This window comes from Burkholderia glumae LMG 2196 = ATCC 33617 (assembly GCF_000960995.1).
Lineage (GTDB): Bacteria > Pseudomonadota > Gammaproteobacteria > Burkholderiales > Burkholderiaceae > Burkholderia > Burkholderia glumae.
Genome location: NZ_CP009434.1, coordinates 915,010 through 972,680 on the forward strand (window position 1 = coordinate 915,010; position 57,671 = coordinate 972,680).

General features: G+C 68.0%; 40 protein-coding genes and 5 pseudogenes (2 of these 45 only partly in view). 29 read left to right on the top strand and 16 right to left on the bottom strand.

Annotated features, from left to right (window positions below; translation table 11 throughout):
* Together KS03_RS05220 and KS03_RS05225 are read left to right on the top strand one after the other, a co-directional pair.
* Positions 1 to 424, top strand: a pseudogene (locus KS03_RS05220) (pyridoxal-phosphate dependent enzyme); its annotated part reaches 193 nt to the left of the window's first position; the annotation flags it as partial.
* A 118-nt stretch (positions 425 to 542) separates the two neighbouring features.
* Entirely contained in the window at positions 543 to 944 is a 402-nt protein-coding gene (locus KS03_RS05225; RefSeq protein WP_015877841.1) for a DUF3597 domain-containing protein, read from the top strand.
* A gap of 171 nt (positions 945 to 1,115) precedes the next feature.
* On the opposite strand, the gene KS03_RS05230 is transcribed toward KS03_RS05225, so the two are convergent.
* Positions 1,116 to 2,702: an aldehyde dehydrogenase (NADP(+)) gene (locus KS03_RS05230; protein WP_015877840.1), complete on the bottom strand. Its 1,587-nt coding sequence runs from the start codon at positions 2,700 to 2,702 to the stop codon at positions 1,116 to 1,118.
* A 395-nt stretch (positions 2,703 to 3,097) separates the two neighbouring features.
* On the opposite strand from KS03_RS05230, the gene KS03_RS05235 reads away from it, so the two are divergent.
* A complete protein-coding gene (locus KS03_RS05235) occupies positions 3,098 to 3,856 on the top strand; it encodes an SDR family oxidoreductase (protein WP_015877839.1) in 759 nt (252 codons plus the stop codon).
* Between the two features lie 501 nt (positions 3,857 to 4,357).
* Here KS03_RS05235 and KS03_RS05245 read toward each other — a convergent pair.
* The gene (locus tag KS03_RS05245) at positions 4,358 to 5,389 is read right to left on the bottom strand and encodes a GlxA family transcriptional regulator (RefSeq protein ID WP_015877838.1); all 1,032 of its coding nucleotides are present in this window, start codon (positions 5,387 to 5,389) and stop codon (positions 4,358 to 4,360) included.
* A gap of 490 nt (positions 5,390 to 5,879) precedes the next feature.
* Here KS03_RS05245 and proP point away from each other — a divergent pair, with 490 nt between their 5' ends.
* The 3 genes from proP (at position 5,880) to KS03_RS05260 (ending at position 8,850) form a co-directional block, all read left to right on the top strand.
* Complete coding sequence (gene proP / locus KS03_RS05250) at positions 5,880 to 7,403, top strand: glycine betaine/L-proline transporter ProP (RefSeq protein WP_080569411.1); 1,524 nt, start codon at positions 5,880 to 5,882, stop codon at positions 7,401 to 7,403.
* 165 nt (positions 7,404 to 7,568) lie between these two features.
* Positions 7,569 to 7,880, top strand: a complete 312-nt coding sequence (locus tag KS03_RS05255) for a hypothetical protein (RefSeq protein ID WP_017433466.1) — start codon at positions 7,569 to 7,571, stop codon at positions 7,878 to 7,880.
* 328 nt (positions 7,881 to 8,208) lie between these two features.
* The gene (locus tag KS03_RS05260) at positions 8,209 to 8,850 is read left to right on the top strand and encodes a YukJ family protein (protein ID WP_015877836.1); all 642 of its coding nucleotides are present in this window, start codon (positions 8,209 to 8,211) and stop codon (positions 8,848 to 8,850) included.
* Positions 8,851 to 9,395: 545 nt separating this feature from the next.
* On the opposite strand, the gene KS03_RS29560 is transcribed toward KS03_RS05260, so the two are convergent.
* Positions 9,396 to 10,213 (bottom strand): IS5-like element ISBugl2 family transposase gene (locus KS03_RS29560; RefSeq protein ID WP_085962430.1). Its coding sequence is split into 2 segments (ribosomal slippage): positions 9,396 to 9,865 and positions 9,865 to 10,213, totalling 819 coding nucleotides; the frame shifts between segments, so codons are not numbered across the junction.
* Between the two features lie 256 nt (positions 10,214 to 10,469).
* On the opposite strand from KS03_RS29560, the gene KS03_RS05265 reads away from it, so the two are divergent.
* From KS03_RS05265 to KS03_RS05275, 3 genes are all read left to right on the top strand, one after another.
* Entirely contained in the window at positions 10,470 to 11,618 is a 1,149-nt protein-coding gene (locus KS03_RS05265; protein ID WP_015877835.1) for an asparaginase, read from the top strand.
* A gap of 153 nt (positions 11,619 to 11,771) precedes the next feature.
* On the top strand, positions 11,772 to 12,089 hold the full coding sequence (locus KS03_RS05270; protein WP_015877834.1) for a hypothetical protein: 318 nt from the start codon (positions 11,772 to 11,774) through the stop codon (positions 12,087 to 12,089).
* Between the two features lie 296 nt (positions 12,090 to 12,385).
* On the top strand, positions 12,386 to 13,963 hold the full coding sequence (locus KS03_RS05275) for a methyl-accepting chemotaxis protein (RefSeq protein ID WP_015877833.1): 1,578 nt from the start codon (positions 12,386 to 12,388) through the stop codon (positions 13,961 to 13,963).
* Positions 13,964 to 14,107: 144 nt separating this feature from the next.
* Here KS03_RS05275 and KS03_RS05280 read toward each other — a convergent pair whose 3' ends face one another.
* Positions 14,108 to 15,022, bottom strand: a complete 915-nt coding sequence (locus tag KS03_RS05280) for a glutaminase (protein WP_015877832.1) — start codon at positions 15,020 to 15,022, stop codon at positions 14,108 to 14,110.
* A 359-nt stretch (positions 15,023 to 15,381) separates the two neighbouring features.
* On the opposite strand from KS03_RS05280, the gene KS03_RS05285 reads away from it, so the two are divergent.
* Both KS03_RS05285 and KS03_RS05290 read left to right on the top strand, forming a co-directional pair.
* Positions 15,382 to 16,089: a response regulator gene (locus KS03_RS05285; RefSeq protein ID WP_015877831.1), complete on the top strand. Its 708-nt coding sequence runs from the start codon at positions 15,382 to 15,384 to the stop codon at positions 16,087 to 16,089.
* Positions 16,076 to 17,230 carry an ATP-binding protein gene (locus tag KS03_RS05290; RefSeq protein ID WP_015877830.1) on the top strand — a complete coding sequence of 385 codons (1,155 nt, stop codon included), beginning with the start codon at positions 16,076 to 16,078 and terminating at the stop codon, positions 17,228 to 17,230. Before KS03_RS05285 ends, KS03_RS05290 begins: the two co-directional genes overlap by 14 nt.
* Positions 17,231 to 17,297: 67 nt before the next feature.
* On the opposite strand, the gene KS03_RS05295 is transcribed toward KS03_RS05290, so the two are convergent.
* Positions 17,298 to 19,943, bottom strand: coding sequence for a patatin-like phospholipase family protein (locus KS03_RS05295; RefSeq protein ID WP_080942744.1), 2,646 nt, complete (start codon positions 19,941 to 19,943; stop codon positions 17,298 to 17,300).
* A gap of 295 nt (positions 19,944 to 20,238) precedes the next feature.
* Here KS03_RS05295 and mreB point away from each other — a divergent pair, with 295 nt between their 5' ends.
* The 5 genes from mreB to KS03_RS05320 all read left to right on the top strand — a co-directional run bounded on the left by mreB (position 20,239) and on the right by KS03_RS05320 (position 27,367).
* Positions 20,239 to 21,273: a rod shape-determining protein gene (gene mreB, locus KS03_RS05300; RefSeq protein ID WP_015877828.1), complete on the top strand. Its 1,035-nt coding sequence runs from the start codon at positions 20,239 to 20,241 to the stop codon at positions 21,271 to 21,273.
* Positions 21,274 to 21,630: 357 nt separating this feature from the next.
* Entirely contained in the window at positions 21,631 to 23,898 is a 2,268-nt protein-coding gene (locus KS03_RS05305; RefSeq protein WP_015877827.1) for an amylo-alpha-1,6-glucosidase, read from the top strand.
* 167 nt (positions 23,899 to 24,065) lie between these two features.
* The gene (locus KS03_RS05310) at positions 24,066 to 24,332 is read left to right on the top strand and encodes a hypothetical protein (RefSeq protein ID WP_015877826.1); all 267 of its coding nucleotides are present in this window, start codon (positions 24,066 to 24,068) and stop codon (positions 24,330 to 24,332) included.
* Between the two features lie 1,517 nt (positions 24,333 to 25,849).
* On the top strand, positions 25,850 to 26,710 hold the full coding sequence (locus KS03_RS05315; protein ID WP_015877825.1) for a MurR/RpiR family transcriptional regulator: 861 nt from the start codon (positions 25,850 to 25,852) through the stop codon (positions 26,708 to 26,710).
* A gap of 393 nt (positions 26,711 to 27,103) precedes the next feature.
* A complete protein-coding gene (locus KS03_RS05320) occupies positions 27,104 to 27,367 on the top strand; it encodes a YodC family protein (RefSeq protein ID WP_015877824.1) in 264 nt (87 codons plus the stop codon).
* Positions 27,368 to 27,767: 400 nt separating this feature from the next.
* Here the strand turns inward: KS03_RS05320 and KS03_RS05325 are convergent, their stop codons facing one another.
* A complete protein-coding gene (locus KS03_RS05325) occupies positions 27,768 to 28,091 on the bottom strand; it encodes a superinfection immunity protein (protein WP_015877823.1) in 324 nt (107 codons plus the stop codon).
* A gap of 122 nt (positions 28,092 to 28,213) precedes the next feature.
* Positions 28,214 to 28,609, bottom strand: a complete 396-nt coding sequence (locus KS03_RS05330; RefSeq protein ID WP_015877822.1) for a rhodanese-like domain-containing protein — start codon at positions 28,607 to 28,609, stop codon at positions 28,214 to 28,216.
* A 112-nt stretch (positions 28,610 to 28,721) separates the two neighbouring features.
* Here KS03_RS05330 and ftrA point away from each other — a divergent pair, with 112 nt between their 5' ends.
* The 3 genes from ftrA (at position 28,722) to KS03_RS05345 (ending at position 31,725) form a co-directional block, all read left to right on the top strand.
* Positions 28,722 to 29,678, top strand: a complete 957-nt coding sequence (gene ftrA, locus KS03_RS05335; RefSeq protein WP_015877821.1) for a transcriptional regulator FtrA — start codon at positions 28,722 to 28,724, stop codon at positions 29,676 to 29,678.
* 274 nt (positions 29,679 to 29,952) lie between these two features.
* A complete protein-coding gene (locus KS03_RS05340) occupies positions 29,953 to 31,404 on the top strand; it encodes a M20 family metallopeptidase (protein WP_035976844.1) in 1,452 nt (483 codons plus the stop codon).
* Between the two features lie 102 nt (positions 31,405 to 31,506).
* Positions 31,507 to 31,725 (top strand): DUF1653 domain-containing protein, encoded by a 219-nt coding sequence (locus KS03_RS05345; RefSeq protein ID WP_015877819.1) that lies wholly within the window; start codon positions 31,507 to 31,509, stop codon positions 31,723 to 31,725.
* Between the two features lie 37 nt (positions 31,726 to 31,762).
* Here KS03_RS05345 and KS03_RS05350 read toward each other — a convergent pair whose 3' ends face one another.
* Complete coding sequence (locus tag KS03_RS05350) at positions 31,763 to 32,983, bottom strand: winged helix-turn-helix domain-containing protein (RefSeq protein ID WP_015877818.1); 1,221 nt, start codon at positions 32,981 to 32,983, stop codon at positions 31,763 to 31,765.
* Between the two features lie 446 nt (positions 32,984 to 33,429).
* Positions 33,430 to 34,827, bottom strand: a complete 1,398-nt coding sequence (locus KS03_RS05355; RefSeq protein WP_015877817.1) for an MFS transporter — start codon at positions 34,825 to 34,827, stop codon at positions 33,430 to 33,432.
* Positions 34,828 to 35,481: 654 nt separating this feature from the next.
* On the opposite strand from KS03_RS05355, the gene treA reads away from it, so the two are divergent.
* Positions 35,482 to 37,107, top strand: a complete 1,626-nt coding sequence (gene treA / locus KS03_RS05360; protein ID WP_015877816.1) for an alpha,alpha-trehalase TreA — start codon at positions 35,482 to 35,484, stop codon at positions 37,105 to 37,107.
* A gap of 54 nt (positions 37,108 to 37,161) precedes the next feature.
* Here the strand turns inward: treA and KS03_RS05365 are convergent, their stop codons facing one another.
* Positions 37,162 to 37,563: a winged helix-turn-helix domain-containing protein gene (locus tag KS03_RS05365; protein WP_015877815.1), complete on the bottom strand. Its 402-nt coding sequence runs from the start codon at positions 37,561 to 37,563 to the stop codon at positions 37,162 to 37,164.
* A gap of 616 nt (positions 37,564 to 38,179) precedes the next feature.
* Positions 38,180 to 38,545, bottom strand: a complete 366-nt coding sequence (locus KS03_RS05370) for a DUF3564 domain-containing protein (RefSeq protein ID WP_015877814.1) — start codon at positions 38,543 to 38,545, stop codon at positions 38,180 to 38,182.
* A 227-nt stretch (positions 38,546 to 38,772) separates the two neighbouring features.
* Between KS03_RS05370 and KS03_RS05375 the strand changes: the two genes are divergently transcribed.
* Positions 38,773 to 40,047: an SfnB family sulfur acquisition oxidoreductase gene (locus tag KS03_RS05375; protein WP_015877813.1), complete on the top strand. Its 1,275-nt coding sequence runs from the start codon at positions 38,773 to 38,775 to the stop codon at positions 40,045 to 40,047.
* A 164-nt stretch (positions 40,048 to 40,211) separates the two neighbouring features.
* On the opposite strand, the gene hpaR is transcribed toward KS03_RS05375, so the two are convergent.
* The 3 genes and pseudogenes from hpaR to KS03_RS33320 form a co-directional block, all read right to left on the bottom strand.
* Positions 40,212 to 40,652 carry a homoprotocatechuate degradation operon regulator HpaR gene (gene hpaR / locus KS03_RS05380; protein WP_015877812.1) on the bottom strand — a complete coding sequence of 147 codons (441 nt, stop codon included), beginning with the start codon at positions 40,650 to 40,652 and terminating at the stop codon, positions 40,212 to 40,214.
* A 376-nt stretch (positions 40,653 to 41,028) separates the two neighbouring features.
* A complete protein-coding gene (locus KS03_RS05385; protein ID WP_015877811.1) occupies positions 41,029 to 41,898 on the bottom strand; it encodes an MOSC domain-containing protein in 870 nt (289 codons plus the stop codon).
* Between the two features lie 141 nt (positions 41,899 to 42,039).
* Positions 42,040 to 42,180, bottom strand: a pseudogene (locus tag KS03_RS33320) (class II aldolase/adducin family protein); the annotation flags it as partial.
* On the opposite strand from KS03_RS33320, the pseudogene KS03_RS32640 reads away from it, so the two are divergent.
* The 4 genes and pseudogenes from KS03_RS32640 to bcpO form a co-directional block, all read left to right on the top strand.
* Positions 42,164 to 42,304, top strand: a pseudogene (locus KS03_RS32640) (IS6 family transposase); the annotation flags it as partial. The pseudogenes KS03_RS33320 and KS03_RS32640 overlap by 17 nt on opposite strands.
* Positions 42,305 to 42,544: 240 nt before the next feature.
* A complete protein-coding gene (bcpA, locus tag KS03_RS05395) occupies positions 42,545 to 52,000 on the top strand; it encodes a contact-dependent inhibition toxin BcpA (RefSeq protein ID WP_015877810.1) in 9,456 nt (3,151 codons plus the stop codon).
* A 9-nt stretch (positions 52,001 to 52,009) separates the two neighbouring features.
* Positions 52,010 to 52,819, top strand: a complete 810-nt coding sequence (locus tag KS03_RS29565) for an immunity 49 family protein (RefSeq protein WP_015877809.1) — start codon at positions 52,010 to 52,012, stop codon at positions 52,817 to 52,819.
* Between the two features lie 70 nt (positions 52,820 to 52,889).
* Complete coding sequence (gene bcpO, locus KS03_RS29570) at positions 52,890 to 53,072, top strand: CDI system lipoprotein BcpO (RefSeq protein ID WP_230674352.1); 183 nt, start codon at positions 52,890 to 52,892, stop codon at positions 53,070 to 53,072.
* A gap of 68 nt (positions 53,073 to 53,140) precedes the next feature.
* Here bcpO and KS03_RS29575 read toward each other — a convergent pair.
* Positions 53,141 to 53,689, bottom strand: a pseudogene (locus KS03_RS29575) (IS6 family transposase); the annotation flags it as partial.
* Positions 53,690 to 53,973: 284 nt separating this feature from the next.
* Here KS03_RS29575 and KS03_RS31015 point away from each other — a divergent pair.
* The 4 genes from KS03_RS31015 to KS03_RS33325 all read left to right on the top strand — a co-directional run bounded on the left by KS03_RS31015 (position 53,974) and on the right by KS03_RS33325 (position 57,275).
* Positions 53,974 to 54,456 carry a hypothetical protein gene (locus KS03_RS31015; RefSeq protein ID WP_127913893.1) on the top strand — a complete coding sequence of 161 codons (483 nt, stop codon included), beginning with the start codon at positions 53,974 to 53,976 and terminating at the stop codon, positions 54,454 to 54,456.
* A gap of 34 nt (positions 54,457 to 54,490) precedes the next feature.
* Positions 54,491 to 54,706: a DUF805 domain-containing protein gene (locus KS03_RS29580; RefSeq protein WP_373419903.1), complete on the top strand. Its 216-nt coding sequence runs from the start codon at positions 54,491 to 54,493 to the stop codon at positions 54,704 to 54,706.
* Positions 54,707 to 54,763: 57 nt separating this feature from the next.
* Complete coding sequence (locus KS03_RS05405) at positions 54,764 to 56,503, top strand: ShlB/FhaC/HecB family hemolysin secretion/activation protein (protein WP_015877806.1); 1,740 nt, start codon at positions 54,764 to 54,766, stop codon at positions 56,501 to 56,503.
* A 562-nt stretch (positions 56,504 to 57,065) separates the two neighbouring features.
* The gene (locus tag KS03_RS33325; protein ID WP_230674351.1) at positions 57,066 to 57,275 is read left to right on the top strand and encodes a DUF746 domain-containing protein; all 210 of its coding nucleotides are present in this window, start codon (positions 57,066 to 57,068) and stop codon (positions 57,273 to 57,275) included.
* Positions 57,276 to 57,325: 50 nt separating this feature from the next.
* Here KS03_RS33325 and KS03_RS29590 read toward each other — a convergent pair.
* Positions 57,326 to 57,671: pseudogene (locus tag KS03_RS29590) on the bottom strand (IS5 family transposase) (it continues 460 nt past the right edge of the window).

The following is a 57,671-nucleotide window of genomic DNA, read 5'->3' on the forward strand; positions in this document are numbered from 1 at the left end:
ACGAGGCGGCGCGCTCGCCGCTCGGCAGCTTCAAGGCGCTCGGCGCGCCGGTCGCGCTGCTGCGGCTGATCCGGCCGCGCTGATCGCCGGCCGCCACGCCGGGCAGCTCGCCGCGCTGACCGTGATCAGCGCCACCGACGGCAATCACGGCAGGGCGCTCGCCGCCGCCGCGCGCGCCGTGGGCTGCGCCTGCGTGATCGTGCTGCACGCCAGGGTGGGCGCCGAGCGCGAGCGGGCGATCGCCGCGCAGGGCGCGCGCATCGTGCGCATCGCCGGCAACTACGACGAATCGGTGATCCACGCGGCGCGGCTCGCGCGCGAGCAGGGCTGGCACGTGGTGTCCGACACCTCGCATGACGGCTGCGAGGCCGTCGCGCGCGACGTGATGCAGGGCTACGGCGTGATCGCGGGCGAGACCGTCGCTGACGACTTTTGACATTTGCGCGGCGCCAAGCCGCGTAACATGGGGCGCGTCATGCATGGCGCGCCCGCTCGCGCGGGTGCCGTTTTCCTCCACCTCACCCACCGATTGGAGCCCAGACATGAGCATCTTTGGCGATATCGTGAACAAGCTGTTCGGCAAGGCCAAACCGGACCAGCCGCCGCCCGCGGCCGAACCCGTCCCGGACCCGGCCGCCGCGCAGGACGTGGCGCCCGAGGCCGCGCCGGCCCCGGCGCCGCTGTCCGACGTCGACGTCGCGGCGGTGATGGACCAACTGGTGGCCGACAGCGGCCAGACGCTGAACTGGCGCGTGTCGATCGTCGACACCATGAAGGCGCTCGGCGTGGACAGCAGCCTCGAGCATCGCAAACGGCTCGCCGCGGAACTGCACTACGACGGCGACATGAACGACTCGGCGAGCATGAACGTCTGGCTGCACAAGACGGTAATGCAGGCGCTGGCCGCCAACGGCGGCAAGCTGCCGTCCGATCTGGCGAATTGAGCGCCGGGCCGGCACTGCCGCAGGGCGGCCGCGCAGAGGCGTGATGCCGGGCCGCGCAGCGCGGGCGGCCGCGCCGCCTTGCACCGAACTGCCGGCGCGCCAATCACCAAGGCCGGCGCGAAACCGCGCCGGCCTTGGTCAAGCAATACGCCCGCGAGCGGGCGGCGGCGCTCAGCGCCGCACGAGTTCGCCGTCGCGCAGGCGCCAGATGCCGAGCGGGTTCGCGTCTTGCAGCGCCTCGGGCAGCAGCTCGGCCGGCAGGTCCTGGTAGCAGACCGGGCGCAGGAAGCGGTCGATCGCCATGGTGCCCACCGAGGTCGTGCGCGAATCGGAGGTGGCAGGGAACGGGCCGCCGTGAACCATCGCGTGGCAGACCTCGACGCCGGTCGGATAGCCGTTCGCGAGAATCCGGCCCACCTTGCGTTCGAGCACCGGCAGCACGCGCTTCGCGACCGGGTAGTCGGCCGGATCCAGCAGCAGCGTGGCCGTGAGCTGGCCCTCGATGCCGTCCAGCACGCCCAGCAGCTCCTGCTCGTCGCGGCATGCCACCACGATCGAGGCCGGCCCGAAGATCTCTTCGGCCAGGCCGTGGTTCGCCATGAAGTCGGCCGCCTTGGCGCGGAACAGCACCGGCAGCGCGCCGCAGGCGTTGTCGGAGGCGACGCCGTCGGCCACGCGCGCCACGTCCGGCTGCTGCGCGCGCTCGTCGATCTGGCGGCGATAGGTGGCGGCGATGCCGGCCGTCAGCATGACCTGCGACGGCTTGCCGGCGAGCGCGGCCGAGGCGGCGGCCACGAACGCGTCGAGTTCCGGGCCTTCGATCGCAAGTACCAGGCCCGGATTCGTGCAGAACTGGCCGGCGCCGAGCACCAGCGAATCCACGAAGCCCTGCGCGAGCTGCGCGCCGCGCGCCTTCAGCGCGGCCGGCAGCACCAGCACCGGGTTGATGCTGCTCATTTCGGCGTGAACCGGAATCGGCTCGGCGCGCGCGGCGGCGATCGCCGACAGCGCGAGGCCGCCGCGGCGCGAGCCGGTGAAGCCGACCGCCTTGATGGCCGGATGCGCCACCAGCGCCTCGCCGACCGCGTTGCCCTTGCCGATCACGAGGGAGAACGTGCCCTCGGGCAGGCCGAGCTCGGCCACCGCCTGCTGGATCGCGCGGCCCACCAGCTCCGAGCCGCCCAGATGCGCCTCGTGCGCCTTCACCACCACCGGGCAGCCGGCCGCGAGCGCGGAGGCCGTGTCGCCGCCCGCCACCGAGAACGCGAGCGGGAAGTTGCTGGCGCCGAACACCGCCACCGGGCCGATCGGGATCTTGCGCGCGCGCAGGTCGGCGCGCGGCAGCGGCTTGCGCTCGGGCAGCGCCGAGTCGAGCGTGGCATCGTTCCAGCGCCCGTCGCGCACCAGTTGCGCGAACAGGCGCAACTGCCCGCAGGTGCGCGCGCGCTCGCCTTCGAGGCGCGCGACCGGCAGCGCCGTTTCCAGGTGCAGGCGCTCGATCAGCGTCGCGCCGAGCTGCTCGATGCCGGTGGCGATGGCCTCGAGCAGCGCCGCGCGCGTGTCCGGCGGCGCGGCGCGGAAGGCGTCGAACGCCTCGCCCGCGAGGCGGCAGGCGCGATCGACGTCGGCCGGGCCGCCGGCGCCGAATTCCGGCTCGAGTTCGGTGCCGGTGGCCGGCGCGAACGCGCGCAGCACGCCCTGCGTGCCGCGGACCGAGGCCGCGCCCAGCAACATGTTTCCGGTGATTTCGTGTGTCATGCGATATCTCTCCTGCGAATCGGCGAATCGAGTGGCGCCTGCCGGCGCGGATCGTGCTTCACGCATTGCTTTCGCAAGCATGACGCACGCATGGGCCCCGGCCGTGCCGCGGGCGGATGCCAGCGTGGCACGGGCCGGTGCCGGTGCGAACCGAACGGCCCGCAGCCGGCGACGTCCGACATCATACCCAGCAAACGAGGCGGGCACTTGACAGCGGATCCGGCCCGGCGGCGCTGCCTGCCGCGCGGCGTCGCGTTGCCCGCGCGGGCCGGTGTGGTTACGATGGCGATCGCGCCGCGCCGGTCCGCATCGCCGGGCGGCGGCCCGCGGGCCGGCCCGCCTGCCGGCGCGCCGCCGCTCACGATCGCCTCCCCGTCACCTCACGCCACTCCGACATGACCCCGACCCATTCCACGCCGCCCGCGATCCGCGCGATCGTCACCGGCCACACGCGCGGCCTCGGCGCCGCGCTCGCCACGCAGCTGCTGCGCCGCGACATCGCCGTGCTCGGCGTGTCGCGCGGCGCGCACCCGTCGCTCGCCGCCCAATACGGCGGCCGCTTCGCCGAGGCCGCGCTCGACCTCTCCGACCCCGCGCGGGTGGCCGCGTGGCTGGCCGGCGGCGAGCTCGAACGCTTCGCGTCCGGCGCGCGCACGGTGCTGCTGATCAACAACGCGGGCACGGTCGAGCCGATCGGCCCGCTCGCGGTGCAGACGCCCGAGGCGATCGCGCGCGCGGTGGCGCTGAACGTGACGGCGCCGCTGCTGTTCGCGAGCGCGGTCGCCCAGCTCGGCGACGGCTCGCTCGAGCGGCGCATCGCGCACGTCTCGAGCGGCGCCGCGCGCAACGCCTATGCGGGCTGGAGCGTCTATTGCGCGACCAAGGCCGCGCTCGATCATCACGCGCGCGCGGTCGCGCTCGATCACAACGGTCCGCTGCGGATCGCCAGCGTCGCGCCGGGCGTGGTCGACACCGACATGCAGGCCACCATCCGCGCCACCGACGCGAGCCGCTTTCCGCAGCTCGACCGGTTCGAACGGCTGAAGGCGAGCGGCGCGCTGACCACGCCCGACGATGCGGCGCGCAAGCTGATCGACCACCTGCTCGACGACAGTTTCGGCAACCCGCCGATCAGCGACGTGCGCGACTGGTGAGCAAGGGCTGCGGCGCGAGCCCGCTCGTAGCGGCGCTCGGCTACGCGCCGCCGGCCGCGAGCCGGCATCGCTCGCGCATCGCGGGCCGGCAGGCCGCTCGCCGCCATCGGGCGCAGGCGCGCGAGCTGCCCGAGTGGGTCGATGCGAAGCGCCGCCGGCGGCGTGCCCAACGCCGCCAGCACCGCGCTGCGGCGCTCGATCGACAGGCCGCGATAGGGCGCGGCCTCGCGTCTTCCCGGCTTCCGCCGGTGGCCGGCCTCTGCGCCGCCACCACCGGCATCTCGCCCGTGCGATAGAAGAAGCTCGCGTGCGTCGGCTTGGCGGCGCGCAGCACGCGGCAGCGCGCCGGCCTGCGGATCAGGCGGCCCTGCGCTCGCTCGTGCGTCGCGCGCCGGATCGCGATGCCGCCGACCGGGTTCAGGCCGGCGACCTCACCGGGCGGCCGCCCGCATCTCGATGAAACCGCATGACCGCCGCGCGGCCTGCCGCCGGGACGGCTGCTCAGCCGCGCGGCGAGACGCCATCGTCCGCTTCGGGCGTTTCCGCCTCCGGTGCCGCCGGCGGCCGGCGGCCGGGCTTCGGCGCGCGCCGCTCCTGGCTCGGCGCGTGGCCGAACTGCGCGCGGTAGGCCTTGCTGAAATGGCAGGCCGAGCGGAAGCCCGCGAGCGGCGTGACGCGCGCGATCGACAGGTCGCTGTTGCGCAGCAGCTCGCGCGCGTGCTTGAGCCGGACCGCGAGGTAGTAGTGGGTGGGCGAGGTGCTCAGATAGTGCTTGAACATCCGCTGCATCTGTCGCTCGGACAGCCCGATCAGCCGGGCCAGATCGGCCAGCGGCAGCGGTTCCTCGAGGTTGGCCTCCATCAGCCGCACGGCTTCCACCAGTTCGGCGCGCGAGAAGCCGACCCGCGAATCGACCGGAATCGGCTGCGGGTCGCTCGCGCCGCGGATGCGGGCCAGCACGAACTGCTCGGACACGCGCGTGGCCAGCGGCTGGCCGCGCTCGGCGGCGATCAGGCCGATCATCATGTCGAGCGGCGCGGTGCCGCCGGTGCAGGTCACGCGGTCGCGATCGATCACGAACAGTTCGTCGACGAGCGCCACCGCCGGGAATTCGGCGTGCAGCGCCGAGAGGTTTTCCCAGTGCACCGTGCCGCGATAGCCGTCGAGCAGCCCGCCCGCCATCAGGGCATAGGCGCCCGTGCAGATGCCGCCGAGCGGCACGCCGCGCCGCGCGAGTTCGTGCAGCGCCTCGATGAGCGGGGCGTCCACCGCCTCGCGCACGCGCGTGCCGCCGCAGACGATCATCAGGTCCGGCAGCGGCGCGCCGAAGTCGAGCCGCTGCGTGGGCCGCGCGACCACCCCGTTGCTGGCCGGCACCGCGCTGCCGTCGATCGAGTAGACCGTCCAGCGGTAGAACTCGCTGCGATCGGCGTAGTTGGCCATGCGCAGCGCCTCGATCGCGCTCGAGAACGCGATCATCGAGAACGACGGCAGCGTCAGGAAACCGAAGTGGCGGAGCGTGGGTGCGGGCATGGATTCAGCATCGGTGCGGACGGACGCGCGAGGTTGGGCCGTGCGTGACGCCGCCGCCGCCCGGCATCGCCGGCCTCGGCCGGGCCGCCGCCGGGCGCCACGGGCACCTGCCGCACCCCGGGAGGCGCGCGGCGTCACCCCCGAATCATTGCGAGAAACGCGCGTGCCGGATCGCGCAATTGCGACGGCCGCTTGCCTATTCCCGACACCGGCGCGCCGCCGCCATGCGCGCCGCGGCGGCGCCCTCCGGCGCGGCTTCGCGGCAGGCGCGCGGCGGCGTCGACGCGACCGGAATAGCGGGGCGGCAACGCTGTCGTTTCCAGTCGGCTTCGGGACGTTTGCGAGCAGGCTTTCGCGCTTGCGCTCGCGCAAACTCGGGGACGCCATCACCGTATCCGACAACAGGCGACGACGACCGGGCGGGCCGCCCGATCGCTCGACGAGACACGCCGCCGCGGCGGCGCATCGCCATTCCCACAGGAGCGTGCCATTGAGCCCATCTACCCGCAGACCTCACCCCAAGGCGGCCGGCAGCCCGCGCGTCGCGCGTGCGTCCACCACCGCGCAGCCCCGCTCGCCGGGCGCGCCTGAAGCGCGCGCGGCCGCCAGCGACCAGCACGAGGTGACGGTCGTCGATCGCGCGCTGCTGCGGCGCGCAGTGGGCGCGATGGCGATCGGCAACGCAATGGAGTGGTTCGATTTCGGCGTCTACAGCTATATCGCCGTGACGCTCGGCGAAGTGTTCTTTCCGTCCACCAGCGGCCCGGTGCAGTTGATCGCCACTTTCGGCACGTTCGCGGCCGCGTTCCTCGTGCGGCCGATCGGCGGCCTGGTGTTCGGCCCGCTCGGCGACCGCATCGGCCGCCAGCGCGTGCTCGCGATGACGATGATCCTGATGGCGCTCGGCACCTTCGCGATCGGCCTGATCCCCGGCTACGGCTCGATCGGCATCCTCGCGCCCTTGCTGCTGCTGGTCGCGCGGCTCGTGCAGGGCTTCTCGACGGGCGGCGAGTACGGCGGCGCGGCCACCTTCATCGCCGAGTTCGCGGCGGACCGGCATCGCGGCTTGATGGGCAGCTTCCTCGAATTCGGCACGCTGGCCGGCTACCTGCTCGGCGCGGGCACCGTCACGGCGCTCGCGGCGGCGCTCTCGCCCGCGCAGATGCTCGACTGGGGCTGGCGCGTGCCGTTCTTCATCGCCGGCCCGCTCGGGCTGATCGGCCTCTACATCCGCACCCGCCTCGAGGAAACGCCGGCGTTCCGCAAGGAGGCCGAGCGCCGCGAGCGGTCCGGGCGCCCGCACGCGCGTCCGTCGTTGGCCGCGCTGCTGGCCGGGCAGTGGCGGCCAATGCTGGTCTGCGTCGGGCTGGTACTCATCTTCAACGTGACCGACTACATGGTGCTCGCCTACCTGCCGAACTACCTGTCGGCCACGCTGCACATGGCGCAGACCCGCAGCCTGGCGATGGTGTCGCTGGTGATGCTGGCGATGATGCCGCTCACGCTCGCGGCCGGCTGGCTGTCGGACCGGGTGGGCCGGCGCCCGGTGCTGCTGGCCGGCTGCCTCGGGCTGATCGTGCTGGCGGTGCCGGCGCTGCTGCTGATTCGCGGCGGCCAAGGCGTGCCGCTGTTCGCCGGCATGATGGTGCTGGGCGTGCTGCTCTGCTGCTTTTGCGGCGTGATGCCTTCGGCGTTGCCGGCGCTGTTTCCCACCTCGGTGCGCTATGGCGCGCTGGCGATCGGCTTCAACGTGTCGGTGTCGCTGTTCGGCGGCACCACGCCGCTCGTCACGGCATGGCTGGTCAGCGCCACCGGCAACCTGATGATGCCGGCCTACTACCTGATGGGGGCGGCGGCGCTCGGCGCGGTGGCGGTGCTGGCGGCGCGCGAGAGCGCGGGCCGGCCGCTGCCGGGCTCGGCGCCATGCGTGGCGACCCAGGCCGAGGCGCAGCGCCTGCGCCGTGACGGCGCGGGCCGGCTCGCCCAGGCCGGCTTCACCCCCGCCAGGAAGTAGCCGCCGCCATCGCCGGCAAGCCCCGCCGGCCGGACCGTTCCCGGTTCCGGCACCGGCCGGCTTTGCGCGGCGTGCGGAACCGGTTGCGTGCGCAACGGCTGCGGTCTGCGTCCCGCGCGCCGCCGTCGACGCAGCCGAAACGGGCCGCCACGATCCGTTGCGCGGATGTTCTTCACGGACTTGCCGGGTTTTCCGCCGATACCGGTTTCGACAACGTTCGACCTGTTCCAAGAGCACGGCGGAGAAACCGGAATGAAGCGTCCGTTCTCCTTCGCGCTGCCTGCCATCGCCTCGCTTGCCGCCGGCGCGCTTCAGACCTACCGGCTTGCCCGCGCCCGCGGGCTACCGGCAGGCGAGCGGCAAGACGCTCGCCGCCGGCGGCCGGCCGCGGCGGCCGCCTCGCTCGGCAGCTGCGGCGTGGGCGCGGACCCCGGCAGCCGGGAAGCGGCCGGGGGCGGGACTCGCTACCCGCTCTGACGCACGCCGCGATTCGGTGATCCGTTCGATCCGCGCGGGGCCTTGCGCCGCGCGGGCAGGCGCCGGATCCGCGCAGATCCTCCTACACCTACCCACCGCGCACGCGCGTCGGCCAGCCCCATGAGGCGGCCGCCGTCGCGCGCGGCGCGAGAAATTGCCGAATCTGCGGTGCGGGCACGGTAGCGCTTACCGACTCGCGGCCGCCGCGCGCGCGGCCGGCATAAAAACACCACGCACCGCGCGCGCATGCAACTCGCGTTTCGCAAAACTGTCAGTCACGGACGGCAGAATCGCTTTTCACTCACTTCACTCACCACAGGACGATCCCATGTCACTGAACTATGGCCTGTTGAAGGGCACCGTTACCGGACATCTGCGCAACGCCGACGACGATCATTACCAGATTCTCGTGCATGCGGGCGACGAGGTGTTCCGGATCGCGGTGAACGTGAAATCGTCGGCGCCGCACGCGCCCTCGACGGTGCTGTTCGAATCGACGACGACGCTGCCCGACTCGCTGACCACGCAGCTGATGGCGGCCCAGACCGGCTTCACGAAGCTGGCGAGCAAGCCGGGCGGCCTCGCGATCGACTTCGTGCGCGGCGGCCTGGTGAATACCCAGGCGATGGCGCCGGTGCCGCCCGACGTGCCGGGGCAGAGCAATGACCTGAAGGACCGGCTGGAGAGCGCCGTCGTGAAGGCGATGGACGAGGCCGGCTCGCTGGTGTTCGCGTTCGGCGCGAAGTGGGGACCCGAGAACAAACCCGACCAGTATTTCAAGTTCGTGCCGGGCCAAGGCATCCACGACATTCACATGAACCAGGGCAATTCGGGTTCGTATAAAAAGGACAACGGCGTCTACCAGGACGGCTGCCTGATGCTGCGCTATCCCGACGGCTCGTGGCTCGCGGTGTTCATCGCGTTCCAGTCGCAGACCTTCGATACCGACGATCACGGCAATCCGGCCTGAGCGCGGCGCTGCGCCGAGGGCGGCGGCGGCCGTGCCGCCCTCGGCACGGAGGCAAGAAAATATCGAAACCGTGCCGGATAGGTGTCGATGACCGGTCCGGAGCGGCTTTTCCTGATTCGGCGGGCTCCCCGCCGTTCGAGCCGATCGGCATGAGAGTGGCGATCGTGCTGCTTACCGCCGGCGGCCGGTCGGCGATCGATCCGTTTATGTAGGATGGCGAATCATTGTCATCTTTCGGAAAGCCCAATGATTCTTCCGAGCCGGGCCGCCTGCCGGCCTCGGCCCAGCCGGCTTTTCGCGCCCGCTTCGCATGCCTTGGCGGAGCTCGCGCGCCGCTCGTCATGCGCATCCGTTACGCCCTTGCGTCGGCGCAATGTGGGCGACGTCTGCCCATGCTTGCCGCAAACCGCGGTCATGCCGCCCCGGCAATCCCGGCGATGCGCCGCTGCCTGGCCGGCTTGACGCACATCAGCGAGCCCCGGGGAAATCGCGTCGAGTTCGGCCAAATCAAAGGACCACGAAGGGAATCGGCTTTAGAGGCCAGTTCAAAAACCCTGCTCAGCTCGTCTGAAGATGTTCCAACAGATGAGCGAGCAGCCAAGTTTGAGGAATGCTTCGTGAATGTAGGCACGTCGCTCGAAGCGAGTGCGTAGGCGCCGGAAATTGTGGAGCCAGGAATGCGTACGTTCGACCACCCAACGATACTTGCCCAGACCACTGCCATGCTCGGTCCGGCGCTTGGCGATCACGGGCTTGATACCGCGTTCACGCAACGCGCGACGATGTCGGGTGGAATCGTAGCCGCGATCGGCGTAGACGACGCCGGGATTCTGAAGCGGTCGGCCACGAACGCCGCGAATGGGTGGAATCGCATCAACGAGCGGCAGCAACTGCGTGACGTCGTTGGTGTTCGCGCCAGTCAGGATCGCAACGAGAGGAACGCCGTTGGCGTCTACGAGGACGTGGTGCTTGGAACCGGGTCGCGCGCGATCGGTGGGGTTCGGGCCAGTTTTTCGCCCGCCCCAACGGCGCGCACGGACGACGAATCGACCGCAGCGTATGACAGATCGATTTGGCCGGCCGCACGCAACTTGTCGAGTAGCAACTCGTGCAGTTGGTCCCATACACCAGCCTTTTGCCAGTCGCTCAATCGCCGCCAGCATGTGGCGCCCGAGCCAAAGCCCAGACGAGTCGGCAAGTGGTTCCAACGAATTCCCGTTTTGAACACGAACAGGATGCCGTTGAGAGCCGCACGGTCGGACACGCGCGGGCGACCAGGATCGCTCTTCGCTCGAAGCTTCGCAGGTGGCAGCAATGGTTCGATCAGTATCCACAGTTCGTCGTCAATGATTGGCGCTTCCATCCTTGGACTTCCGTTGTTCTGATGCCCAAGGTTAACAGCTTGCCGAGGAAGTAAACAGCCCCTCTCGGGAGTTTTTGAACTGGCCTCTTAGGATGAATTTCAGCATCGTCTGAAAGCCACCGTCCGAATCCTCGCGATTCTCGCGCCTCGATGCGCCTCGATGCGCCCAGGGCCGGCTGCGGGCCGATCGGCAGTGACTGCGCCGGATGATGTTTGCGAAGTGCAATTCATCGAATCAAAAAGTAGGGAGTCTTGAATGAACAATATTTCCCATGTCGGGAAAACCGGGTCTCGCCATGCCCTGCTCCGTCTCGCCGCTGCCGCGGCGCTGACCGCCTTCGGCGCGCTCGGCGCGCCGGCCTCGTTCGCCGCCGCCGCCGCGGCACCCGTGGTGGCGGACGCGCAGGCCGCCGTGTCGCTGCCGCGCGTCGCGATCCTCGCCACCGGCGGCACCATCGCGGGCAAGGCCGCCGCGCGCGCCGCGAACGCCTACGACGCCGGCGCGCTCGGCGTGCGGCAATTGGTGGACGCCGTGCCCGGCATCGAGAAGCTCGCGCGCCTGCGCCCGGAACAGATCGCCTCGATCGGCTCGCAGGACATGAACGACGCGGTCTGGTTCAAGCTCGCCAAGCGCATCCAGGACATCTCCGATCGCAACGAGGCCGACGCGATCGTGATCACGCACGGCACCGATACGCTCGAGGAAACCGCGTTCTTCCTCGACAACGTCCTGCACACCGACAAGCCGGTCGTGCTGGTCGGATCGATGCGGCCGTCCACGGCGATCAGCGCCGACGGGCCCGCCAACCTCTACGAGGCGGTGGAAGTGGCGGCCGATCCGCATGCGCGCGGGCGCGGCGTGATGATCGTGCTGAACGACACGATCCATTCGGCGCGCGGCGCGACCAAGACCAATTCCACCAGTGTGCAGACCTTCGCCTCGCCGAACAGCGGCCCGATCGGCTACGTCGATCCGGCGAGCGTGCGCTTCCTCGCGCCGGCCGCGGCCGATTCCCGCAAGAAGTACGTGCTGCCCGCCGACGGCAAGCTGCCGGACGTCGAGATCGTCTATTCGCACAGCAACATGGATGCGCGGCAGATCGACCACGCGATCGCCGACCACGTGAAGGGCATCGTGCTGGCCGGGGTCGGCGACGGCAATACCTCCGGCAAGGCGCTCGACGCGCTGCAGCAAGCGGCGCGGCAGGGCATCGTCGTGGTGCGCTCGACGCGCGTCGGCAGCGGCTTCGTCAACCGGAACGTGGAAGTGAACGACGACCAGCGCGGCTTTGCGGTGTCGCTCGACCTGAACCCGCAGAAGGCGCGGATACTCACCCAGTTGCTGGTCGCGAACCGCGTGACCTCGCCGGCCGAGGTCCAGCGGGCGTTCTCGGCGACCTGGTAGGGCACCGGCTCGCCGCCCGCGCCGGTCGGGCCGTTGGCCCTCGCGCGGCGGCGCCCGTGACGGTCCGGGCGGCGCCGCGCCGGCTGCCGGGCTTTGTCAGCCGCCGTTCACCGACTAGACTGAAACTCTCGTCGATTCTCCGGATGAAACGCCATGCAGATCGATTTTTGTGCGGAGCCGGTGGACGTCGATGCGGTATGCCGCGATCTTGAGAATGGCGACGTGGCCGTGATCCACACCGCGCGTCCGAATTTCAAGGATTTGCACGACGCCGTGAGCCCGCTGATGCGCGGCTCGGCGATCCTGCCGCTGGCGGTGCGCGATGCCGAGGGCGGCTGGCACTGGTATCTGATGAACGGCGATCGCGAGCCGCGCCCGCTCACCGAGGTCGATGCGCGCGTCGCGGGCGCGATCGCGGCCTGGCAGGCCGCCGGCCGGCCCACGCCGTACCGCATCGCGGCCGCGCGCTGAGCGTTGCCATCCGACGCTCGGGGCCGCCGCCGAGCGTGCGCGGGCCTGGCTGTCGCCATTCCTGCCCGTGCCGTTCCGTCCGCCGCGCCGGCCATGGCGTATTTCGACGGGTTCCCGTCGCTTCGCGGCTCAAGTCAAAAATTCCCGCTTCCGATAGCCCGGCATGACGCGCGCGAATCGGGCCTCGTGCCGGCCGCGCGGTCGTGTGCCGGCCAGCGCGTCCGGCGTTTCCGTCCGATCTTCGCGTGCGCGGCGGCCGCCGGGCCAGACGCGCGCGCCTTTTTCCCGTGCCGACCATGTCTCGAACCATCACGATCCGCGGCGGGCTCGCCGCCACGATTGCCGGCTGTACGGTCCTGCTGATGCTGGTGATCGGGGCGGCCGCGGTCTCGCTCGTGAAGAGCAACGGCGCGCTCGACGCGATGTATCGCGACGATACCGCGTCCGTCGTCCACCTGAAGACGAGCTCCGAGCGCATGCTGATGCTGCGCATCGGCCTGGGCAACGTCGAGCAGATCATCAGCGCGGGCAAGCCGGCCGGCGAGGAGGTGCGCCGGCTGCACGCGCTGCTCGACGAGAGCCGCCGCGAGCTGGACGCCTATCGCGCGCTCCACGCGCCGGACGCGGCCGAGAAGGCGCTGCTCGACACCCTGCTCGCGCAGCGCACCCGGCTGCTCACGCAGGGGCTGGAGAAGGGCATCAAGCAGCTCGACGCCGACAACCTGGTGGATTTTCTCGGCACCCAGCGCGAGATGCCGGCGGCCTGGTTCGACGACTATCAGCAGGCGCTGACGGCATTGGAGGCGTTCCAGGTCGAGCGCCAGCGCGCGCGCTACGAGGCGGCGGCGCGGCGCTTCCGCGTGGCGCTCGCGGCGTTCGGCGCGGCCGGCGTGTTCGCGCTGGTGGCCGGCTTCGTCGCGCATCGCGCGCTCGCGCGTGCGATCGTCCGGCCGATCGACGCGGCGGTCGGGCAGTTCGCGAAGATCGCCGCAGGCGACCTGACCGGGCGCATCGATACCGGGCGCGGCAACGAGATGGACCGCCTGCTCGGCGCGCTCAACGAGATGCGCGAGCGCGTGGCGCTGGTGGTGGGCAAGGTACGGGCGGGCACCGAGTCGATCCTGCTCGACGCGCGCGACATCGCCGGCGGCAGCCGCGACCTGTCCTCGCGCGCGGGGCAGCAGGCCGCCTCGCTGCAGCAGACCGCCGCGAGCATGGAGCAGCTGACGGCCACCGTCCGGCAGAACTCCGAGAACGCGCACGACGCGAGCGAGCTGGCCACGCGCGCCTCGGATATCGCCTCGCGCGGCGGCACCGTGGTCAAGCAGGTGATCCGCACCATGGACGCGATCTCGGACAGCTCGGCGCGCATCGTCAGCATCGTCGGCACGATCGAGAGCATCGCGTTCCAGACCAACATCCTCGCGCTGAACGCGGCCGTGGAGGCCGCGCGCGCTGGCGAGGACGGCCGCGGCTTCGCGGTGGTGGCCGCCGAGGTGCGCTCGCTCGCGCAGCGCTCGGCCGCCGCCGCCAAGGAGATCAAGGAACTGATCTCGGCCTCCACCACCAACGTCGACGAGGGCAGCGCGCTCGTGATGCGGGCCGGTGCGACGATGGACGAGATCCTCAGCGCCGTGAACAGCGTCAACGCGATCATGGCCGACATCAGCCAGGCCTCGCGCGAGCAGTCGGCCGGCATCGAACTCGTGAACGCGACCGTGGTGCAGATGGAGGCCACCACGCAGCACAACGCCGCGCTGATCGAGGCGGCGTCGCTGACCTCGGCATCGCTCGAACGGCAGAGCGAGAGCCTGTTCTCCGCCATCTCGTGGTTCCGGGTGGCGGACGGCGCGGCGGGCCGGGCGGCCGGATGAGCCGGCGAGGATGAGCCGCGCCGCGGCGCCCGTCATTCCGTCAGCATCGCGGCGGCCGGGGCGGCGCGCCGCGTCCTGACGGCGAGGCCGGCGGGCGGCGCCGGAGCCGGGCGCGGGCCGCCGCAATCCGCGGCCCGCGCGGCCTCAGAAGATCGAGCGTTCCGTGTAGCTCGTCAGCCATTCCAGCGCCAGCACGCCGGCCAGCGAATTGCCGTTCGCGTCGAGCCCCGGCGACCAGACGCAGACGGCCATCTCGCCCGGCAGCACCGCCACGATGCCGCCGCCCACGCCGCTCTTGGCCGGCAGCCCGACGCGGTAGACGAAGTCGCCGGCCGCGTCGTAGGTGCCGCAGGTCAGCATCAGCGCGGACAGCCGCTTGGCCGAACTCGCGTCCACCACGCGCTCGCCGGTCACGGGCGCCACGCCGCCGTTGGCGAGGAACAGCGCGGCCTGCGCGAGCTCCACGCAGTTCATCGAGATCGCGCACTGCCGGCAGTAGGCTTCCACCACCATGTCGGGCGGCATCCACATGTTGCCGAAGCTGGCCATGAAGTGGGCCATCGCGCGGTTGCGCTCGGCGTGCTGCCATTCGGACTGCGCCACGCGCAGGTCGTAGTCGATCTCGTTCGAGCCGATCAGCCGGCGGATGAATTCGACGAGCGCTGTCTCGGCGCGCACGAAGCGGCGGCTCAGCACGTCGGTGACCACCAGTGCGCCGGCGTTGATGAACGGGTTGCGCGGCTTGCCGCGCTCGCTTTCGAGCTGCACCAGCGAATTGAACGCGGTGCCCGACGGCTCGCGCCCCACGCGCTGCCAGAGCTCGTCGCCGAGCAGCTGGAACGCGAGCGTGCAGGCGAACAGCTTCGAGATGCTCTGGATCGAGAAGCGCTCGTGCGCGTCGCCCACCGTGTGGGTCTGGCCGTCGAGCGTGACGATCGCGATGCCGAAGCGCTCGGCCGGAACCTTCGCGAGCTCGGGGATGTAGTCGGCCACGCGGCCGGCGCCGATCCACGGCGTGATTTCGGTGCGGATGCGTTCGAGTATCGATGGGTAATTCATGACGGCGATCGGGCGGCGCGCGCGGCGCCGAATTCAGCGAGCCCGTATGGAACCGCTTGCGCCGCGATTCGTCAAGCTCGGAGCCGCTGCCGTGGCGGCCCAGGCGAACCCGGGCGGGGTTCGGCCGGGCGGCGGCGGGCCGTTTGCGCTCGACACGGCACGGCCGGCCGCCGGACCTGGTCGGATCGGTCGGGCCGCTAGGCGCCCGATTTCCTTGCCGCACGCCCTCAATTACGCGGATCTCGGCGCTGACGGCAGTATGATTCGGATTAGTCTCGAATCTTACCGATGGTTAGCGGTCGGTCCGCGGGCCGGCCGGTCGCTGTTTTTCGCACGCAACACACGCAACGGTCTCACCCATGCCTTTTCGGATTCTCCTCGTCGAGGACGACAGCCGTCTGTCCACCCTGATCACCACCTATCTGCGCAAGCACGACTACGAAGTCGATACCGTGCTGGACGGCCATGCGGCGGTGCCGGCGATCCTCGCGTCGCGGCCCGACCTCGTGATCCTCGACGTGAACCTGCCGGGCAAGGACGGCTTCGAGGTCTGCCGCGAGGCGCGCAAGCACTACGACGGCGTGATCGTGATGGTCACCGCGCGCGACGAGCCCTACGACGAACTGCTGGGGCTCGAGTTCGGCGCCGACGACTACGTGCGCAAGCCGGTCGAGCCGCGCATCCTGCTGGCGCGCATCAAGGCCCAGCTGCGGCGCTCGCCGGCGCGCGCGGCCGAAGCGGGCGCCGAGCCCGAGGCCTTCGCGTTCGGCAAGTTCTCGATCCATCGCGGCAACCGCTCGGTGCGGCTGCCGGACGGCTCGTCGCCGGATCTCACGTCGGCGGAATTCGACCTGCTTTGGGCGCTCGTGTGCCGCGCGGGCGAGGTGGTGAGCCGCGACGACCTGATGCTGCAACTGCGCGGCGTGGAGTTCGACGGGCTCGACCGCACCATCGACGGCCGCATCTCGAAGCTGCGCCGCAAGCTGCAGGACGACGCGAGCCACCCGCGCCGCATCAAGACGGTCCGCAGCAAGGGCTACCAGTTCAGCACCCATGAGTGGGAATAGGACGGACCCGGGCCGCCGCGGCGCGGCCTGCCCGCCGCCCTCGCGCCTGCCGGCGCTGCGCTACCTGCGCTGGCGCTGGCTGCGCTTCCGGCGCTCGTGGACCGACACGCGTGCCGACCGCATGCCGAGCTGGTCGCGGCTCTACCTGCGCGCCTACCTGCATCTGATGAGCCTGGTGCTGACGGTGGTGGCGGTGCCGCTGCTGGCGCTGGCGGCCACGCTGTCGCCGCGCACCGTGCTGGCGGGCTTCGAGGCGCTGCCGGGCGGCGCGCTCGGCGTCGCGCTGTTCGTGATCGTGGTGCCGGCGCTCGCCACCTGGCGCTGGGCGCGCCCGACCTGGAGCGACCTCGTGATGGTGCGCGAGCGCGCCATCGATTTCAGCGGCGGGCGCTTCCACACGCGCGCGCGCGAATCGCACAGCGTGATCCTCGGGCCGCTCGCGCGCACGCTCAACGCGCTGGCGATGCGCATGGAGCGCCTGATCGAGGCGCAGCGCGACCTGACCAACGGCATCTCGCACGAGCTGCGCACGCCGCTGGCGCGCGTGCGCTTCGCGCTCGAGGCGCTGCGCGACCCGGCCTCCGACGCGGAGCGCCACGCCGCGCTCGACAGCATCGCGCAGGACGTGACGGAACTCGACGAGCTGATCGACATGAGCCTCACCTACGCGCGGCTCGAATACAGTTCGCTGCAATCGAACCAGGCGCCCACCGGGCTGGCCACCTGGCTCGAAACCCAGGTTCACGACGTCGCCCAGCTCGACCCGACCAAGCGCATCGAGATGCGCATCGGCGTGCCGCGCGAGCTGCGCGTGAACATGGATACGCGGCTGATGTCCTACGCGATCCGCAATCTGCTGCGCAATGCCGGCAAGTACGCGCGCTCGCGCATCGTGATCGGCGCGGCCGCCGGCGCCGACGGCGGCATCACCGTGTTCGTCGAGGATGACGGCCCCGGCGTGCCCGACATCGAGCGCGAGCGGATCTTCGACGCGTTCGTGCGGCTGGACCGCCATACCGCGGGCTACGGGCTCGGCCTCGCGATCACGCGGCAGGTGCTGCGGGCGCACCACGGCAACATCGTCGTGACCGACGCGCGCGAGCTGTCCGGCGCGCGTTTCGAGATCGGCTGGCCGGGCTGAGGCCCGCCGGCCGCCGCGCCGCCTCGGCCGGGTTGCGGCCCGCGCGCCGTCCGTGCCCGAGCGGCGCTCAATAGGTCCGGCCGAGCTGGAAGTACAGGTTGCGCACCCCGCCCGGCGCCAGCGCGACACCTACGTAGACCGGCCCGAACGAGGTGGCGAAGCTCGCGAACAGCGAGTAGCTCTGCTTGAGCGGTCCGTTGTCGAGCGCATCGTCGGCGGTCCAGACGTTGCCGACCTCGGCGCTCGCGCCCACGTAGAACGCCTTGATCGGCGACGCGTTGAACGTCATCAGCCGGTTCATGTAGGTGATCTGGCCGTAGGCGAGCGCGTCGCCGCTCAGCTGGTCGGCCGCGTAGGCCGCCAGGTGCTGGAAGCCGCCCAGCGTGAACGCGAGCAGGTTCACCGGGCTCACGCCGCCCAGGCTCCTGCCGCCCTCGATGCTCGCGCTGAGGCTGTGCCGGCCGAACGCCTGCGCGATCATGGCCTTGCCGAACAGTCGGGTGTAGCGGCTGCCGTCGCTCGCGGCGAGCGAGCGGTCGACGCGCATTTCCAGGTAGTAGCCGCGGCGCGGCAGCATCGGATCGTCGAGCTGGTCGATCAGCAGCCGCGCGCGCGCGGTGAGTTCATGGCCGTTGAATGACGGGTACATCTGGCCGTCCAGGTCGCCGTCGGGCGTGATGTCGGGCAGGTTGTAGATGGCCGAGGCGTTGCCGTGCGCGTAGGCGAGACCCACCCGTAAGTCGCCCAGGCGCGCGATCGGCAGGCCCAGGTCGAGGCCGAGCCGCTGCGTCTGCAACCGGTACTGGGTGAGCTTGTAGTCTTCGTAGTAGATGTTCGCGAAGCGCCGCTCCAGCTCCGCGTAGGGCGCGAGATAGAAGCCGTAGCGGCCCGACAGCGGCTGGCGCAGCTCGGTGTGCAGCGCCTGCAGGTCGCTGCCGAGCGTGGTGTCGGCGCGGAATTCGAGCCCGGAATCGGTCAGCCAGGGCCGCCGGTAGCCGACGTGGAAGCGGAAGCCGCCCTCGTCGCTGGAGCTGCTCGACATGCCGAGCCCGAACAGCAGGAAGTTCGGCCCCCAGTTCTTCTCGCGCGCGTCGATCAGCAGCGTGTTCCGGTTGCCGTCGGTGATCACCTGCTGGGTGACCGAATCGAAGTTGCCGCTCGTCGACAGCGCGAGCAGGTCGCGGTTGACGGCCTGCGCGTCGTAGACGTCGCCGGGCTTCACGTGCAGCGCGTCGGCCACCACGCGCTTGGGCACCGGGCCGCTCGCGCGGATCTCGATCGCGGCGAGCCGCACCGGCGGCGCCGACGGGCGCGCGTGCGCGGCGCGGTAGGCCGCGTAGTCGGCCGGCGACAGCGCGTAGCGTTCGAGCCGCGGCAGCGCGGCATTGGCCGCCGCCTCGCCGGCCTTGATCGCCTGCTCGGCGTTCTGGAAATCGATGAACGACAGCGAGCCGAGATCGGGCTCGAGCAGTATGTCGTCGGGGCGCAGCTGCGCGCGCTGCTGCGCGACGTTCTGGCGGATCAGGATGCCGAGCATCTGCTGGATCACGTCGGCGGCCGAGGCGAGCGAATCGAGCGGGCGCAGCTGCGAGCCGATGTCCACCGCGATCACCCGGTCGGCGCCCATCCGGCGCGCGGCGCTGACCGGCAGGTTGCTGACGAGGCCGCCGTCCACCAGCGTGCGGCCGGCGATCTCGGTGGGCGAGAACAGGCCCGGCAGCGCCATGCTGGCGCGGATCGCGAGTGGCAGCGAGCCATGGTCGAGCACCACCATGTGGCCGTTGCGGAGATCGGTGGCGATCGCGCGGAACGGCACCGGCAGCTTGTCGAACGACTGGTTGACGGGCACCGAGGCGGTCCAGTCGGCGAGCAGCGCCTGCAGCCGGTTGCCCTGGATCAGCCCGGCCGGCGCCTTGAAGCCTTTCCGGCCGAAGCCCACGGTCAGGCCGGCGACGTAGTGCTCCTCGTCCTCGCGGCGCTTCTGGGGCAGGTCGGCGCGATCGACCACGTCGAACGCGATGTCGGTGAGGTTCACCGCGGAGAGCCGCCGCGCCATCTGGTCGGCGTCCATCCCGCTCGCGTACAGGCCGCCGACCACGGCCCCCATGCTGGTGGCCGCGATGCAGTCGACCGGGATGCGATGCGCCTCCAGTACCTTCAGGACCCCCAAATGGGCATAGCCGCGTGCGCCGCCGCCCGACAGCACCAGGCCGATCGCCGGCCGGCCCGGCGGGCCGCCGTTCGCGACGCACGCCTGGGCGGCGGCGCCGTCGGCATCGGGCAGCGAGGGCACTGCCGTGGCGGCCGCCGATAGTTCTGCCCCCATTTTTTGCACACCCCGGCCTTCGTCGCTCGGATTGCGCTGCGCCTGCATCGCCGCGAGCGCGGCTGCCCAGGTCGTCGAGTCGGCCGCCGCGGCTGGCGCGGCTGGCGCGGCCTGCGCGGCCTGCGCGGCCTGCGCGGCCGGCCGGTCGGACGTGTCGGCCCGCGCCGTGGCGGGCAGCACGCAGCAGGCCCAGCCGAGCATGGCCAGCGCGAGCCGCGCCAAGCAGGCGTTACGCGGGCCCGTGCGGCGATCACGACCGAGGCGGCGATCGGCGGCGTCAGGTCCGGCCGCCGGCCGCGGCGCGCGGGCGACGAGACGGTCGGCTGGCGATTCGCGATGCGAGGCGGGGAAGGTGAGGATGCGGATTTCTACGATTGGTATCGACATGACGTGGTTGCACGGCGGCGAATGCGCGGCCCAGGCGAGAGGGTACAGGCTTTGCGGCGGCCGTCAATTTATGCGGCCGATCTCAGGCAGTCCCGACGGTTCCGCGCAATTGCCAACCGGCGAACGGCATATTCTCCATTGACCCGAAATTACCTACAGTAGAAACTGCCGGTCGACGGTGCATCGTGATCGATGCGCGCGGGAGCGGCCAGCGAGCGGTACCGGCGCGGGGGAAACGCCGGATCGGGCCGCGCTCGCGCATCTTCGTCGGTAGGTCAGTCCGTTGAGGCACACAATGTCGACACCCATGCTGGGCAGGCTTTTCTCGAACGACGTCGCGATCGATCCGGGCACCGCGAGCACCCTCATTTACACGTCCGAACGCGGCGTCGTGCTGAATCAGCCGTCGGTGGTCTGTTTCCGCAAGTCGGCCGCGCATGTCGAAAAGGCGCGGGTCGAGGCGGTGGGCGAACTGGCCAAGGCGCTGCTCGGGCGCGTGCCCGAGCATCTCGAGGCGGTGCGCCCGCTGCGGCACGGCGTGATCGCGCATTACCCGGCCGCCGAGCAGATGATCCGCCAGTTCGTCGACATGTCGCACGCGCGCTCGCTGTTCGGACGGCGCATCGCGTTCACGATGTGCGTGCCGTCGAGCGCCACCGCCGTGGAGCGCCGCGCGCTGCGCGAGGCCGCGGTGGCGGCGGGCGCCTCGCGCGTGAGCCTGATCGGACAGTCGCTCGCGGCCGCGCTCGGCGCGGGGCTGCCCGTCACCGAGGCGGTCGGCTCGATGGTGGTGGACATCGGCGGCGGCACCACCGAGGTCGGTGTCGTCTCGCTCGGCGGCGTGGTCTATCAGCAGTCGGTGCGCGTCGGCGGCGACCAGTTCGACGCGGCGATCGTCAACCACGTGCGCGGCCTCTACAACGTGCTGCTCGGCGAGCAGACCGCCGAGCACGTCAAGAAGCAGATCGGCTCGGCCTGCCATTCGGTGCCGCGCGAATCGATGCGCGCCGTCGGGCGCGGCGTGGAGGACGGCCTGCCGCGCACCATCGAGCTGTCGAACCACGACGTGGCCGAGGCGCTCGCGGCGCCGCTGAAGCAGGTCATCACCACCGTCAAGGCCGTGCTGGAAAACGCGCCGCCCGAACTCGTCACCGACATCGCGCATCGCGGCATCGTGCTGACGGGCGGCGGCGCGCTGCTTGCTCATCTCGACCGGCGCCTGTTCGACGAAACCGGCCTCGCGGTGCGCGTCGCCGACGAGCCGCTGAGCTGCGCCGTGCGCGGCGCCGGCGAGGCGATGGGCCGGCTGGAGGCCGACATCGAACACTGACGGCCCCGGCAGCCGGGCGGCCCGCCCGACGCGCCGTGCCGGCCATGGGCCGGCGCCCGGGCCAGCCAGGCCAGCCGGCGCGCAGGTGCCGATAGGCGCGCCGCAATCGGGCGGCAGCCGTGCACAACCGGGCGACAACCGGGCGACAACCGGGCGGCAGCCGGGCAGTCCCTGCTGCCCGCCGCTCCTGCGCCATCTCCGGTTGGCCGCCGGCGGGCGGCGGCCGGGCCGGGCGCCGCGCAAGGGATCACGATGCTGCGTGGCGGGCGCATTCTGGCCTATCCTGTGGCGAATCGGGGTGCAAGCAGCGACCGGCTTGCCCGCCCCCTTTCCCGTGGACCGCAGTCAGGAGTCGCAATGCCCGGTATCCCAGCAGATCACGCTTCCTCGACGGCCGCGCAGGCTGTCGCCGCCGCTTCGTCCGCGCCGCCTGCGGCGCCGCCCGCGGGTGCCGCCGCGCCCCCCTTCATCGCCCCCGAACCCGGCTCGCAGAAGCCCGTGCGCGGCAGCCAGCACGTGCTGAAGTCGGGCGACGCGTTCGTGGTCAGCGACACGCTCGGCGACATCTCCGGCCACGACGACGGCCTGTTCGTCGACGACATGCGCGTGCTGTCGGGCTGGCGGCTCACGTTCGGCGGCCGCGCGCCGTCGCTGCTGTCGGGCGCGACCAGCGCCGACAACGCCTCGTTCACCGCGCATCTGACCAACCGGCCGCTGCCGCCGCTCGGCGGCCACGAGATGCCGGAAGGCGTGATCCACATCGAGCGGATGCGCGTGCTCTCCGAGAACGTGCTCTACGAGGCGCTCACGCTCACCAACTACGGCACGACCGACGCCGAGGTGCCGCTGTCGATCTCGTTTTCCGCCGACTTTCTCGACATGTTCGAGGTGCGCGGCACGCCGCGCGAGCGACGCGGCGAGGTGGCCGCGCCGCAGGTCGAGGCAGGGCAGGTGCGGCTGCGCTACGACGGCCTCGACGGCGTCACGCGCACGGTGCGGATCGGCTTCTCGCCGGCGCCGGTGCGGCTCGACACCGAGCGCGCCGACTACACGCTGACGATCGCCGCGCAGGCCTGCGTGTCGATCTACCTGACGGTGGAGGCGCGCATCGAGCGCGACGGCGAGCCGGCCGAGCCCGCGCAGTCGCTCGCCAAGGCGAGCCGGCCGGGTTTGCGCCGCGCGTTGGTGCAGGTCCACCGCAAGATGCGCGAGCGGCGCCGCATGACCACGCGCGTGCGCACCAGCAACCCGCTCTTCAACGCCTGGCTGGAGCGCTCGCTCGCCGATCTCGGCCTGCTGACCACCCAGCTCGAGACGGGGCCCTATCCTTATGCCGGCATCCCGTGGTTCTCCACGCCGTTCGGCCGCGACGCCGTGATCACCTCGCTGCAGATGCTGTGGCTGCAGCCGTCGCTCGCGCGCGGCGTGCTGCGTTTTCTCGCGAAGCATCAGGCGCGCGAGGCGTCGGCGTTCCGCGACGCCGAGCCGGGCAAGATCATGCACGAGTTCCGCCGCAGCGAAATGGCGGCCACCGGCGAGGTGCCGTTCGCGCTCTACTACGGCGGCGTCGACACCACGCCGCTGTTCGTGGTGCTGGCGGGCGCCTACCTGGAGCAGACCGGCGACACGGCGCTGATCGACGAGCTGTGGCCCGCGCTCGAACGCGCGGCGGACTGGGTCGCGCGCGCCTGCGACCGTAATCCGCTCGGCCTGCTCGACTACCAGAAGACCTCCGAGCGCGGCCTCGCGAACCAGGGCTGGAAGGACAGCCACGATTCGGTGTTCCATGCCGACGGCCGCTTTCCGGAAGGGCCGATCGCGCTGGTGGAGGTGCAGGCCTACGCGTGCGCGGCGTTCGACGCGATGGCGACGTTCTCCACGCATCGCGGCGACACCGGGCGCGCGGCCGGCTACGCGGCACGCGCGAAGACGCTGCGCGAGGCGGTGGAGACGCACTACTGGATGCCGGAGGCCAACTTCTACGGGATCGCGCTGGACGGACGCGGCGAGCTGTGCCGCGTGCTGGCGTCGAACGCGGGGCACCTGCTCGCGTTCGGGCTGCCCGAGGCGAGCCGCGGCGAGGCCGTGGCGGCCACGCTCGATTCGTCGCTGTTCCGCACCGGCTGGGGCGTGCGCACGCTCGCGGCCGGCCAGCCGCGCTTCAACCCGATGGCCTACCACAACGGCTCGGTCTGGCCGCACGACAACGCGCTGGCCGCGCGCGGCTTCGCGCGCTACGGCAACAAGACGGCCGCCACCGAGCTGCTGCGTGCGCTGTTCGAGGCGGCGGTCAGCTTCGACATGCGCCTGCCCGAGCTGTTCTGCGGTTTCCCGCGCCGGCGCGGCGAGCCGCCGACGGCTTATCCGGTCGCCTGCCTGCCGCAGGCGTGGGCGGCCGGCTCGCCGTTCATGATGCTGCAGGCCTGCCTGGGCGTGAGCGTCGACGCCGCGCGCGGCGAGGTGCGCATCGAGCGGCCGGCGCTGCCCGAGGGGATCGGCTGGCTCGATCTCGACGGGCTGCGGGTGGGCGACGAGACGGTCTCGCTGACGTTCCGCCGGGTGGGCGGCCAGGTGGTGGCGGCCGCCAACGGCGCCGGGCGCGTGAAGGTGGTGGCGGCGCTGTAGGCCCGCGGCCCGGCGGCCGGCCGCGCCATGCGGCATGGCGTGGCCGGCGGCCAATTGCCGCGCCCGGTCGGGCCGCTCGCGCGGGAATCGCCCGGGCGTGGCCTGGTCGAAACGATGGAACGCGCCGCGTCTGGCGGCGCGTCGTTCAGTTCAAGGAGATGGCAATCATGACCCAGCAAACCCGGCCCGACGAAGGCGGCCCGCGCGGCCGCGACGCGCAGCTCGAGCAGATGGAGGCGGCGGTCGATCATCTGCATGCGTCGGTCGCGTCGCAGTCGATCGCAACCGGCGCGGCCAAGGGGCTCGCGTTCAGCCTGATCGAGACGCTCGGCGCGCTGATCGGCGACCCGGACCTGCCCGAGCATGCGCGTTCGGGCTATGAGGCGCTGCGCGCCAAGGCCAGCGAGCTGATGGGCTCGCTCGAGCGGCATTGAGCCGGCGGCGCCGGCAGCCCGTGTGGGCGCGCCGGGCCTCGCCGTCGTCGCCGTCGTCGCGCCGGCCCCTGCCTGCGCGGCCTCGGTCCGCCCCATTTCGTGACGAACTCGTGGGCGTTCCGATAGGATCGAAAAAAATTCCCGTCCGATCAACGGCTTGGCGATGCCGGTTCGCCGATATCCACAGGTTTGCCAACAAAAACTGTGGATAACTTTACCTCTGTCACGTCATCCCGATCGGTAGTCGCTACCGATCGCCGATGCCGGCTCCCTGCCAGGTGAGGCACTGCCGCACGCAGGCAGGCGTCCCGCCGGCCCGCCGGCCCCCTTCGCGGCGGCGTCGGGCAGATGCCTCTGAAACGGGCAGCCTGCCGCCGGGCTGCCCGTTTCCCTGACGCGCCGCGGTAAACCGTGCCGGATCAATGCCTTGCGGTGCGCATGCGCAGGAAATCCACAAGCTTGCCAATAGAAACTGTGGACAACAGGCGGCCGACGGCGCGTCGCACGGCCCTGACGCTTTCGTGATACGCCGAAAAAAACGCTGGTAGATCAATGGCTTGAGTTGAATGGCCTCAGGATGTCCACAAGCTTGCCAACAAAAAATGTGGACAACGCGAGTGGGCGGCGCGCAGCCGCGAGTGGCCCGCAGGCAGCGCTGCGCGCGGGATCGAAGGCGGCATCGTGCCGGCGCGTCGCGCGGCGTCGATGCCGGAAACGGCCGGTTGGAATGGTTGCAAACACAACTCATGGCGCCCAAGAGCATTGATCCAAAAAGGTTTTTTTTCACCAAGGCGCGATGCCTATTATGCGGGCAGGCATGCGAAGCGCGTGCCGGATCTCGGTTTCTTGAAAAATAATGCTATTGAATCAATGGGTTGAAGAATTATTGCCGGAGATGTCCACAAGCTTGCCAACAAAAACTGTGGACAAGCCCGGCGTCGCTCCTGCCCCGAACCCATTGTGAGCGATCCGTGGTCGATGAGAAAAAGATGCGTTCGATCAAATGTTTACGGAATGCGTGCGCGAGTCATCCACAAGCTTGCCAACATTTTCTGTGGATAAGCTCGCGCGGGGCGCGGGCGGCCGTCGGCGCGATGGCTCGCCTCGGCCGGCTCGAAGCCGAACGTCTCGTCTCGGCGCGGCGGGAACAGCCGGCGTGATCAGCCGGCGCGATCAGGCCCGGCGGCGTGCCCGATGCAATGAATTGCGCCGCGCATCGGCAGCCAGTCCGAACCGGGCCGGCGCATCTGCCTGCTCGGTGACATCGGCCGGGAAACCGTTTTGCATCAGAGGCTTGGCGCGCCGGTGCGCAGGATATCCACAAGCTTGCCAACAAAAAGCGGGGATAACCGGCGGCGCCGCCACGGTCGGCCGGACCCGAGGCAAGGCGGCAGACACACTGCGGCTCACGCTTCGCCGCGTCGTGCCCGGCACCCCGCCGGCGCTCCGCCGGCGCCCCGGCGGGCGGCGCGCGACCCGGTGATACCATGAGCGCCCCGCTCAAGCCGCTCGTGACCATGCCCGCCAATTTCGACGAACTCGCGTCCCTGATCCGGGCGCAATTTTCCGAGCTGAGCCCGCAGTTCCAGGCCGGCGCCGCGTTTCTGCTCGATCACCCGGACGAGGTCGCGGTGTCGTCGATGCGCAAGCTCGCACAGCGCGCACAGGTGCAGCCGGCCTCGCTGGTGCGGCTCGCGCAGCAGTTCGGCTTTCCCGGCTGGAACGAGTTGCGCGACCTGTTCGTGGCGCGCGTGCGCGCACGGCCGGCGCCGATGACGCAGCGCGCGCGCTCGCTCGTGAAGCCGGGCGCGAAGGCCGCGCTGTCGCACGATCTGCTGGCCGCGCAGCAGCAGAACCTGGCCGACGCGGCCGCGCGCAACCAACGCGCGCTGGCCGAGGCGGCGCGGCTGATCCGCAAGGCGCCGCACGTCCACGTGGCGGGCTTTCGCTCCTGCTATCCGGTGGCGTTCGGGTTCGTCTATGCGTACCGGCTGTTCCGGCCCAGCGTGTCGCTGCTCGCGGGCGTGGCGGGTTCGCTCGAGATGGAGCTGCGCGCGATCGGCCAGGCCAGCGTGACGGTGATCGTCAGCTTCGCGCCTTACTCGACCGAGGCAACGCGGGTGGCGAACATCGCGCGCGAGCGCGGCAGCCGGATCGTGGCGATCACCGACAGCGCCGCGTCGCCGGTCGCGCTGGCTGCCGATGCGACGCTGATCTTCGGGCACGACAGCCCATCGTTCTTTCCTTCGCTGGTGGCCGCGCACGCGCTCGCAGAGGCACTGGTCGCCCAGTTGCTGGCGCTGGAAGGCGGCGGGGCCGTGGCCGCGCTCGAACGCAGTGAAGCGGAACTGCATGCGCGCGGTGCCTACACGGGCTGAACCGCGCCGCGTCTGCCGACATCCCGGGATCGTTTCCCGGGTGGCGGACGAATGTCACGGCGAGAAAAATATCGATATTCTCAGCGCCGAGCTTTTTCAAATTTTGACATTCCTGCCTGGAACGATTTCAACGTAATAATCGAATTCGGTGATTCGCTATTACGAAAAACCGGATGAAAACCCGGCAATCCGGACAGGTTGCAACAGCAACGACGGCGCCTATCAAATGCTTGACTGGCAAGGAAAAACGGGGCGGTAAGTGAATTTTTTGCGATGGGTCTAAGTGAAGCGGAAAAGACTGCTTGTCCTCGAATATTTTCGTTGTTAGTCTGCACGAAACCGAAAAATCGGCGTTCGCCTGATAAATCGGCTTACGAAAGAGAGATAAGGGCCATGACAGCATTTCACGATATCCGTGCCGCGTCGCCGCGCATTGGCGACGTCGTGACACTCAAGACCGGCGGCGCCCGGATGACAGTCACCTATGTCGGCATCGCCAGCGGGGCGATTTACCTGACCTGCCAGTGGTTTGACGACAGCGGCGAATTTCGCCAGCAGCGCTTCGCGGTGGATGCCGTGGTGCGCGAGCCCACCACCATCACGGCCGGCCGCGCGAGCCTGCGCCGGTTCGGCGCCTCGGACGGCGTGGCGCTTTGAACACGCGCGGCCGGCCCGCCTACCGCGCGCCAGCCAGCACCGGGACGGCGCATCCGGCCACGCCCGGCGATAGCTAGGCCGCGGCGCCCGCCCGAGCGGGCGTGGCCCGGTCAGCCGCCATGCCGCATTGCAGCGAATCGACAACGCGCCCGTTCAGGGCGCGTTTGCTTTGGTGGCGGCCTGGTCCGGCGGCGAACCGCTGGCCGCCGTTGCCCGCCCCCAGTTCCCAGCCTGCCGTCCCCTGCCGGGATTCCGCGCGGGCGGCGCGGCAGCCGTTTTGCCCCATCTGGGCGGCATGCTTGGGCGCCCGGGGCGGTGAGGCGGGCTCGCGGGCTTGGCCGGGTGACTCGGGGCGGGTGCCGCGCGGGGGCGGTACCACGGGGATCCGGGGATGGCGGGCTCAGCGGTCCTGCTTTTCGACCCAGGCTTGCTGGAGGGCGACCCGGCGTTGCACGCGGTCGACCAGGCCCGTCGAGAATGTGCTCATGCTGATCGAGCGGCGCGTCTGCACGATCGACCCGGCGAGATTCTTGGCCGGGTTCGGCTGGCGCGCCCAGTAGAGCGTCATCGCCCAGCCCACCACGGTCCAGCCGAACAGGGCGTTGAACAGCGCGAGCGTCAGCTTGTCGTGACGGCCGCGGCGGTCGGCGACGATGGCCGGCAGAAAGTAGACCGCGATTGCGATTACGGCCCCGACGATCTGGATCAGTATTTTCATCCGCATGGGTACTTCTCCTTCCGTGTTGCAGTGCGACGAAGTCGACTGATGTGGGACAGATTGTCGCGCTTTTTCGGATGTTGTGCTGGCAACTGATTGTTGCGCTTCCAGAGATGATCCGGGTCGATCTATTGTTCCGTCACCAATTCGAAGCCTTCCTCGAGCCACCCCGTGATCCCGCCTGGCATAAGCTTCACGGGCCTGTCGGCGCGGGCCAGGCGGAGCGCCGCGCGGGTCGCGCCGTTGCAATGGGGGCCCGCGCAATAGACGACGAACATCGTCCCGATTGGAAAATGCGATAGGCGGCTCGCGACGATCTTGCGGTGCGGAAGATTGATCGCGCCCTTGATGTGGCCGGCCGCGAACAGCTCGGGGCTGCGCACGTCGAGCAGAACGAAATCGGCCGCGCGGCAGGCGAGCGCGTGGTGCACGTCCCAGCAATCGGTCTCGAAACGCAGCGTTGCGGCGAAGTGCCGGGCGGCGGCCGCGCTCTCGGCGGCGGGAATCTCGGTGACGAACGACATGGTTCGGGCTCCTGGTGGCGGGGGCGGAAGGCCGGGCGAACGGGTAGCAGTATCGGCGGCACGCGATCGCGGCGACACTGGCGCGATCGACAACTTCCGGTAACATCGCGCCATGTCCGAGCATCTCGTCGTCGCGCTCGCCTACGATCGTCTCTGCACCTTCGAGTTCGGTTGCGTGGTCGAGCTGTTCGCCCTGCCGCGCCCCGAACTCGAGCGCGCCTGGTACCGCTTCGCCGTCTGCGCGGCCGAGGCCGGGCCGATCCGCGCCGCGGGCGGCGTCACGATGGCCGTGCCGCACCGGCTTGCACTGCTCGGCCGTGCCGACACGATCGTGATTCCCGGCTGGCGCGACCCCGACGAACTGCCGCCCGAGCCGCTGCTGCGCAAGCTGCGCGCGGCGCACCGGCGCGGCGCGCGGCTCTGCTCGATCTGCTCGGGCGTGTTCGTGCTGGCGGCGGCGGGCTTGCTCGACGGCCTGACCGTGACCACCCACTGGCGCTATGTGGAGCGCCTGCGCGCCCGCTATCCGTCGTTGCGGGTGAATCCGGACGCGTTGTACGTGGACGAGGGGCGCGTGATCACCTCGGCCGGTTCGGCCGCGGGACTCGACATGCTGATGCACGTGGTGCGGCGCGATCACGGCAGCGCAGTCGCCAATCGCGTCGCGCAGCGGCTGGTGCTGCCGCCGCATCGAGACGGCGGGCAGGCGCAGTTCGTGCCGCGGCCGGTGGCGCCGGACGGCCAGGACCGGCTCGCGAAGCTGATCGACTGGATGCGCGAGCACGCTGCCGAGCCGCACGCGCGGGCCGCGCTCGCGCGCCGCGCCGCGATGAGCCCGCGCACGCTGCAGCGGCAGTTTCGCGACGCCACGGGGCTCGCGCCCTACGCGTGGCTGATCCGCGAGCGCGTCGGGGTGGCCAAGGAAATGCTGGAGGCCAATCCGGCGCTGCCGCTTGCGCAGGTCGCGGCGCTGGCGGGCTTCGGCTCCGAGGAGTCGCTGCGGCGCCATTTCCGGCGTATCGCGGCCACGAGCCCGGCCGCGTACCGGCGCGGGTTCGACGCGCGCTGACGGCCGCCGCCTTGGCGGGGTGAGCGGCCACTACCGTGCTGGCTGGCTGGCTGGCTGGCTGGCTGGCGCGGCGGGGCGGGGCGGGGCGGGGCGCCGAGCGCAACCGTTCGGCGCCGGGCGCGCCGCGCACCGGCTGGGCCGACCCAGGAAGCCGGCTTCGCGCCGGCGCTGCGCCCCTTCGTCGCCGGCTGCGCCGGCGCGCCCGATGCCGGCGCGCTTGCGCGCGCATCGGCGCTATCATCGACGCTTCGTCTTCACCGATTCCGACACGATCATGACAAGCCCCGCCGACACCACGATCGATCACGGCCGTCTGGCCGATTTCATCGAGCGCAAATGGAACGATGAGATCGTTCACGAGCTGACCGCCTACATCGCGATTCCGGCCAAGAGCCCGGCGTTCGACGCCGACTGGCAGCAGCGCGGCCTGCTCGAACGCGTGGTGGTGGACGCCGCGCAGTGGGCCGCGCGCCAGCCGGTGCGCGGCCTCACGCTCGAGATCGTCCGGCTGCCGGGCCGCACGCCGGTGATCTTCTTCGACGCGCCGGCCACGCGCTCGGGCACCACTGAAACGATTCTGCTCTACGGCCATCTCGACAAGCAGCCCGAATTCGACGGCTGGCGCGCCGACCTGGGCCCGTGGACGCCGAAGTACGAGGGCGGCAAGCTCTACGGCCGGGGCGGCGCCGACGACGGCTATGCGATCTACGCGAGCCTGACGGCGCTGGCCGCGCTCGATGCGCAGGGCATCGAGCGCCCGCGTTGCGTGGGCCTGATCGAGACCTGCGAGGAATCGGGCAGCTTCGACCTGCTGCCCTACGTCGATGCGCTGCGCGACCGGCTCGGCAAGGTCGGCCTGGTGGTCTGCCTCGATTCGGGCGCCGGCAACTACGACCAGCTGTGGCTGACCACCTCGCTGCGCGGCCTCGTGTCCGGCGAACTGCAGGTGGAGGTGCTCGACGAAGGGCTGCATTCGGGCGTGTTCGGCGGCATCGCGCCGTCGAGCTTCCGGATCATGCGGCAGCTGTTCGAGCGGCTCGAGGACGCCTCGAGCGGCAGCCTGCTGCCGCGCGTGTTTCATTGCGAGGTGCCGGCCGGCCGCGTGCGCGAGACCGAGGCGGCCGCGGCCATCCTCGGCGACCTGGTCTGGAAGGGGCTGCCCTGGGCCTGCGGCCAGGACGGCCGCCCGGTGCTGCCCACCACCACCGATCCGCGCGAGGCGCTGCTCAATTCGACCTGGCGGCCCTCGCTGGCCGTGACCGGCGCGGGCGGCCTGCCGCCGCTCGACAACGCCGGCAACGTGCTGCGGCCGAGGACGGCGTTCAAGCTGTCGCTGCGGCTGCCGCCGCTCGTCGACGCGGCGCAGGCGGTGCAGGAGTTGAAGCGCCTGCTCGAACTCGATCCGCCCTACAACGCGAAGGTCACGTTCAAGCCCGACTCCGGCGCGGCCACCGGCTGGAACGCGCCCGAGCTCGCGCCGTGGCTGGCCGCGTCGCTCGACCAGGCGTCGCGCCGCCACTTCGGCGCCGACTGCGCCTACATGGGCCTGGGCGGCACGATTCCGCTGATGAACGTGCTGCAGGCCGGGTTCCCGGCCGCGCAGTTCATGGTGTGCGGCGTGCTGGGGCCGAAATCGAACGCGCACGGGCCGAATGAGTTCCTGCACGTGCCGTATGCCAAGAAGCTGACGGCGGCCGTGGCCGACGTGATCGCCGCCACGCGCTGAGCGGCGCAGCCGGGGACTAGTGGGCCGGGCGGCGTTGCAGGGCTAGTGCGGCGCGCCTGCCGCTACAATGCGGTCCTCGCATTCGATGGAGCATCGACCAGCATGACCGAGCAGGAAGCCGAACGGATCGCCACCCACCGTCATTACAAGGGCGGCCTCTATCGCGTGATCGGCACCGCGCGCCACTCGGAGACGGACGAGCCGCACGTCGTGTACGAACACCTCTGGCCGCACGAGCGCGGCCTGTGGGTGCGCCCCGTCTCGCTCTTCCACGACACGCTGGCCGGCGGCCGTCCGCGTTTCCTCGCGCTGGGCGACTAGCCGCGGCTGCGGCCGAATCGCTGCCGGGCCGCCGCGCTCAGCCTCCGGCGAGTGCGGCCCTCAGCTCTCGCGGCGCGTCACCCACGGCCACCTCGGGCGTGGCGTGCCAGTCGGCCAGCCGGCGGATCGCACGCGCGACGTCGGCGGTGAGCCCGCTGCCGAGCCTCACGCCCGGCTCGACGTGCACGGCCTTCAGTTCGAACACGCCCTGCGCGCGATGCGCCTTGGCGTCCACGCGGCCGACCAGCTTGCCGCGATGCAGCACCGGCAGGCAGAAGTAGCCGTAGCGGCGCTTGTGCGCGGGCGTATAGCACTCGATCGTATAGTCGAAGCCGAACAGCTGCGAGGCGCGCCGCCGATCCCAGACCACCGGGTCGAACGGCGAGAGCAGGGTGGTCACCGACGAGCGCAGCGTGTCGTCGGCCGCGCGCGCGAGCAGCGGCGCGAGATCGCGATGCACGAAGGCGTCCTGCTTCCAGCCCTCCACGGCCACCGGCAGCAGCTCGCCCGCATCGGCCAGCGCGTGCAGTTCGTCACGATAGCTGCGCTTGGGCAGCCGGTAGTAATCGGCCACCCAGTCCGCGCGCGCGATGCCGAGCGCGCGGCAGGTATTGCGCAGCAGTTGCGGCATCACCTCGTCAGGCTTCGGCAGGTCGCGCGCGTCGTCCCAGTGCGGCAGCACGCGCTCCCGGACGTCGTAGATGCGCTGGAAATTGTGGCGCGCGGCCACCATCAGCTGCCCGGTCGAGAACAGCACCTCCAGATGGCGCTTCTCCGGTTTCCAGTCCCACCAGCCGCTGCCCTTCTCGCCGGCCGCGCGCGCGAAATCGGCCGAGCGCACCGGCCCGGTCGCGCGCACCCGTTCGAGCAGTGCGTCGATCGCGTCGCGATGCTGGCCGTGCCAGCCGGCCGCGTATTTCCAGCCCATCCGCTGCGGGTCGAGCATGCGGTGGCGCATCAGCCCGAACGCCTCGATCGGCAGGAAGCAGGCCTCGTGCGACCAGTACTCGAACAGGCTCGCCTCGGCCAGATGCTCGTCGAGCCATTGCGGCGGGTAGGGGCTGAGCCGGCTGAACAGCACCAGGTAGGGGCTGCGCGCGACCACATGGATCGTGTCGATCTGCAGTTGCGCCATGCGGCGGATCGCATCGAGCACGTCGGCCTTGACGGCCTTGCGGCGCGGCGCACCGAGCAGGCCCTGGGCGGCCAGATGCAGCGAGCGGGCGGCGTTGAGCGAGAGCGGGGCAGACGCGGTCATGGCGGCCAGGGCGGGGAGTGGAAACGGGACATCACTGTAGCGCGAATCGGCGGCACGCTCGGGTGGACGCCATGCCGGGCCCGCCACGCTCGTGCCACATATCTGACAATCGTTGACAGATGGGCGCCGCGAGTTTCCCTATAGTGTCGAGCATGCCTTGACGGTTCATCGTCAACGGTTCGCTCCCGACGCACATATGTCAATGGCACGCAGGGCGCGAATCCGGGCGTGGCGACGCTGTTGCCGGCCCGGACTCATTGGCGCGGACATCCGAACGGTCTTCGACCGGACCCGGATGTCCGCCGATTTCTTTTGCGCGGCCGATGCGCTTCGGTGCGGACGCACGGCGGCGCGGCCGCCACGGCGTTCTTCCGGCCGGCTTTGCGCCGTTTTCCCGTTTCGCCTCTCACCCGTGCCTCGCCGGCGCGGCGGGCCGGCGTCGCGCGTCAGCCGCGCTTGCCGCGCGCGATCTCGTCGCCCGCATTCGGCGCGAGCCGGCGCGTGATTGGAATCGATGCGAACGAGCAGAGCCCCACCACCAGGAATGCCGGCCAGAAATCGGACCACTGCACCGAGGGATGGCCGCGCAGCGCCACCGACAGATGCAGCACGATGCCGGCCACCGTCACGCCGAGGCCCAGCGACATCTGCTGGACCACGCTGCCGAGGCTGGTGGCGCGGCCGATGTCGCGCGGCGCGATCTCGGCGTAGATCACCGAGTTGAGGCTGGTGAACTGCAGCGCGGGGAACACGCCGCCCACCAGCACGATTACCCAGATCGCCCAGGTCGGCATGCCCGGATAGAAGGTGCCGTACATCGCGATGGCAAGGCCGGCGAGCGCGGCGTTCACCATCAGCACGCGGCGAAAGCCGTAGCGGCGCAGCAGCTTCTGCGACAGCAGCCGCGAGAGCGTGCCGCCCACCGCCGATGCGCAGGTCACGAGCCCGGAGGTGAACGCGCTCATGCCGAGCCCCTCCTGCAGCGTCAGCGGCAGCAGGAACGGCACTGCGCCGAGTCCGATGCGAAACAGCGAGCCGCCCGCCACGCTCGCATGGAAGGTGGGAATCTTCAGGAACCGCAGGTCGAGCACCGGCTGCGCGGCGCGCCGCGCATAGAGCACGTAGCCGCTCAGCAGCAGGCCGCCCGCCACGCACATCAGGAACGCGGCGCGCTGGCTGACGAGCGCGCCGTCCAGCATGGTGAGCCCCATCAGCAGCAGCGAGGCGCCCGCGGCCGACAGCAGGAAGCCGAACCAGTCGAGCGGCCCCGGGTTCGGCTCGTGCGTGTTGGCGATGTACTTGTTGGCGAGATAGATGCCGTAGATGCCCACCGGCACGTTGATGAAGAAGATCAGGCGCCAGTGCAGGTAGGTGGTGAGGAAGCCGCCGAGCAGCGGCCCGAACGCGGGGCCGAAGAGGGCGGGCAGGCTCAGGTAGTTCATCGCGCGGATCAGGTCCGAGCGCGGCACCGCGCGAAAAATGATGATGCGCCCGACCGGCACCATCATCGCGCCGCCCACGCCCTGCACGAAGCGCGCGAACGTGAACAGCGCGAGGTTGGTGGAGGCCGCGCACATCAGCGAGCCGGCCACGAAGATGCCGATCGCGGTGCGGAACACGGTGCGCGCGCCGTAGCGGTCGGCCAGCCAGCCGCAGATCGGGATGAACACGCCGAGCCCCACGACGTAGGCGGTGATCGCGATGTTGAGCGTGACGGGGCTGTGGCCGAAGGCCCGGGCCATCGCGGGCAAGGCGGTGACGATGATGTTGGCGTCCACCGTCTCCATGAACAACGCGCAGGCGACGATCAGCGGTGCGATGAAGGGATGGACGACGGGCGGCATGGCGATCGACGCGCGGCAAAGGCGCCATTATTGCATCGATCCCGCCCCGGCGTCGGCGCGACCGCCGCCGCCAGTGACCTGGACGAACGGCCAGGCGCCGTGGGCGAGCCGCGCGCTTTTCGCAGCGGAGGCTCGCGACGGCTGGCGGCATCGGGTGCCGGAGCCGGCGCGTTCGCTTCGGCAGCCCCGGCGCGCCGCGCGAGCCACGGCGGCGGCGGGCCAGGCCCGCGCGCCCGGCCTCGGGCGGACAAAGGCACGGCACGCCACGTGCTACGGCCATGCGCGGCGCGGCCGGGGCCGGCTCGCGCGCGTGCCGGGCGCGGTCATGACGGCGCCCGTACCGCATGCCGGCCGGCCCGGCCGGGCACCGGCCAGCCGCCCGAATGCGCGCGCGGGCGCCGCTTCCGGCCTGCCCGACGGAAGCGGTGGTGCGCTGCGCAACCCAGGCATCGGGCTAGCTCAGGCATCATCGAGCCTTCGGATAGTCGAGAAAAAGGAACGAAGATGGCGATCTTACCCGAGCAGCCCATGTCGAACCCCGCGCCGGAAGCGGCGGCCCAAGCCCGCCGCGCGTTGCGCGTCAGCTCTACGAAAACCGTGGCCGTGGCGGCACGGCGCCGTGCACGGCACGCCCTCGGCCATCGCGCGGGCTCCATGCTCGTGCTCGCGGCCGCGTTCGTGTCGTTGCCCGCCTGCTCCGACATGAACACGGCGCAGTCGGCCACGCCGGCGGCCGCGCGTGCCGCCGGTACCGACGCCGCGGCGGCCGCCGCGCAGCCTGCCGGCCTGCTGCCGCCGCCGAGCCAGCTCTATGGCGACCTGTTCGTGGCCGTGCAGACCGCGCAGCTGTTTCCGGATCAGAAGACCTTCGTCGATTCGACGCCCGACGCCGATCCGTCCACGATCGTGCAGTTCTACGCGCAGCAGAAGGATGCGCCGGGCTTTTCGCTGCGCGAGTTCGTCGCCAAGCACTTCACGCCGCCGGTGGACAGCGTGGTCACGCCGCCCGCGAACCAGACGCTGCGCGCCCACATCGACTGGCTGTGGCCGCGCCTGACGCGCAACACCGACGGCGCGCCGCGCTACGGCTCGCTGATCGCGCTGCCCAAGCCATACGTGGTGCCGGGCGGCCGCTTCCGCGAAGGCTACTACTGGGACAGCTACTTCACGATGCTCGGCCTGCAGGACGCCGGGCGCGAGGATCTGGTCGACGCGATGCTCGACAACTTCGCCTACCTGATCGATACGGTCGGCCACGTGCCGAACGGCAATCGCACCTACTACGCGAGCCGCTCGCAGCCGCCGTTCTTCGCCTACATGGTCGAGCTGGCCGCGAAGAAGGAGGGCAACGGCGTCTACCAGAAGTATCTGCCGGCGCTGCGCAAGGAATATGCTTACTGGATGCAGGGTGAAGCGAGCACGCCGCGCGGCAGCGCGTCGGCGCACGTGGTGGCGATGCCCGACGGCGCGATCCTGAACCGCTACTGGGATGCGAGCGCGACGCCGCGCGACGAATCCTACCTCGAGGACGTGCAGACTGCGCGCGCGGCCACGGGCCGGCCCGCGGCCGAGGTGTGGCGCGACCTGCGCGCCGGTGCCGAGAGCGGCTGGGACTACAGCTCGCGCTGGCTCGGCGACGGCCGCACGCTCGCCACCATCCGCACCACCGCGATCGTGCCGGTCGACCTGAACAGCCTGATGTACCACCTGGAGAAGACCATCGTGAAGGGCTGCGGCGTCACGCACGATGTCGCCTGCGTGGCCGATTTTTCCGCGCGCGCCGCGCGCCGCGACGCCGCGATCAACCGCTATCTGTGGAATCCGGCCGGCTATTACGGCGACTATGACTGGCAGCTCGGCAAGCCGCGTGACGGACTCAGCGCGGCCGCGCTCTACCCGCTCTACGCCGGCGCGGCCACCCCCGAGCACGCGATCTCCACCGCCCAGCACGTGCGCGACACGCTGCTGCAGCCGGGCGGCCTCGCCACCACCACCCGCAACACCGGCCAGCAGTGGGATGCGCCGAACGGCTGGGCTCCGCTGCAATGGATCGCGATCCAGGGGCTCACGCGCTACGGCGAACGCCCGCTCGCCGACGAGATCGGCAAGCGTTTCCTGGCCGACGTGAAGGGCGTGTACGCGCGCGAGGGCAAGCTCGTCGAGAAGTACGTGGTGGAGGGGGCCGGCGTGGGCGGCGGCGGCGGGGAGTACCCGCTGCAGGACGGCTTCGGCTGGACCAACGGCGTGACCGCGAAGCTGCTCGACCGCTACGGACAGTAATGAAACCGGCCCGCCGCCGGATTCCGGCGACGGGCCGCTCGCGCGCAGCGGCGCTCAGAGGAACGCGTGCGATACCTGCGCGCCCGGTTGCGGCATGCGGCGCGAGCTCGGCTGGTCGTGCGGCTCGACGTGCGTGGTAGCCGCGCCGAACAGCACCAGGCGATAGCCGATCGAATAGATCGGGATGATGCGCATGTTCTTGTCGTTGTCGAGCTTGAGCTTCGAGCGGATCCGCGAGATGTGCGTGTCGAGCGTGCGCGACGACACGCCGAGCTCGCGGCCCCACACGGCTTCCTGAATCGCGTGGCGCGGCACGACCTTGTTCATGTTGTCGAGCAGGAATTCGACGACGTCGAATTCGCGCGGCGTGATGTCGATCGGTGCGCCGTCGATGTCGATCGAACGGCGGACGAAGTTGATTTTTATGTTGTCGATGTACAGATACTTGCAATCCATGATGGTCCTCGCAATTGTCTGGTGGCCCCGAAGCGGAACGCTTAATACCACGCAATATCCGGGCCATGCCGAGCGGGACCGCGCATCGTCGTCGGTCTGAATCGCTAGTGGCATGATTTGAAAGAAAATATTGATCGGGAGCTGCGGGTGGGGGCGCTCGCCGAGGGGATGAGTTGGTCAGAACGTGACGAAGTGTTACGTAGCACCCGGGCGCGCGTTACGAACGCGTTACGTTGCAGCGACGGCACGCGGGCCGGGCGTGTTGCTTACGGCGAAACGGTCGGGACGTTCGATTCGTGAGGCGAGATGGCCTGCAGGGCGGCTGCGGGCCGGGCGGCAGCGCAAGGCGAGGGCGGCGCTATCGGACGGGCGCAGCGCGCCGCTGCGCGATGCGGCGGCGCGAGTCTGGATTCGACCGGGGATCGCCGTGGTGAGCCACAGGGCGCGGGCAAAGGCGGGGGGCCGGGAGCGGGCTGGAAGCAGAACGCGGAAGCTGCGAACCTCGGTGAGTGAACCACGGGGAGCGACGTCGGCGCCTACGCGCGGGCTGGCGCAGGCGGTGCGGAGCCGCTCGCGCGCTCGTCGCCGCATGAGGCCTGAGCGACGCGCGGGCCGCTCAGCGCTCGACGATCGTGAAGCCCTGCGTTTCGGGCGTGGTCGCGCAGCGATCGACGGCCTGCAGCCGCCATGCGCCGCTCGGCGTGCCGCTGCCGAGCACGGCGGTGCCGTGGCCGTCGGCGCGCGAGGCGGCCGAGGCGCGTTCGATCGACAGCCCCTGCAGCCGGCACAACGCCTCGTCGCCGTCGGCGGCGCACAGCGCCACCGCGCCCTCGACGTGTTTCACCTTGCCCCAGCAGGGCAGATCGATGCCCTGATGCGCCTCGCGCGACCAGAGCTGTTCATCGGTATCGACCCACAGGACGGCGTAGGACGGCTGGCGTGCGGTCTGACTGGTTCCATTGATCCGAATCGTGAGGCGCATGAGAACTCCTGAAGCGGGACATGGGAAAAAGGTCGAATAAACAGTCTAGAAGCCCTCCCGCTAAACTCAAGGCTCGCGCGCAATGAAATTGCCGCGTCGCTCGAGCGTAGGCCCTGGCTTCGCGGCATCGGCACCGCGCCGCCGGAATATCGATTCCCGAATCGATCGTTTTGGCGCGCCGCGGGCCGTTGATAGATTGGCGTTTCGTTCCCCATACGGAGATGCCGATGTCCACGCCCGACCTCATCACGCCCCGTGCTCCGGCCGTCGACGCACCGGCCGGCGCTGCCGCGTCCGCCCCCGCGTTTGATGCCGCGCCCGCGCACCGAATCACGTCCGACCAGGAGGCGATCGAGGTGGCCCGCGAACTGGCCGAGCGCCTGGCGGCCGGCGCGATCGAGCGCGACCGCGAGCGCCGGCTGCCGCGCGAGGAGATCGAATGGTTCTCGCGCTCGGGGCTGTGGGCGATCACGGTGCCGAAGGCCTACGGCGGTGCGGGCGTGTCGTTCGTCACCCTGGTCGAGGTGATCCGGCTGATCTCGGCGGCCGACCCGTCGCTCGGCCAGTTGCCGCAGAACCACTTCGGGCTGGTGGACGTGATCGCGCTGACCGGCAGCGAGGCGCAGAAGCGCGCGTTCTTCGCCGAGGTGCTGGCCGGCCGGCGCTTCGGCAACGGCTTCTCGGAGAAGGGTACGAAGCATGTGCTCGACCTGAAGACGACGATCGTGCGCGACGGCGACCACTGGCGCGTAAACGGCACCAAGTTCTATTCCACGGGCGCGCTGTTCGCGCACTACGTGCCGGTGCTCGGCCTCGACGCCGACCGCCAGGCGTGGCTCGCCTACGTTCCGAGCGGCACGCCCGGGCTGACCGTGATCGACGACTGGTCGGGCTTCGGCCAGCGCACCACGGCGAGCGGCACGGTGCGGCTGGAGCAGGTGGTGGTGCCCGACTCGCACGTGTTTCCGGCGCAGCGCGTGTCGGACCAGCCGACCCTGAACGGCCCGCTTTCGCAGATCCTCCAGGCCGCGATCGACGCCGGCATCGCGCGGGCGGCGCTCGACGATACGCTGCGCTTCGTGCGCGAGCGCTCGCGGCCGTGGGTGGACAGCGGCGTGGCGCGCGCGGCCGACGATCCGTTGACGCTGAGCGAGACCGGCAAGCTGGTGATCTCGCTGCACGCCGCCGACGCGCTGCTCGACCGCGCGGCGCGCACGCTCGACGCGCTGGCCGCGCGCGGCGAGCTGAGCGACGAGGATGTTGCGCGCGCATCGGTCGAGGTGGGCGAGGCCAAGGTGCTGACCACCGAGGCCGCGCTGCTCGCGAGCCAGAAGCTGCTGGAACTGGCGGGCACGCAGGCCACGCTCGCCGTGTACGGCCTCGACCGGCACTGGCGCAACGCGCGCACGCACACGCTGCACGATCCGGTGCGCTGGAAATACCATCTGGTCGGCAATTACTACCTGAACGGCGCGAGGCCGGCCCGGCATGCGTGGAATTGATACCGATGCACGCCGGCACTCGATGGTGGACAGACGTGTCGGTCTATCGGGAGGCGGTTGATCGGCTGTCCTGACGGACGGAGGGCGAGTCGCCAGGCCGTGGTCCTGACTCGGTGCCGAAGCGGCGCGACGGGCTGACTTCGCGCCGCGTACAAATGTACCGGCTAGTGAACCGAGGCGACTTCGAGCAGGCGGTCGAGCGCGGTATAGATCGCGCGCAGGCCGTCCGCGCCGAGTTGTTGTTCGAGCTGGCGATCCTGGTCGTCGATGCGCTGGCCGATCTTGCGCGCCAGCTGGCGGCTGCGCTCGGTCAGTGCCACGAGCAGCCGGCGCTGGTCCTCGGTCGAACGCATGCGCGTGATCAGGCCGTCGCGCTCGAGCCGTTCGAGCACGCCCGTCAGGCTGGGGCTGAGGATGCAGCAGCGCTTGGCGATCTGGCCGGCTTCGAGTTCGCCACGCGGTTCGCCATCGAGTAAGCGGATGATCCGCCATTGCTGCTCGGTCAGCGACGCTTCCTTGAGGATCGGACGGAAGCGGCCGACCAGCGCCTCGCGAGCTTCCAGCAGCAACATCGTTAGATTGCGATGGTCAATCGTGCGATTCATGTAAATCGGTTCGGTGTTGGTATTGCGAGCAAGGTAACAATCTTAACAGGACGAAATGTTTTCGACTCGTCCTGTTTCGATGAAATTCGTATGTCGATACGCTTGAATTTGTGAATGAATTAAGCATTTCGACGGAAATCGACGCAGCAATTTCCGCTTCGTTCCGATGTCGTTCGTTGTCGATACGGCAAAGGCGCGGCGTCCGCCAGCGGCCGGCGAACCTCGGCCGCGCGGGGGCGCGAGTGCCGTCCGGCGTGGCGTGACAGTTCGGGAAAACCCTGGTGGCGCCGCCGCGCGAGCCGGCGCATCCGGCCGGCGCAGCCGGAAAAAGAGGATTACTGACAATGTCAGATGGTGGGAAGCGCCGCGCGCGGGCTCAATCGTCGAAGCCGATCTCGGCCTCGAGCGGCAGGCCGGTTTCGAGTACGCCGGCTCCGGCGCTCGCGAGCACCGCATGCTTGCCGAACGTCAGCGCGCCGCCGAAGCGTGCGCTCGCGCGATAGGTGCTCAGTGTGTCGAGCGGCTCGTGCGGCCACTGCGGATGCGGGCCGCCGAGCGTCTGGTCGATGTCGGGGATCGGGCAGCGCGTGCAGAGCTTGACGAGCCTGAGCCGGATCGGACCCGAGGCGGTCTGCACGTCCAGCTGCTCGACGAAATCCTCCTCGTAGGCCGCGAGCCCCGCGATCACCAGGTTCGGGCGGAAGCGGTCCATGCCCACCGCCGGCACGCCGCGCCGTGCGAGCCGCGCGTTCAGATCGTCGAGCGAGGACTGGCCGACCACCATCACCGGGAAGCCGTCGGCGAACTGAGTGTGGGTGCTGAGCCGGCCGGTCCACTCGCGGCTCACCTCGCGACGCACCTCTGGCGAGAAGCGCATCAGCCGCACCGTGATGCCCAGATAGTCGCTGAACCACTGCGCCGTGGCCGCGCCGGTGTCGAGCGCGTCGAAGCTGCTGCCCCAGACCGTGACGCGCAGCGTCGGCGCGCCCTGGTGGGCGCGTGGGTCGAGCGGTGTGCACAGTGTGGGCATGCCGGGCGCGTCGACCAGCAGCTCGGTTTCGCCGATCGCGACGCGCACCAGCGCGAGCCTGGCGTGCTCGCGCTGCGTGACCATCGCGCCGGACGGCTCCGCCACCATCCAGCCGCGGTCGTGTTCCAGGCCGCTTTCCAGCAGCCGCGCGCGCGTGACCGATATGCCGGCACAGGACTTGATCGGATAGAGGAACAGTTCACTGAGGATCGGCATGACGGTGGGCGTGCGGGGCGCGCGAGGTGCGGGGAATCCGGATTCTGCCAGATCGATGATCCGGAGGGGGCGGTGGTATCGAGCTACCGTTTCGCCGTGGCTGTTTGCGAGCAGCAGGTCGGACACCTGGAGGCGCGAGAAATGCACGCCGAGCGGATTGACCCAGACGTGGTCGGGCAGTTCGGGATCGCGCGCGGTGATGTGATCCGCGAAACCGTGCGCGAAGCCGTGCTGCGCGAAGATCCGGAACGCGCCGGCGAGCCGCTCGAGCTTCGGGCCGATCCGTCGGCACTTCGCCCTGAAGCCGCATTTGCTGCGTGCCTCGCTTTATCGCAAACACCCCGTCATACGCTTCTCGACGTGGCATGAACTGACCGAGGTCACCCGTAGTCCGCCTTCGGCATGAAACATGCCGGTCACGCTTGCGCCCCTTGTGAACATACTCCGCTGACGTGACGGCGCCGGACGAACGCTCGTCCGTGATGTCCATCAATATCCCTTTGACGAAAGACACTGATATCGGACAAGGCCAAAAGTAAATTTGTGTTTTTGTCAACAATCATTTTGGTTATTGACAGTTATTTGTTATGTCTCGGTAAGCTCGCGCCAACTAATCAGCAAATGGGCGCGGGCCGCGTCGACCAGGATGAACAAGAATGCGCACCGCCTGGTGTATTCCAGGCTTCGGAAAATGGCGGTGGCCGTCGCGGAGACTGCGACGGCCGGGGGGAAATCCGCAAGCGGTGAGGCACGCACGCGGCGGCGATCGGCCAGCACATGCGTCGCTGTCGTACTCGCCGGCTCGGCCATGGCCGGGGCCATGTCGATGCCTGCGGATGCGCAAATCGTCGGTGCGGGGCCGAACGCGCCGGCGGTGATCCAGACGCCGAACGGGCTCCCTCAAGTCAATATCAACAAGCCCGGTGGCGGCGGTGTGTCGGTCAACACCTACAACCAGTTCGACGTCCGGAAGGCTGGCGCGATCCTGAACAACTCGGCCAAGATGGTTCAGACCCAGCTTGGCGGATGGATCAACGGTAATCCGAACTTTGGGCCGAACGATGCGGCACGCATCATCGTCAACCAGGTCAACAGCCCGAGCCCCTCGCAAATTCGCGGCGCACTGGAGATCGCGGGCGCTCGCGCGGAGCTCGTCCTTGCCAATCCCTCGGGCATTTATCTGGATGGCGCGGGCTTTATCAATACCAGCCGCGCGACCCTGACCACGGGCGTACCGTTCTACGGACCCGACGGTTCGCTCGTCGGCTACAACGTCAACCACGGGCTCGTGACCGTGTCGGGCGCCGGCCTGAACGCAACCGGCACCGACCAGGTGGACCTCATCGCCCGCGCCGTCCAGGTCAATTCCGCCATCTATGCGAAGAACCTGAACGTGGTCGCCGGGGCGGCCCAGGTCAAGCGCGACACGCTTGACGCGACGTCGATTGCCGGCGAGGGCCCTGCTCCGGCGGTTGCGATCGACGTGAGCCAACTGGGCGGCATGTATAGCAACAGGATCTTCCTCGCCTCGAACGAGTTCGGTGTGGGGGTTGCCAACGCCGGCACCATCACCGCGCAGGCAGGCGACCTGACGCTGCAGTCGAACGGCCGGCTCGTGCTCAGCGGCAATACGACGACGAGCGGCCACCTCGCGCTGTCGGCCGCGGATGGGATACAGAATAGCGGCACGACCTACGCGCAGCAGTCGCTGACGGCCGACACGGCGGCCGCTCTGACAAACAGCGGGACGCTCGCGGCGCAGCAAAATACGACGGTCGACGCCGCGGGCATCAACTCGACAGGCACGCTCGGCGCGGGCGTGGACAACGACGGTTCCGTCACGCACGGCGGCGACCTGAACCTGACGGCGTCGAGCCAGTTGACTGCGACTGGCCAGAACGTAGCGGGCGGCAACGCATCGCTGACGGGCGGCAGCGTGAATCTCGCCGGCAGCCAGACGGCGGCGAACGGCAATCTGTCGCTGAACGCGACCGCCGGCGACGTGAACCTGTCTAACGCGACGACGAGCACGCAAGGCGCCATTCAGGCGAATGCGTCGGGCAGTGTGATCAACGATCACGGCAATCTGTCGAGCGGCGGCGGCACGACGCTGACCAGCGGCAGTCTGTCGAACCAGAGTGGCAAGGTTTCATCGCAGGGGCCGCTGTCGGTCGAGGTGGCCGGAAAGATCGCAAACCAGTCCGGCGAACTGGTGTCCGAGAGTACGGCGCAGGTGCGAGGCGGTGCTATCGCGAATGACCAGGGGACCCTTCAAAGCGCGAACGGCATGACGGTGGCCGGCGCGTCGCTGGATAACACGGCAGGGCGGATCACGTCGCTCAACGGTGACGGCCTGTCGGTGTCGACGAGCGGCCAATTGACCAACGCCGCGGGTACCACGGCGAATGGCGCGCAGGGCGGTGTCATCGGCGGCAACGGTGATGTTTCGGTGCAGGGGGCAAACATTGTCAACCGCGGTGCGATCACTTCGAATGCCGATCTCAACGTTGCGGGCCAGTCGGTCGACAACGGCGGCGGCACGCTGCAGGCCGCGCAAAACGTCGAGGTGGAGGCCGGCGCGCACCTGGCGAACAACGGCGGCTCGATCGTCGGGCAGACGGCCAGGGTCAGCGCAACGACGCTCGACAACAGCGCCGGGACCGTGCAGGCCGACCATGTGTCGCTGAACGCGACCGACCTCGTGAACCACGGCGGCACGATCACCCAGACCGGGACGGACGAGATGGCCGTCAATGTGTCGGGCACCCTCGACAATGCCAGTGGCGGCACGCTGCAAAGCAACAGCACCGAGCTGACGCTCGCCCCGACGGTGATCGTCAACGATGGCGGCACGATTACTCACGCCGGCACCGGCACGCTGACGGTTGGCACCGGCACCGGCTCGGTGTCGAACCTCGGCGGCGTGATCGCCAGCAACGGGCGCGTTGTCGCGCAGGCCGAGACGCTGAACAACACGTCGGGATCGATCAATGCGCAGGATGGACTGGCGGCAACCGTCGGCAGCACGCTGACCAACGCGAACGGCAAGCTGTTGTCGAACACGGATCTGAACGTCACGAGCGGCACACTCTCGAACGACGGAGGCCAGATCGGCGCAAGTACGAATGCGACGATCCACGCGGGTTCGATGACGAATCAGGGCGGCTCGATCGTCGCGCCGAATCTGTCGGTCAGCGCCGATTCGACGCTCGATAACAGTGATGGCAAGCTCGACGCCAATCGGCTTTCGCTGACGGCGGAAAACCTCGTCAACCACGGCGGCACGATCACGCAGTACGGTTCGTCGGCAATGGGCCTCGGCGTCAGTGGCAGGCTCGACAACTCGGCGGCCGGCGTGATCCAGACCAACGCCACGGACCTGACGCTTGAGCCGGCCGAGCTGAACAACGCGGGCGGCACCATCACGCATGCCGGCACCGGCAGGCTGACGATCGCGCCGGGCAATGGAGCCAGTGCGCTGAACAATGCCTCGGGTACCATCGTGACCAAGGGCCAAGCGATCGTCAACGCGAGCAGTTGGAACAACGCGGGTGGTAGCCTGGCCGCGCAACTTGGCCTCAACGCCATCGTCGCAGGCGACGTGAACAACGCGCTCGGCCTGCTGCGATCGGACGCGTCGCTGTCGTTGACGAACGGTGGTGCTCTATCAAACCAAGGCGGGCACGTCCAGGCTGGCCAATCGGTTGCGGGCGACACCAGCACGCTCGACCTTCAATCGACCTCGATTGACAACGCGGGCGGCGCCATTGTCGAACTCGGCGCGGGCAAGATGTCGGTGCAAGGCGGCCGCCAGATCGTGAACAGCCAGGCTGGCGGCGCATCGGGCATGGGCGCCATCACCGGCAACGGCGACGTGACGATCGGCGCCACGTCGATCAGCAACACGCAAGGCGGTCAGCTCAGCGGCGGATCCCTGCACGTCAACGCGAATACGCTCGACAACAGCGGCGGTAGCATTGGGAACGTCGCGAACACGAGCGGCGATGTGAACGTCACGACGACTGGCGCGATCACGAACACCAACGGCCAGATCAGCTCGACGCACGACCTTTCGATGGCGGCGGCCACGCTGCAAGGCGGCACGTATCGCGCGACGCACGACGCCGACGTGAACCTGCAGGGCGACTATACGGCGACATCCGATACGCAGTTCAACGTCGGTCACGATCTTGTCTTCAAGCTGCCCGGCACCTTCACCAACAACGCGAACCTGCAAGCGGCCAACGAGCTGAGCGTCAGCGCGGGGAACATCGTCAACGCAGGCGCGTTGACGGCCGGTGGCCTGCTGAATACGCAATCGGCCAATCTGACCAATACCGGCGCGCTGGTGGGCGCCAGCACGTCGCTCGATGCAACGGGCACGATCTCGAATCTCGGCCCCACCGCACTGATTGGCGGTTCGGACAGCAATGGCACGCTTGAAATCCTCGCGCACGACATCGAAAACCGCGACGACACGACCTCGGCCGATTCGATGGCGACGACCGCCATCTTCGGCATGGGCAAGGTCGTGCTGGCGGGCGGCAAGGACCCGAGCGGCAACTACACGAACGCGGCGCAGTTCAATAACGTCTCGGCGCTGACCCAGTCCGGCGGCGACATGGAACTGCACGCCGACAAGGTGACGAGCAGGCGCCGCGTGATGACGACCTCGACCGGTTCGATCGATCCGGCAGCGCTCGCGCAGTTCGGCATCAGCATGTCCGGGTGCGCGGCGTATTTCGTGGGGAATTGCACCGGTCAGACGAGTTACGGCATCCAGGACCCCACACCGGACCAAGCGGCCGAACTGATCAAACAGCCGGGCGGCATGTTCATTTCGCCGCCTCATGGCGGCCAATGGAACAGCAGCTATCAGTTCACGACCTACTATGCCGACGGCGCGACGGCGACGACGGTAACGGGGATTAGCCCGGCCGCCCAGATCATCTCGGGCGGCGGGATCGAGGCATCGTCGGTCGGCACCCTGCAAAACTACTGGAGCAACATCGCGGCCGTCGGCGAAATCAAGATGCCGGCCCACTACGATGCGGACGGCTGGGCGGCGTCGGGCCAGAACCTGCCGGGCGTGACGGTCTCCTATTCCGGGCAGTATCACTACAACAACTACGACAATACCGAATACGACTGGCAATTGCCGTTCGGCAGCGCGCCGTTCGTGACCGGGCGGCCGGGTGGCTACACACAGGTGGCGCCGGCATCGATCAAGGATTACACGCTGCCGGGCTACTTTTCGACGCTGAGTTCCAACGGCAAGATTTCGGGCACGGGTGTGAGCGTCAACAACACGGCCAGTAACGCGTCGATTCCGCCGCTCGGCCTGCTGCCCGGGCAATCGGTGCCAGGTGTCACACCGGCCCACTTGAGCGGTAACGCGAGCGGCGCGAAATCGGTAGCGTCGTCGGTGCACGGCGGACCGGCCGCGCCGGTCGATCCGATCGTCGCCGGCGCGACGGCGCTGGACGTCCTGAACAACCTCACCATTGCGCAGGGCGGGCTATTCAAGGCGACTGCCGCGCCGAATGCCCGCTACGTGATCGAGACGAATCCGGCGTTCACGAACCAGAAAAATTTCATCTCGAGCGACTACTTCTTCAGTCAGATCGGTGTCGACCTGACGCATGTCCCGAAGCGTCTGGGCGACGGCTTCTACGAGCAACAACTGGTACGCAATCAGGTCACATCGCTGACGGGCAAGGCGGTGCTCGGACCGTACGCGGACCTGCAGACGATGTATGAATCGCTGATGGAGGCCGGCGCCGATTTGTCGAAGTCGCTCGATCTGCCGATTGGCGCGAGCCTGTCGGCCGACCAGGTAGCCAAGCTGACCAGCAACGTGATCCTGATGGAAACGCGCGTGGTCGACGGCCAGTCGGTGCTGGTGCCGGTCGTGTATCTCGCACGGGTCAGCCAGCAGAACGCGAACGGCCCGCTGATCGCGGCCACGGATATCGATCTCCAGAACGCGCAGTCGTTCACGAACAGCGGCAGCGTCGAAGCGGACAATACGCTGGCGATCCAGGGCAAGCAGATCGACAACGCGTTCGGCACGCTGCAAAGCGGCGGACTGATGTCGCTTTCGACCGAGAACAACATCGATCTGACGTCGGCGAACGTAAAGGCTGGCAGCCTGAAATTGGACGCCGGCAAGGACCTGATTCTCGACACGGTGACGAAAACGAATACGCGCGTGAGCCGGGACGGCGCGACGAGCGTGGTGACGACGCTTGGGCCGACCGCGAAGCTGGACGTCTCGGGCGACGCGTCGATCACGACCGGCGGCAACTTCCGGCAGAACGCGGGCGACCTATCCGTCGGCGGTAATCTTGGCATGAAGGTCGGCGGCAACTGGGATCTCGGCGCCGTGCAGACCGGCGAGCACAAGATCGTGCAGCGGGCCAACGGCGTGTCGAACACCGACATCAACACGGTCACTGGCAGCTCGGTGACGGTTGGTGGGCAATCGAATGTCGTCTTGGATGGCGATCTGACGGCACAGGGTGCGCAGATCGACCTGGGCCAGGGCGGCTCGCTTGCGGCCAAGGGCAACGTGACGCTCGGCACCGCAAGTGCGACCTCGACCGTGAACAGCAGCAGTTCGGGCAGCGACAGACACGGCAGCTATGCCGAGACGCTGCACACGTCCGACGAGACCCTGACCGGCACGACGCTGAAGGGAGGCGATACGGTCAATATCGTGTCGGGCAAGGACATCACGCTGTCCGGCAGCGCAATCGGCCTCGACCAAGGCAACGCGAACCTGCTGGCCGCCGGCGACGTAAACGTCGGCGCGGCAACCGAGAAACACGAACTGAACTTTCACGAAACGCATAGCCACAGCAATGTGCTGAGCGGCATGAAGGCTGCGAGCGGGGTCGACCAGACGGCGATTTATAGCGCGGGCAGCACGGTATCTGCCGATGGCGTCAACATCGTCAGCAATCGAGACATCAACGTAACCGGCAGCAACGTCGTGGGCACGAATGACGTCACGTTGCAAGCCAAGCGCGACGTCAATATCAAGACATCGCAAGATACGACTCAATCGTCCAGCTACTACGAGAAGAAGGAGTCGGGCCTGCTCACGAACGGCGGTCTGTCGGTCACGGCTGGTTCGCGCTCGACAGCGCAGCAAGGCCAAACCAGCTCGGTGACGAATAACGGGAGTGTGATCGGGTCATCGCAGGGCAATGTCAAGATCCAGGCTGGAAAGGACGTGATGATGACTGGGAGCACGATTGTCGCGGGCCAGGATGTCGGAGTTGCCGCACAGAACGTGACCGTGAATGCCGCATACGATACATACAAGGATGCGCAGTCGCAGCAGTTCGGCCAGTCCGGACTGAGTGTCGGATTGGGAGGCGGGCTGGTCGGACTCGGGCAGTCGATGGAGAGCACGGTCCGCCAGGGTCTGCGGTCGGGCGATTCGCGCCTCGCGGCGGTACAAGGCTTGGCGGCAGCCGAGCAGGCATACCAGAACCGCGGCGGGATCAAGAATACCGCCAATGCCCTATCGAACGGTAACGTCGGCGATGCCGTCAAGGGCGTTCAGGTACAACTCAGCATCGGGTCGAACCATAGCAGCAGTAATGCGACGACATCGATTTCGGATGCAAAGGGGTCGTCGATCATCGGCAATGGCAACGTCTCCATTGTCGCGACCGGCATCCCGGACGCGAACGGAAATGCCCAAGCAGGTACCGGCAACATTGCGATGACCGGAACGTCGGTCCTCGGCAAGAACGTCGGACTTGATGCCAACAACAGGATTACGTTGCAGAGCGCGCAGAGTACCGAGCAGAGCACCAGCTCGAGTAGTTCGACCGGCTGGAATGCGGGCGTGGCGATCGGTGTGGGTAAGCACACCGGCATCAGCGTCTTCGCGAATGGCTCCAACGCACATGGCCAAGGTGATGGCGATAGCGTCACGCAAACCAACACGACAGTGGCGGCCGGCAACAACCTGACGATGACCTCGGGCGGTGACACCACGCTTATCGGCGCACGGGTATCGGGTGATAAGGTCAAGGTCGACGTCGGCGGCGATTTGACGATGACGAGTCTTCAGGATACGTCGAACTACAGCAGCAACCAACACAACACGGGGGCGAGCGGTAGTTTTACGTTCGGCTCCGGTGGTGGTGTTGACGCGTCGATCGGCCATACCGGTATCGGCGCGAACTATGCGTCGGCGAACCAGCAATCCGGCATCGTGGCAGGCAACGGAGGGTTCGACGTCAACGTGGCGGGCCACACGCAACTCAACGGCGCGCAGATCGCGAGCGCCGCGCCAGCCGATAGCAACACGCTGACGACCGGCAGTCTCGGATTTACCGACATCCAGAACAAGATGTCGTATTCCGGATCATCGGAGGGGTTTTCGATCTCGGGAGGGCCGACTTTCGCACAGACGGGTGACAGCGCGAGCGGCGTCACCCACGCGGCGGTAAGTCCGGCACAGATCGTTGTGAAGTCGGATGAACAGACCGGCACAGACAGCACGGCCGGGCTGTCTCGCGACACCGCGAACGCGAACCAAACGGTGGAAAACACGTTCAACCTGCAGAAGGTCCAGAACAACCTGGCGTTTGCGCAGGCGTTCGGCAAGGTCGCGACGTTCGCGGTAGCGGAAGCGGCGACGCAGTTGGAAAACAGTAGCCCGCAGATGAAAGCCCTGTTCGGCGAAGGCGGTGCGGGTCGCGACGCGCTGCATGCAGCCGTGGCGGCGATCGGTGCAGCGCTGTCGGGCGGGAACATCGGCGGCGCGTTAGCCGGCTCGCTGGCCGGAGACGTGTTGCAGTCGTTGGCGCAGCCGATCATTGATCAGACGGTGAGCCAGTTGCCGCTGAGCGCGCAAGCGTCCGTGCGCAATGCGCTGAACGAGATCGTGGCGACGGCCGGCGGTGCGGCGGCTGGCGCCGTTGCCGGTGGCGGTTCATCCGGTGCGCTGGCCGGCGCAGGGTCGGCCATCAACAACGAGCTTTACAATCGGCAACTTCACGTGGAAGAGGTGAAGGTAGTCGAAAAGCTCGCGAAGGAGAAAGCGCAAGCTGTCTGTCATGGTGATGCGGGTTGCGTCGCGAGCGCGACGACCTACTGGACCGACCTGTTGGAGCGCGCAGCGAAGGGCATGGTCGACGACACCGCCAACAAGGAAAACATGGCGTACCTTCAGACGCTGATCCAGACGGCGGACAATCCGACCAGCGAAGGCGCGATGGGGGGGCTGAGCTCTTACCTGACGAACCTTCAGACGGCGCAAGACATGCTGTCGCAGTATATGGGCAAGCCGATTTTGGTACGCGGCTCCCCGCTGATCTCCGATGGTTCGGCTCAGACGTATTTCAGTGCGACACCCGAACAGCGTTCTGACCAGTATTTAAACTCTGTACTGGGTTCGCTCCCCGGCTCGATTGCGCCAGGCGCGAGCCAGCGTGATCAGGATCGGTTGAGTAAATTCGCCACGCAAAATGGTTCAGTGAAGCCCGATTACACGATCGAGGAAACGGTCATCGGCGGTATCCTGACCAACAAGATCGCGTCGGCAGTAGCGCGCGCAGGTGAGTCGATTGACGTTTGGTTGGCTGGGTCGGTGAATCCGACGGGCAAAGGGTTCATCAGCACCGGCAAGGTGACGATGGAGAGCATGCCGTTGAAGTTGAATACCGCAGAACAAGGCGTGCTGTCACAACTCGACCAGCTTCCGTCGAAGGATTTGCAGGGGCAGGCCCGCGAATATGTGGCGAACAACTACTTCGTACGCAACGGCTTTACTCCATTGGATGGTAAGTGTGGCGTCAATTGCTTCGACGGCGTCTACATCAAGGGGGACACAGTATATATCAACGAAGTCAAGCCGTTGAACGCGAACGGGTCGGTCCAGCTTAATGGCCCATCCGGTAGCTTGCCGACGCAAATGACTGATGGATGGGTTGATAGCGCAGTTGCCCGCCTTCGAAGTGGAGATGCAAATCAAAGGGCAACTGCCGACCTGATCCAGAAGGCAATTGATAGTGGAAAACTTGTAAAGATCGTTACGGGTGTTAATTCTAATGGCGCAACGCTTGTGAAGATAAAATAAGGTGTCGAAATGGATGCAGAGGCGATTAAGCGGAAATATTTTGGGTTTGATGCGGCCATGCGGCATATTCCGGAGGTTTCAGACAAGATCCGCAATCGAATCAAGCCCATTGATTTGAAGCGCTGTTATGATGGACTTTCGAGTGATCATTTTGTGGTCGGACTTTATGATTATTTTGTCAATGGCGATATGCCATCGCTCAAAAATAATTTATACGTCTCGTGTGTTCTCAAGTTGACTTCCCTCGCCATAAGCGAGGATCGCTTCGAGCTGCAAACACCAGATTACCTATTGTACTCGATGATATCCGACTCCAATGCGATGGTCCAGGCGTTCTCGGTCGCCTCACCTCATGGGTTCGTAAGTGCAAGAGAAGATCCATTAAATAACCAGTTCTATGTTCACATGCTTCAGTTGGCTATGATGGGCGACGATGTTTCTCTAGCTGACAAGATTCGCCGAATGGCGAAGAACGGGCGGAAGCCGCTGAGAATTGAATGCGAGCGTGGTGAGGATTTTTTCTCGACGTTGATTCGTGGTGATAAAGAAGGGCTTGAGCAAATCATTCGCACTGACGCTTCACGCAAGTCGGAGCACGTGTATACAGAGGATTATTTTTCATTCTTGGCTGTACTGGAGGCGAAACTGTGCTGGCGCCGAGGTGTTTTTGTCGAAATCGATCATCCGCTGGTGCCAATGGAGCTGATGCCAGTGAAGCCTCTCGATCACTACGATGACGTCTACGACTTTCTGAAACCCGGTTGGGTGCCTCCTCCTCAAGGACTGATCGGCCGCGTTTCCCGGTGGTTTAAGACATGATCGATCGACGTCCGGTGACGCTGAGGTAATGATGAAGAAAACCAAACGGTCGGCGGCTCTGGCGTTTGCTATGTCAGCGCTTCTCGCGGCATGCGAGACCGTGCCGCCAGACGCGCCTCCGCGTCCTCCGCCGAAGCCGGAAATGGAGCCGGTGTTGCCGTCGTGGTCGAGCTCGATCTGGGTCATGGGATTTTGGAGATGGGGCGGTACCGAATGGGTTTGGGTTCCGGGGCACTTGGCACCCAAACCATAAAGTCGAGCTAACAACACGGTATTGTCAGATTGTTCGGATGACGGGCGAGCCGAGACAGTGGGAGCCGGTTATCGATCGATTTGCGCCGCCAAGCGGGCGCCGGATGCCCTTTCCCATAGCTCCGTCGCTTGGGCTCGGGCCGCTCGTTTCTGTTGGGCTTCGCAATGGTAGCGGCAGCCCGTCAACAAGCTCGAAACCTGAGCGTGGACCGAGGCGAATCGCTGCAGCTGACGTGCCGATTTGAACCTGCGCATGACCTTCTCGCGGATGTGATTGGGCTGGTGCGAATTCTCGGCTCGGTTGTTCAGCCCCTTGTGCTGCCGATGCTCGACGCCCAGACGCAGGGCGATGTTTGCCGCCGCGTAGCTGCGAAGCTTGTCGGCTACCATCACGCGCGGGTGGCCGTGGCGCCTGAGCAGCTTGCGCATTGGACGCTTGGCCGCGGCAGCGTTGCGCTGGCGCTGCACCAGGACGTCGAGCACTGTGCCGTGTTGGTTCCCGGCACGCTAGCGCCAGTGCTTCAGGCCGCGGATCACGACCACCATTTCGTCGAGGCGCCATTTGTCGCCGCGGGCCGGTGCCGTTGAGTGGATTCGCTTCGCGATGGTCAGGCCAAACTGAAAGCTTCGTGAAGACCATGAAGCGTGATTACGTCTCTATCATGCCGAAACTCCAGTTTGCGAGTATTGGAAGGTGCGAATTGACCAATATAAAAAATCAATTCTACGCGCACCGACTATCTGATATCGCTGAATCGCGCCATCGAAACTCTGTCGACCTGCCTATGCACGAGATGGATTGGTCAGGCACGAATGCTGGCGGAAGAAATTGGAACTCTATACGAGCGGAGGTGGTTCTTTGATGCTGATCATTATCCGCTTTATCATTGGCTGCTACGGGTTTGCTTCAGTCGCTGGAACATTCAATTTTACGTATGGGGCGTTCTAATGAAGAGAAACCCCAAGCATTGACTCAGCCCATGTTGAATGAGTTGTTTGAGCATTGGTGCGATGCTAATCTAACGCCAATGCGGGATCACATCATCTGGTTAAGTGATTACTATCCGCACCGGACGCGCAGAAAAGACTGGTACGAGTTCAGTAACAGCCACCTTCTTACGCGGTTTCCAGCACTGATACTGGCATGGCAGCGGCTCCGGGAAATTCGAGGACTCGAGAATCAGCCGATCGATCATTCGCTGATGCCACCCGCCTACGTCCGACTCCGGCCCGCGGTGCCGTTCTATACCGATTCGGCGTTGGAGGCCGCGTTGGAGCGCCTTCGCCGCGAGGAAACGCCGGATCTGGGTAGCTTGCGCCAGTCATCTCCACCCGCTAGTCGCGAGAAACGCGGCCTGATCTTCCGATTGTTTAAACAAATCTGAACTCTAATATCGATCTACCAATGAAGGTGCAGCTATGAACCATGCAATGACGACGTTTTTAAGTTGGGGGCCGGTCGCTCTGATGACGTTGCTCATTTTTTATGGTCTGTTTCTTTATCCATATATCCGGATTTTGCGTCGAACCGGACATTCAGGCTGGTGGGTGCTTGCGTTGTTGATTCCCGGCGTGAACCTTGTCGCCATTTGGATTTTCGCTTTTGTGGAATGGCCTGCACTCGATCGAAAGTGACACGCCGACCGCATGCGCGACCGAATCGTAGTCCACGAGTACATATCTAAAAAATACATGAAAACCATTCGCCGGGGAAATTCCGCAGTGGCGGCGCTGCTATTCGTTGCGGCCAGCGTGTCGGCGCAAGAAGCGCCGCGCCTGATCATTCCGGGCAACGACCAGCAAACCCGACAGCAGGAAGAGGCGCGTGAGCGCGAACGCACCGTCTCCGCGCCGGGAGTACGCTCGACCGCAACGGCGAGCACCCGGTTTCCAATGCTGCCACCGGAAACGCCGTGCTTTCGCATCGATCGTTTCTCCCTCGACGTTCCCGATGCACTGTCCGCTTCCCTGAAATCGCAAGGCGCGTCGGCATTGCTGCTCGATCGCTTCGCCTTCGCGCGCGAATGGCTCGCGCATTACGCCGGCCAGTGCGTCGGCAAGCAAGGCATTGACGTGCTGGTCAAAGGCCTGTCGCAGGCGATCCTGTCACGCGGGTACGTCACGACGCGCGTGCTCGTGCCCGAACAGGATCTGTCGACCGGTGCCCTCAAGTTTTCGCTGATTCCCGGCGTAATCCGCCACGTGCGCTTCGCCGACGAGAAACTGCGCGGCACCTGGAAGACGGCCTTTTCGACCCGCGACGGGGACCTGCTGAACCTGCGCGATCTGGAACAGGGCCTCGAGCAGATGAAGCGCGTGTCGAGCCAGGACGTGTCGATGAAAATCGTGCCAGCTGACCTACCCGGCGAAAGCGACGTCGTGCTCGACGTCAGGCGCGGCAAGCCGTGGACCGTCGTCGCCTCGATCGACAACTCGGGGACGCGGGCGACCGGCCGCCTGCAGGGCAGCCTGTCGCTCGGCATCGACAATCTCTTCGGCCTGAACGACATCTTCAACATCGGCGTGAACCAGGACCTGCAGTTTGGCGACAAGCGCCTGGGCTCGCACGGCTGGAACGGCTTTTATTCGATCCCGTGGGGCTACTGGACCGCGACGCTGTCCGCTTACACGAACACCTATTACCAGCAGATCGCCGGCGTGAACCAGACGTTCATTGCGAGCGGCAATTCGAAGACGATCGATTTCAAGCTGAACCGCGTGCTGTCGCGCAGCCAGAACGACGTGTTCGGTGCGCAGTTCAGGCTGTCGCGCCGGTTCGGGCAGAGCTTTATCGAAGATACGGAAATCCCGCAGCAGCGCCGAAACAACACGTTCATCGAGTTTGGCCTGACCGATCGCCACTACTTCGGCAATGCGCAGTTCGACGGCACGCTCGCATACCGGCAGGGTATGGGCGCATTCGGCGCGCAGGACGACAGGCTCGCCGCCGATGGCGGCCCGACCTACCGCTATCAGATGGCCGTGCTCGACGCCAACCTGTCGGCGCCGTTCGCGATCGCGCAGCAGCCGTTCCGGTACGTGACGACGTTCCACGGCCAATACACCGGCAACACGCTGTACTACATCGACGACCTGACGATTGGCAGCCGCTACACGGTGCGAGGATTCGACGGCGAAACGATGCTGGCGGCATCGCGCGGCTTTTATTGGCGCAACGAACTGCAGGCGTCGATCGGACAGACCGGACAGGTGATCTATGTGGGCCTCGATTACGGCCGCGTGTGGGGTGCACAGCCGATTGCCCTGTTGGGCACGCAACTCGCGGGCGCAGTGATCGGCGTCAAGGGCAGCGTCGCCACACACTTCGGTGCCTACGGCTACGACCTGTTCGCCGGCACGCCGGTCTACAAGCCGTCCGGGTTTCCGACCGCGCGGGTCACGGTCGGATTCCAGGCGATGGCGCAGTTCTGATGGCAAAGTCTCCCTTCGTGCCGGGTCACGCCGTCTCGGCTGAGTCGATGAAGGTTCGGCGCTGACGGCATTTCTGCGTGCGCGGATTGAGGCGATCTTGTTCGTTAGCCACGAGCCGCGACTACGCTGCCCGCGCGACTTCAGCCGCACGGTCGGCACACCGCTCGGCGAAAGGCACGTCAAGAAGCTTGATCTGTTTGTGTCGCTGCCATTGGCATTTGACGAGATCGGTGCACCGGAAGACCTGAGGCTTAGGCCCGCTTGACGCGTGAATTCGACGCATTGAATCCGTGCAGTCGTCGAGCGCCGCGGCGCCCTGACTGTGGTAGGGGCCGGACGCGTTTCGGCGCATCTCCGAACGGTGCCTTGCCGCACTTTCGCTGCGCGAACTGCAAAACCAAGTTCACCCGGCGCCGCGGCACGCCGGTCATCAACACCAAGGTGACCTCGCTCGAGCGTAGGCGCTTGTTCATCCGCCATCTCTCGCTGCCCCTGTCGATTAGGTAGGTAGCCGACATCGTCGGGACGAGCCCGGCGATGGTTCACCGCATTTGCGGATCAGTTGGAGCCGAGTGGCAGTCTTTCAGCCCGGATTCGGCTGGGAGTCGAACCGATGGCAGCGACGCCGTGCGCGTTTTGCGGTCGTGTCGGCAGCGCGCAGCAGGTCGGCCGCCGGAGCAGGTCATGCACGGGCTGCGGTCGGCTGTTCTCGATGCGACGCGAGTTGATGGATCGCAACGGGCGACTGCAGATTATCTCCGAGCATACATAACGCAGGGTGCCTGATGGTACTAGGCAAATCAGGATAGCGTTTTAGAGTCGCTAACACAAGTCATCCACGAATCTGGAGCAGATGACGGCGGCAGCCAGGACAAGCAGAGCGGTATGAATATCGAGGCGTCGTTCGAAGCGAATTCGAAGCTTGCCGAATCCGGCGAACCAGGCATGCGTACGCTCGACGACCCAACGATGCCTGCCCAGCCGTTCGCTGCTTTCGATACCGCGGCGTGCAATACGAGCCTTGATGCCGCGCTGTCTCAGATAACGTCGACAACGCCCGAAGTCATACCCTTTGTCAGCGTGCAGTTTGCTCGGGCGCTTGCGTGGCGGACCGTTCAGCCCGGGTACCGCAGGAATGGCATCGAGCGTGGACTCGAATGCCATCGAA

What these genes read in the sequence shown, in the direction of transcription:
- KS03_RS05225 (WP_015877841.1), top strand. Translation starts at nt 543, where the DNA reads ATGAGCATCTTTGGCGATATCGTGAACAAGCTGTTCGGCAAGGCCAAA.
- KS03_RS05230 (WP_015877840.1), bottom strand. Translation starts at nt 2,702, where the DNA reads ATGACACACGAAATCACCGGAAACATGTTGCTGGGCGCGGCCTCGGTC.
- KS03_RS05235 (WP_015877839.1), top strand. Translation starts at nt 3,098, where the DNA reads ATGACCCCGACCCATTCCACGCCGCCCGCGATCCGCGCGATCGTCACC.
- KS03_RS05245 (WP_015877838.1), bottom strand. Translation starts at nt 5,389, where the DNA reads ATGCCCGCACCCACGCTCCGCCACTTCGGTTTCCTGACGCTGCCGTCG.
- KS03_RS05255 (WP_017433466.1), top strand. Translation starts at nt 7,569, where the DNA reads ATGTTCTTCACGGACTTGCCGGGTTTTCCGCCGATACCGGTTTCGACA.
- KS03_RS05260 (WP_015877836.1), top strand. Translation starts at nt 8,209, where the DNA reads ATGTCACTGAACTATGGCCTGTTGAAGGGCACCGTTACCGGACATCTG.
- KS03_RS05265 (WP_015877835.1), top strand. Translation starts at nt 10,470, where the DNA reads ATGAACAATATTTCCCATGTCGGGAAAACCGGGTCTCGCCATGCCCTG.
- KS03_RS05270 (WP_015877834.1), top strand. Translation starts at nt 11,772, where the DNA reads ATGCAGATCGATTTTTGTGCGGAGCCGGTGGACGTCGATGCGGTATGC.
- KS03_RS05275 (WP_015877833.1), top strand. Translation starts at nt 12,386, where the DNA reads ATGTCTCGAACCATCACGATCCGCGGCGGGCTCGCCGCCACGATTGCC.
- KS03_RS05280 (WP_015877832.1), bottom strand. Translation starts at nt 15,022, where the DNA reads ATGAATTACCCATCGATACTCGAACGCATCCGCACCGAAATCACGCCG.
- KS03_RS05285 (WP_015877831.1), top strand. Translation starts at nt 15,382, where the DNA reads ATGCCTTTTCGGATTCTCCTCGTCGAGGACGACAGCCGTCTGTCCACC.
- KS03_RS05290 (WP_015877830.1), top strand. Translation starts at nt 16,076, where the DNA reads ATGAGTGGGAATAGGACGGACCCGGGCCGCCGCGGCGCGGCCTGCCCG.
- KS03_RS05295 (WP_080942744.1), bottom strand. Translation starts at nt 19,943, where the DNA reads ATGTCGATACCAATCGTAGAAATCCGCATCCTCACCTTCCCCGCCTCG.
- mreB (WP_015877828.1), top strand. Translation starts at nt 20,239, where the DNA reads ATGTCGACACCCATGCTGGGCAGGCTTTTCTCGAACGACGTCGCGATC.
- KS03_RS05305 (WP_015877827.1), top strand. Translation starts at nt 21,631, where the DNA reads ATGCCCGGTATCCCAGCAGATCACGCTTCCTCGACGGCCGCGCAGGCT.
- KS03_RS05310 (WP_015877826.1), top strand. Translation starts at nt 24,066, where the DNA reads ATGACCCAGCAAACCCGGCCCGACGAAGGCGGCCCGCGCGGCCGCGAC.
- KS03_RS05315 (WP_015877825.1), top strand. Translation starts at nt 25,850, where the DNA reads ATGCCCGCCAATTTCGACGAACTCGCGTCCCTGATCCGGGCGCAATTT.
- KS03_RS05320 (WP_015877824.1), top strand. Translation starts at nt 27,104, where the DNA reads ATGACAGCATTTCACGATATCCGTGCCGCGTCGCCGCGCATTGGCGAC.
- KS03_RS05325 (WP_015877823.1), bottom strand. Translation starts at nt 28,091, where the DNA reads ATGCGGATGAAAATACTGATCCAGATCGTCGGGGCCGTAATCGCAATC.
- KS03_RS05330 (WP_015877822.1), bottom strand. Translation starts at nt 28,609, where the DNA reads ATGTCGTTCGTCACCGAGATTCCCGCCGCCGAGAGCGCGGCCGCCGCC.
- ftrA (WP_015877821.1), top strand. Translation starts at nt 28,722, where the DNA reads ATGTCCGAGCATCTCGTCGTCGCGCTCGCCTACGATCGTCTCTGCACC.
- KS03_RS05340 (WP_035976844.1), top strand. Translation starts at nt 29,953, where the DNA reads ATGACAAGCCCCGCCGACACCACGATCGATCACGGCCGTCTGGCCGAT.
- KS03_RS05345 (WP_015877819.1), top strand. Translation starts at nt 31,507, where the DNA reads ATGACCGAGCAGGAAGCCGAACGGATCGCCACCCACCGTCATTACAAG.
- KS03_RS05350 (WP_015877818.1), bottom strand. Translation starts at nt 32,983, where the DNA reads ATGACCGCGTCTGCCCCGCTCTCGCTCAACGCCGCCCGCTCGCTGCAT.
- KS03_RS05355 (WP_015877817.1), bottom strand. Translation starts at nt 34,827, where the DNA reads ATGCCGCCCGTCGTCCATCCCTTCATCGCACCGCTGATCGTCGCCTGC.
- treA (WP_015877816.1), top strand. Translation starts at nt 35,482, where the DNA reads ATGCTCGTGCTCGCGGCCGCGTTCGTGTCGTTGCCCGCCTGCTCCGAC.
- KS03_RS05365 (WP_015877815.1), bottom strand. Translation starts at nt 37,563, where the DNA reads ATGGATTGCAAGTATCTGTACATCGACAACATAAAAATCAACTTCGTC.
- KS03_RS05370 (WP_015877814.1), bottom strand. Translation starts at nt 38,545, where the DNA reads ATGCGCCTCACGATTCGGATCAATGGAACCAGTCAGACCGCACGCCAG.
- KS03_RS05375 (WP_015877813.1), top strand. Translation starts at nt 38,773, where the DNA reads ATGTCCACGCCCGACCTCATCACGCCCCGTGCTCCGGCCGTCGACGCA.
- hpaR (WP_015877812.1), bottom strand. Translation starts at nt 40,652, where the DNA reads ATGAATCGCACGATTGACCATCGCAATCTAACGATGTTGCTGCTGGAA.
- KS03_RS05385 (WP_015877811.1), bottom strand. Translation starts at nt 41,898, where the DNA reads ATGCCGATCCTCAGTGAACTGTTCCTCTATCCGATCAAGTCCTGTGCC.
- bcpA (WP_015877810.1), top strand. Translation starts at nt 42,545, where the DNA reads ATGAACAAGAATGCGCACCGCCTGGTGTATTCCAGGCTTCGGAAAATG.
- KS03_RS29565 (WP_015877809.1), top strand. Translation starts at nt 52,010, where the DNA reads ATGGATGCAGAGGCGATTAAGCGGAAATATTTTGGGTTTGATGCGGCC.
- bcpO (WP_230674352.1), top strand. Translation starts at nt 52,890, where the DNA reads ATGTCAGCGCTTCTCGCGGCATGCGAGACCGTGCCGCCAGACGCGCCT.
- KS03_RS29580 (WP_373419903.1), top strand. Translation starts at nt 54,491, where the DNA reads ATGAACCATGCAATGACGACGTTTTTAAGTTGGGGGCCGGTCGCTCTG.
- KS03_RS05405 (WP_015877806.1), top strand. Translation starts at nt 54,764, where the DNA reads ATGAAAACCATTCGCCGGGGAAATTCCGCAGTGGCGGCGCTGCTATTC.